This window comes from Vreelandella nigrificans (genome assembly GCF_002374315.1).
Taxonomy (GTDB): domain Bacteria; phylum Pseudomonadota; class Gammaproteobacteria; order Pseudomonadales; family Halomonadaceae; genus Vreelandella; species Vreelandella nigrificans.
Window position 1 is genome coordinate 1 of record NZ_NWUX01000025.1, and the last position, 57,671, is coordinate 57,671.

The window sequence follows — 57,671 nt, forward strand, 5'->3', positions numbered from 1 at the left end:
CAACCAACGAACCAACGCCTCAACACCGACTACATGACCATGGTCATCAACCTGGGTTTGGTAGTATAGCGAGAGTTGTTGGCGATCAATCGCATGCCTTAAGTCAGCTTCCAGCTGGGCACGCTCCATCACCGCAGCCTGCATGGAAGGATCAAAAAAGCGCAGCGCATTCCGTCCGGCTGCTTTGGCTTGATACATGGCTAAATCCGCCTGCTGCAAAATCTCGCTCACACCCATCTTCTGCCCTGCAAACAGCGTAATGCCGATACTTCCAGATACCTGAAGAGGGTGCTCATCAATCACCATCGGCTCTCTGAGTGCCGCTAACAGCTTTTGGGCGATCCCTTCTGCATGCTGTGCCGCCACCACGATATCTTCCCCCAGCTCATGGAGCATGACCACAAACTCGTCCCCACCCAAACGCGCGGCGGTGTCGCTACCCCGCACAATGCCCGCGAGCCTCTTGGCGACCGACACCAATAATGCATCCCCCTTATAGTGCCCCAGACTATCGTTAATGGTCTTAAAATTATCCAAGTCAATAAACATCACCGCGCTGTAATGTCTTTCCCATTGCGCTGCTTTGAGTGTGGTTTCAATACGGTCAATTAATAGGCGACGGTTGGGGAGTCCAGTTAAGGCATCAAAGAACGCTAGCTGATGGATCTCCTGTTCAGCGGCTTTGCGCTGGGTAATATCACTTAAGGTAGCTACGTAATGGGTAATGACCTCGTCATCGTTGCGCACAATGCTAATGGTCAGCCATTGGGGGTAAACCTCACCATTTTTACGTCGATTCCATACTTCCCCCTGCCAGCGATCCTGGTCGCTTAGGGATTGCCACATCTGTTGATAGAACATGGCATCATGGCGACCTGAATTCAGTATGGCTGGCGTATGCCCCACTACGTCTTTTTCGTCGTAACCAGTAATCTCACTGAAGGTGTGGTTAACCTGCACAATGCGGTTATCAGCATCCGCAATAAACATACCCAGATGGGTTTCAAACGCCATCGCGGCAATTTTCAGCTGTGCTGCCTCCAGCTCGGTTGCTTGCTGTGCCTGTTTTCGTGCAGCAACCTCCTGCGTGAGTTGCTGGCGGTGTTCACGTAGGCCTTTTTCTGCGGCATAGAGACGTCGGTAGTGATAAAAGGCTGTCGCTCCCAACGCCGCCAGCAGCACTATCCCCACCAGGATAATCCAAAACCGTCGCCACCAATCGCGCAGATAAAAGGTGGTGTCTTCACCACTGATAACTAACCAAGGGGCATCATTCAATCGACGTGCACTAAATAGGCGCTGAGTGCCATCAACTGGCGAGGCGCGCTCCCAGCTTCCCGCTACTTCACCACTTGCTAGAAAACCTACTAACTCTGGGGTACTAACCTCGCGGCCCAACAGGGAGAAAGTATCCTCAATCTCCAGGACACGCTGCACTATGACCCGAGGCGTGGTATCCAACAGCGCTAAGCTAGCCCCTTCACTCAGGGTTAAGCGGGTCACCAGTTGTACAAGATAGGCTGGATCCAGCCGCGCAACGACAAATGCCACCGGCCCTTCCGCGTTACTGCCTACCCTCAGCGCGTGTAGCAGGCGCAATCCCTCTGCTCTATCTGACCAATAGAGGCGCGATACGGTATCACGGGGGGCTCCTTCCCCGGTTAGCGCGGAAAGAAAACTATGCCCGCCAGCATCAAACCGGGTGCACTGAAGCGCCAGCGTTGATACCAATACACTGCCTTGCGCATCGAGCAGTCCAACCTCATCCCAAAGCGGTAGTTGGTCACGTTGCTGTGCCAGATAGTAAGCCAGCGTGGTTGTATCGATGTGTGATTCATAGGTTAGACGGTAAAGCGCTTCTACGCTCTCCAAGGCATGGAGAGAGCTATCGAGCGCACTACCTAGCCACTCCGCCACCACATCGGCACTAACTGCAGTGCGCGACTGCGCGGACGCTTGCTGGTTGTGGTAGTAAGTGCGCATCTCCAACGCTACCAGCATGATAATGCAGAGCAGTAAGAAGCCACCTAATAGGCCTACCCAGCGCGGGGAGAGGTATCTCCACTTATCGTTCCAATACCTCAAAATATCTCCTTAGTGGCTACTTCAACACGATTACGCCCGCTGCGCTTAGCCCGATACATTGCAACATCCGCCCGGGCGACTAACGTTTTACAGCTGTCCCCTGGACGCCATACGGCCACGCCAATACTAACGGTGATCGGTTGCGCTATCGCCTCAATGTGCAGCGTAGCAACAAGGCCACGCAAGCGCTCCGCCAACACAACGGCAGCCTCCATATCGGAGTGAGTTGCCAGTACCACAAACTCCTCACCGCCCCAACGGCCCAAGTGGTCACAGCCGCGTAGAGAGCCTTCCACTAAGCGCGCTAGGGATACCAGAACATCGTCACCGACGCTGTGCCCATGGGTATCATTGATCTGCTTGAAGTGATCAACATCGAACAGCATCAGCGCACAAGTCGCCCCATAGCGTTTGGCAGCCACTATTTCAGCATCAATAGCTTGCTCAATACGGTAACGGTTCCATACCTGCGTCAGCGGATCGAAATGAGCCAACTGCTCTAAGCGCTTATTTGCCTCGGCTAATGCTTTTCGTTCACGTTTCAGGTGCATATTAAGGCTACTAATTTCGTAAGCCGAGATCGCCAGCGTCAGATCCTCGCCTAAGTCCATGGCCGCTAGTCGTTCGACCCGTTGCCATGCTTCGCTTTTACCCACCACCTCTTCATGCCACGCTGCTGAAGGCAAAGTCATCAAGGGCGCTTGAGGGGCCATCTTGGGCTGCATGGCCCAGTAAAAGGTTTCGACCTGCTCAGGGCGAAAAAACAGTAGCCACCCCCGCTGGCTAGTACTCATTAACAGTGGGACAGCAAGTGCACCGCACTGCCCAGGCATGGCCAGAGATGAGGTCAGCGGCTCATTTTCAACATCCCGGGTACACCATGGCCCGCTATGCACATGGGCTTTTTTTAAGCGCACGACAAATTGGCTAATTGCCTCGGGGGTTGGCGTATTACCAGCTTGAAAGATGCTTCCATTAGCCCATAGCGTCACACCATGGGCCCGAAACAGAGTCATCCAAGTATCCGCCTGCTCAAGTAGCAGCTGATGAGGGCTTTGCGGTTCCAACTGGGAGTTAGCCGAAAGCACCAGGCTATCCTGTACACGCTGCAGATAGCGCGCCTCTTGTCGCGCCCGTAGCAGCAATAACCGTTGAGTAGCCATCTGAACTAACGTGCGCACGGCATCACGCACCGGTGGCGCCACAGGGTGTGGCAGCGCCGAATGACAAAATAGCAGTCCCCAAAGCGCCGTATCACCATGAATAGCAACACTAAATGCACCACGCACACCAAGCCGCCGAAGATAATATTGACGCTCTGGGGCCGGCGCTCTCAGGAAACTATCATTAAGCTCAACGGGGTAGCCGCTGGGGACTAAATGCTCACTGGGAGCAGCGACATCTTGGATCAAACGCACCGGGTGACGCTCGTAGGCACAGCGCAAGGTCACGGGAAAATCATTGGCAGGAAAACGCTGTCCAAGCAGTGGCGGTAAGCGTCCAGTACATGCTTCTGCAACAATCAGTCCGTTCCAGTCGCTGTCAAAGTGACAGATTGAAACACGATCGTGGGCGGTTAACTCTTGAACCGCTCTCACTAAGCAGTCGAGCAGCTCTTCTTGATTGCTCGATTCGGCAAGCCGAATCAGCCGCTCGTTTACAGTACCCAGTAAACGCCGCTTGCCTAGCGAGTTGAGTGGCTCAATTTCAACCACGACATGCATGCCTGTTCGGTAGGCATAGAGCTGAAGGCGAGTGGAGTTAGCGGGACGAGTAAAGGTAAGTGGCCCTGCTAGCCGCTGCTGGCCTTGTAGTTCCCGGCGCATTCGCTGGCTTAAGCGCCTACCCAGTACGCCTGATACCGTCTGGTCATGCCCTTCGCTAACACTGATGCCGATAAGTGCAGCAAGGTTGCTACTTACAGCCTGTATACGACGGCTATCAGCATCCAGTACCAGCAAGGCTCCAAATGACTGCAGTAAAGGGTGATGCTTCGACACAATAATAGCCTCGAAAAAACTATTCACCCCTCGACCTGTTGCTTCAGCAACAGCTCAACGCGTCGATTGGCCGCTCGGCCTTTCGTAGTCGCGTTACTTTCCATGGGTTGGGTATCGGCATATCCGACCGCCCGCATGCGTGAAACATCAATTCCCTGGTGTTCAAGGTGGCGCACAACCGCAATAGCCCGGCTCGCTGAGAGTTCCCAGTTCGATGGGAACCGGGAGGTAGAAATGGGAACATTATCCGTATGCCCCTCTACAGAAACCTGACCATCAAAAGCCTCAAACGCCGTAATCAGATTCTCCAGCACGTCTTTCCCTTGGGGCGTTAACACTGCATCCCCACTAGGAAATAAAAGACTATCATCAATGCGTAGCGTGATGCCCTCCTGCCCCTGGGAGACACTAACCCCGGGGATATTTAGCCCCGCCATCTGCGGCTGAAGCCCCTGATGGCGAGGATAAATACCGGTGGCCAGGCTTGCCAAGGGAAGCGAGGCTATGGCACTGGCCGGGCGCATTTTATCACGGTCAGAGGCCTCACCCTCTCCCGGCGGCGTTAACGCGAGCAACAGTACAAAGAGCGTAATCAACAGCGTCAAAACGTCTAAGTAGCTCGTTAACCAGCTTTCGTCCCCCTCGCCAGCTGCAGGCGGCATCTCCAACGCGTGCCGAGATTTACTATCCAGCATGCTGCTACCCTTTTGCCGCAGGAGCAGGCGTTGGCCGTGGTTTTACGCTGGCGTCGCGTATTTCATCGTGATAGTTGGCAACAAAAGAGTTCAGTGTCTCTTCGATAAATGACGGCAGGCGACGCTTAGTGATTAGAGAAATACCCTCCAGCACCATATTCATGGTGATCAAGCGTTCTTCTGTACGACGCTCTAACTTCACCGCAATCGGCTTAAACACAAGGTTGGCAAGCAAGATGCCGTAAAACGTGGTGAGTAGTGCAACAGCCATACGTGGACCTATTACATCCAGGTCACCTGCATCCATCACCTCAAGCATATTAACGAGACCAACCAATGTACCAATCATGCCAAATGCAGGGGCGTAGGTTGCCATAGTGCGGAAAATTTGTGCCTCGGCATGCTCTCGCGCCTTTAACCGAGCAATGCGCCAGCGCAGCATGTCGAAAATTTCATCCTCTTTGGTATTGGCAATAACCAGCTGAATACCAGTACGTAAAAAAGGATTACGAGTGTGTTCAAGCTCTTTTTCCACCGCTCGAACATCCCCTTTAAACCATAGCCGGGACATCGACACGAGCTCATTAATATCATCGCGTACATAGGTATTTTCGCGCCTAAACACTAAGCCTACCAAGCGCACTACCCGCAGCACTTCTTTCAACGGGTAGCTGATAAACGTAGCTGCCAAAGTGCCGGTGATGACAATCGCTAAGCCAGGGAGGTTGATAAAGCTTTCCGGGGACTCTGCGGTAAAAAACAGTACGCTTGCCAGCAACAGTATGCTGGCAAATATACCAATCAGCGTAGATGGGTTCATCAACGGCTCCTCGCCGGGTTTAAATGTTCTGGTGAAACATTAATCAGCATCATGCAAACGGGCGCGTAAGCGACTCACTGCTTGGCTGTGCAACTGCGATACGCGGGACTCGGTAACTCCCAGTACGACACCTACTTCTTTTAAGTTCATTTCTTCTTGGTAATACAGCGCCATTAAAAGTTTTTCACGCTCCGGCAGTGCCTCTATCGCATCAATTAGCGTCTGGCGCTGCTGCGAATCCAGCAATTGGTCGAACGGCACATTGCTTGCTCCACCATTGGTGGATTCACCACTATCAGTCCCCAATTCTTCAAATGGCAGTAGTTGACCACTGTTGGTATCGTTGAGTAACTGCTGATACTCGCTGAGCGGCACTCCAAGCTCACGGGCAATTTCGTTCTCTTCCGGCGCACGGCCCAACTGCTGCTCCAAGCGACGCACGGCACCATCCATCGCCCTTGCTGAGCGGCGAACACTGCGCGGCAACCAGTCGCGCGTGCGTAACTCATCCATCATGGCACCGCGTATGCGCTGGCTTGCAAAGGTGGCAAATGTCGCTCCTTGAGCAGCATCGAAGCGACTAAGGGCTTCTAATAGCCCCACCATGCCCGCCTGAATAAGATCGTCAAGCTCAATACTCGCCGGCAACCTTACTTGCAGCGTCAAGGCCTGACGTCTCACCAGTGGCATATACTGAGTTAGCAGCTCGCTCTGTTTGATCCTACCTTGTGCTGTATACATTCTCGTGCCTCGCAGCTTACGCTCTTCACTGGTAGTTCACGATCACTTGCAACCCCTGCACCCGCACCGGCCGCTGGCCAGGCGTTAATGCAAAACGAAAAAACAGCGGTACGTCAGCGTGTTTACCGGCCAGTGCGGTGGTCGTGCCTCGCATACTGTTGAGCTCTACACACTGCTCAGGGTGGCATAACCAAGCGTTGATTGAAGCAGTCGCCGGCGACTCAAAACGCCATTGAATACGGTTAATAACAGCGTTTTCAACATGCGCTGTCGCGGGTGGCTCAATAGGACGACTGCTACTCATCCGGTCGCTCATGGCGACCAATACACTAGGCACTTGAGTACTCCAACTGCCAGGCGCCGCCTGCACACCACTCCCCCCCATAGCAGCTATACACACCGCAACTATCACCCAGCTGCGCCGACATCGTACCTTTAGTCGCTGCATTAGTGCTCCAATGAGAGTAGGTCGATAGCGTTCAATTAACGCTACATCCGCTAACGACAAAGCTGGGCTGACGTAGCCTTTGGTTAACTCCTGGAGAAAACAGCATGCTAATGCTCTCATTATTTACGCTGTTGCTAGCTTAACGAGCCAGCAACAACAGCTCTGTATCTAAATAAGCTGCAGCCGCTTCGCGCAAGTTATCGAGTAACCCTTGGCGGGGCAAGTGCGGCTCATGCAGCGCCAGCAAGCGCTTTGGGCCATTATTATCATGTACTTGCCGCAATACCCGGTACATATACATAAAAGCATCTGCATCACTACTGACCCACAATGCCCAGCGCGGATAGCGCGAGGCCAGCAACGGTAGGTTTGCTGTTGCAGAATCAACAAGGTGTATATCCCAATCGTCCGGCTCGCCAGCCCACTGGCGCCCTAAAGCAGACCATTGGCTTAAGCGTCCTTTTACGTTACCAACCTGATGCTGATGGGCTGGTAAACCCACCACCACCAGTGATTGGATAACCTTTTTGGGGGCCACCCTGGCTGGTGCTACAGCTACGTCCACGGCATCGGAAGAGTTCCTAGCCACTAAAGTGGAGTCGCCTGCAGCTGTAGCGACGTCGTCAGTCACAAGCTCCGTGGGCGATACGCTTTGTGATGCTGATTCGCGTTGCTGGCGCTGTAAATCTGCCCATTTACGCAGCCCCGCCGCTTGATCCTGGCCGCTCATACAAACAATCCTTCACGGCTAACACTACCTAACTGGCGGATGGCATCGCGGGCCATCAGAGCATGCACCAACCCATCAAGCAGGGCGGTATCACGCCGTTTGCGCTGGGAACCCAGCAGCAACATCAGATCAGTACGTAGTGCTAGCGCCTCATCATCGCTAGCGTTGTCCAGATGCCCCGCCACGGCGGCAGCGCCGCTAGCCATGAGCAAGCGTATTTCGGTACTAACATCGCCACTGTCGGCCTGCTTGAGTTGCTGCCATGCGCGCTTAGACAGTGCTACCAAGCCTTCACTTTGCAGTTGGGTAACCAGCAAGGTAACCGCTTCAGCACCTAACCTAGCGGGTGTTAACCAATAACGGCGGGCAACGCGTTTAGCACTTTCTGGGTCACGAATCTCACCATACCACGCCAATAGCGCGTTACCTGAGGCATCATTAACCTCTGCGTAGGCGCTCCAAAGCTGCATGGGTTGACCGCGAAAACGCACACTCATGCAATGCGTTAACGTACTATCAATAAACAGCTGGCGCTGGGCATAACGCTCGCCCTGGGAGTATACCCTCTGACTACCAGGCACTACACTGACCCAGGTCATGTGTTGGGCTTCTAGCCATGTCAACGCGTCGGGATCTGGCAAAACGGGTAGCAGGTGAACCGCAACCCCCAGTACGTCACTTTGTGTAGACACACGCGGCTGCCAACCGGCCGGTTGGCGATGCTGGAGGTAGGGCAATGCTGACCAAGCTCCGTTAGCATCCAGTCCAATATCCGGCATTGACCAGTCACAGCCACGCTCATTGCGACGAGGAGACCACGCCATTCCCAAGATGCTTCCTGCCTTAATGGGCTCAACCAGTAAGCGCTCAAGACGACCATCCTGGACCACGCTTGGCAGAGCAGCGATATCCCATACAGCTTCTAGGCTGGCGAAGCCGACTACGCGTTGGCGCAGTCGGCTCAGCACCGATGAGAGGCGACGCCCTTGGCCCAGCACATCCCGTGACCAGCGGGGCAGACTTACCGGCGCCGCAGTGGGTTCAGTAGCCATGGTAGACTGGCTGCCAAGCGCCTGATCTATAAGAGTCCCTGGATTAGCCATCGCCATATCTTCAGGCACCTGTTGCCCATGGGCACAAAATAGCACGCGCATGCCATGACGCATCACGATATCCAGCACTGGTGCCAGACGCCCAGCTTCATCCTGCTTGGTAATAATGCAGTCATCTAGTTCAGCGCCCGCTGCACGGGCTGCTTGCCGGTAACGCAGCACTACTTCTTCAAGTGTTTCGGGCTGACTGGCAGCATTTAATAGCAGCACTAAGCGCACCGTCGACTGACCGCCCTGAAGGTGAGCTATTTGTTCAATGACACGCTGGTCACGCTGGCTCATGCCAACGGTATCGATCATCACCCACTGCTTGCCCTGCAAACGTCCTAGTAGGTCATCAATTGGCTGCTCAGCATCCAGGGCATACATAGGGATATCAAGCAGCCGGGCATAGATACGTAACTGTTCATGGGCACCGATACGAAAGCTGTCGGTGGTCACTAGCGCCACCGGCCGTGTGCCGTGGCGCATAACAAAACGCGCAGCAAGTTTTGCTGTAGTGGTCGTTTTGCCAACACCCGTTGGGCCAACAAGCGCGACAATACCCGTTTGATCAAAAAAGTCCGCTTCTTGCTTTAACACCGGCAGGCGGGCCATAAGCTGCTCGCGCAGCCATAAAAGTGGCTGATCGCTGTCGGCGCTTATGGAGATAAGTGAGTCAGGCAGCCCTGACAACACCTCACTACTTAGCTCATTACTAAAACCGACCCGTGCTAGCAAGTGGCGCAGTTGAGTGAGCGTATCGGCCGCCACGACAGGCTCAGCCGTCAGGGCTGGCTGGCGACGAGTCAACAGTTCACGCATATCCTGCATCTCACGCAGCAACCGCTCACTCATGGCTTGCAGCGGGTCGGATGCAGGTAGTGAGAACGTAGAATTAGGCTCAGAAGGCGGCGCTGGCGCAGGAGATGGATCAAAATGATCGACCGCTTCATCCGCCATCGCCAGAATCTCAACACCGCCCTCGGTACGCCGGTTAGCAAGGATCAAGGCATCATCGCCCAGCACCTCGCGCACTTGGCGCATCACATCACGGCTATTTGCTCCGACAAAACGTCTAACACTCATGCTTTACCTTTTGCCTCTGCTTAAATGGCTGACACTGCTTAATCGGCACTCATACCTATTGACGCCGATTACCGCCCACCAACCACCGTTGTCACTCGCAGTGTTCGGTCATCAGGCACTTCTGCCTGGGACATCACCACCATATGTCGCATACGGCGACGCAGGAAGCGCGACAGCACGGCTCGTAGCGAATGCTGCACCACTAACACAGGAGGCTCCCCGCTGGCTTCGTGACGCTCTAGGGCTTGCTGGGCCTGATTCATCAGGGTATCTGCCAAGCCAGGCTCCATCGCACCATTGCCATTCATCGCCTGCATAAGCACTTGCTCTAGCTGAGCATCCAGCCCCATCACATTTAATGTGTCCTGGCCTGCAAACCACTGCTGAGTAATTGCACGACCCAATGCAATGCGCACCAGTGCGGTGAGCTCGTTGGGGTCTTTTTGCTGCCCTGCGTACTCTGCCAGCGTATCCAGTACCGTGCGCAAGTCACGAATAGAGACATCCTCATCCAACAAGTTCTGCAGGATACGTTGCAGCACTGTTAAGGAAATAGCCTTAGGTACCACCTCTTCTACCAGCGACTTTTGCTCGTCGCCGAGCTTATCAAGTAGTTTTTGAACCTCTTGACGGCCAAGCATCTCAGGCGAGTGGCGGTGTAGCAGGTGGTTCAGGTGTGTGGCGATCACCGTGCTCGCATCCACCACTGTGTAGCCATATACCTGGGCGTGCTCACGCTGATTGGCATCAATCCACACGGCAGGCAAGCCAAATGCAGGGTCTTGGGTAGGGGTGCCTTGCAGCTCGCCGGATACCTGCCCTGGATCAATAGCCAGCCACTTGCCAGGTTGCGCTTCGGCGCGCCCAATCTCTGCGCCCTTCATTGAGAGCACATAAGTATTAGGTGTCAGCTCAAGATTGTCGCGAATATGCACAACCGGGGGCAGAAAGCCCACCTCTTGGGCAAACTTTTTACGCACGCTTTTAATACGTCCCAATAGTTCGCCCTTCTGGCGCGAGTCCACTAATGGGATTAAGCGGTGGCCAACTTCCAGGCCTAAGGTGTCTACTAGCTGGACATCCTCCCAGCTGGCTTCGGGAGTTTCCTGCACCGGCGGCGGTGCCGCTGAGATTTCTTCGCTGACCAGCGCCCGATCTTTTTGGCGAATCAACAACCAAGCTAACCCTGACAGCAGTGCCGTAAAAATCAGGAAAACCAAATTTGGCATACCAGGCACCATGCCTAGTAACCCCATGACGATGGCAGCAAGAATCATGACCTGGGGATTAACAAACAGTTGGCTGATCATTTGTTGACCAACGTCCTGATCGGTATTTACCCGCGACACCGTTACACCCGCCGCTGTTGAAATTACCAGCGCAGGTATCTGAGCCACTAGCCCATCGCCAATGGTTAGCAACGTATAGGTACGTGCAGCATCGCCAAAGTCCATGCCATGCTGCATCATGCCAATCAATAGACCGCCAATAATATTAACCACCATGATAACCAAACCAGCCATGGCATCACCGCGCACAAACTTGCTGGCACCATCCATTGAGCCGTAAAAATCGGCCTCTTGTGCTACTTCAGCACGGCGCTTTTTAGCATCCTCTTCACCGATTAATCCGGCATTCAAATCCGCATCAATGGCCATCTGCTTACCAGGCATGGCGTCAAGCATAAAGCGTGCGCCTACTTCGGCAATACGCCCGGCCCCCTTGGTAATAACCATGAAGTTAATAATGACCAAAATAAGGAAGACCACGAGGCCAACGGCAAAATTACCGCCCACGAGGAAGGTGCCAAAAGCTTCAATGACCTTACCTGCTGCATCGCCTCCTTGATGCCCTTCCATAAGCACCACTCGCGTAGAGGCAACATTGAGCGACAAGCGCAACAGCGTCGTGAACAGCAGGACAGCAGGGAATGCCGCAAAGTCCAACGGCTTTTGCGCAAACATACTGACCAAGAGCACCATAATGGCCAGTGCAATGTTGAAGGTGAAGAGCAGATCCAGGGCAAAGGGTGGTAAGGGCAGAATCATCATGCCCAGGATCATCAGGATGAGCAGCGGGCCAGCCAGTAGCTTCATGCGCACATCGCCCATCCAGTCGCGCTGGTTGATCAGTTGGCCTAAGCCTTTCATGATTGCGCCTCACTGCCAACGGTGTTACGACCGGGACTATCCATTTCCGGAGGAACCGGCAAATTATCAGGGGTGGGGGGCACCTCGCCTCCTTGTTGTGCAACATGCTTCAGGCGATACGCCCAGGCCATCACCTCCGCCACTGCGGTGTACAGCTCCGCTGGCACTTCGGCTTCTAAATCTACGTGATGATACAAAGCGCGGGCCAATGGTGCGGCTTCCAGTCTCGGCACACCTGCTTCTGAGCCGATTTCACGGATACGCATAGCCACCGCATCAGCTCCTTTAGCGACCAGACGTGGCGCTCCCATACTGCCTTCCTGGTACATTAGTGCAACCGCATAATGGGTTGGGTTGGTAATAATCACATCAGCATCAGGTACTTTGCTCATCATACGGCCCCGCGCCATCGCCTGCTGCTGCTGGCGAATACGGCCTTTGACATGGGGGTCGCCTTCCGACTCTTTATGCTCTCGCTTAACTTCTTCCTTACTCATACGAAGCTTTTTGGCATTGCTCCATAGCTGGAAAGGCACATCGATGAGGATGACCACGATCAGCGATAACACAATTAACCCAGCGGCTAAGGCGGCCATATTCAGCGCGCTGACCAACGCTTGCTGAATTGGCTGATCCATCAGCCCCAAAAACCGCCCGATATTAGCGTACAAAAATGTTGCTGCGACGCTGCCTACCAACACCGATTTGGCAATCGCTTTCGCCAGCTCGATAAGTGCTTGGGTCGAGAATATGCGCTTTACCCCTTTGATAGGGTTAAGCTTTGAGAGCTTGGGTCGCATCGATTTTGCCGATACTAACCACCCTCCCAGTAGTGCTGGCGCTACTAGCGCCACAATGGCTAGCAATAAAAACAGCGGTATCATCGCAAACAGCGTGCGCTGGCCAAGGTCCAATGCATTAACCAGCATCGGAGTGCTTTCCATCACCTGGCGGCGTTCAAACAAAAACGCCTGCTCCATCACCATTCCCAACTGGTCGTAGAGCATTTGGCCCATGCTCCACAGCCCTATCACGCCCCCCAGTAGCAGCATAAAGGTTGTCAGCTCTCGTGACCGGGGAACCTGGCCCTCTTCACGCGCTTTGTCTTTGCGCCTGGGCGTGGCCTCTTCGGTTTTTTCCTGGTCGCTGTCGTTATCTGCCATGCTGCTATCCGGCCAAGTGTGAACGGCTCACCATAAAGTCAGCCGCCCTAGAGGGCGGCTGAGCAAAAAGCCTATAGTGCCAGACTTGGCTTGTTACAATGTCTTAATAACAACGCATTAAAAGCCTAATTCATCCAATAAGTCATCGACCTGATCCTGCCCCGTGACGATATCCGGTGCATTTTCCTTTACTTGAGGACCATTCAGCAGCTCTTCGTTACGCCGCGTATTTTCGTTCTTCCATTGATCTTCAGCCTTGCGCTGCATCGTTTCCCGCGCCTGTGCCCCCGGCACATTATCAATTAGCACCTGCACGAGCTGATGTTCGATCTCACGGATCACATCCATCATTTTTTTAATAACTTGGCCGGTCAGGTCCTGAAAGTCCTGCGCCATCATAATATCCAGCAGCTCTTTATTGGTAGCAGCGGTAATGGTGGGCACATCACTTAGATAGGTGCGGGTCTCTTTAACTAGCGCCTTGGCATCATCGAGTTCCTTGGGCGCCTCGAACCACTCTTCCCAACGCTTATCCAGCGCTTCAGCACGCTCAGACAGTTGATCCTGCAACGGCTGCGCACGGTCGATGGCGTTTAGCGCACGATCGGCGGCCTGCTCCGTCATCGTTGCGACGTAATGTAGACGGTCCCGAGCATCAGGAATCGCTTCTGCTGCCTTTTCAATCTCTTTATCTAGACCCAACTCTCGCATGTTGTCACGCAACATCCGGGTAAGTTTACCGATGCGATGGATAAGGTCTTCAGCGGCTTCTTCAGACAGTTGGGCAGCATTTGCCTGCTCATTCTGACTCATTGCGTTGTCTCCTCGCTAACCGAGCGCAGTGGCTCAGCCGCTTTATTTACCCATCTTGTCGAAGATTTTATTCAGCTTTTCTTCAAGGGTAGCGGCAGTGAACGGCTTAACAACATAGCCGTTAGCGCCCGCTTGTGCGGCCGCAATAATGTTCTCTTTTTTAGCCTCTGCGGTCACCATCAATACTGGCAACCCTTTCAGCGCGTCGTCCTGGCGAATCTCTTTGAGCATCTCCAGGCCATCCATATTGGGCATATTCCAATCGGAAACGACAAACTCAAAGTTACCCGCTCGCAGCTTATTCAACGCATCCTGACCATCTTCCGCTTCATCAACATTGGTAAAGCCCAGCTCTTTTAACAAACTGCGGACAATCCGACGCATCGTGGGGAAATCGTCTACCACTAGGAAACTCATACTCTTATCGGCCATTGGTCATCCTCTCATCACATACATGGTTTAGGGTGACTGGAAAATCAGTCAAGGTTATCAATTGTTAAAACGCTTCCCACTCATCGTGGTGGCTTTGTTGGGTAGTGCTACGCGGGGCAATTGCACGTGAAGCAGGCACTACCGGAGCGAACGGCATGGCGGCGGTTGCCACGGCGGATGCAGAACGTGGCAATGCATGCTGTGACGTTTGGATACCTAGCAGTTCAAAGACGGCGACAGCTTCTTCTAAACGACTCGCCTGCTCTTCCAGCGAGGCAGCAGCGGCTGAGGCTTGCTGCACAAGCGCAGCGTTTTGCTGGGTCACCTGATCCATCTGGCCAACCGCTTGGCTAACCTGCTCGATACCATCACTCTGCTCTTGGGACGCAGCGGAGATCTCATCCATAATATCGGTGACTCGGCGCACCGCGGTCACCACATCCGTCATGGTGGTACCAGCTTGCTCTACCAGGGTAGAGCCTTGCTTAATCTGCGTGACCGAAGCCTCAATAAGCGTTTTAATCTCTTTGGCAGCATCGGCACTACGGCTGGCAAGGTTGCGCACCTCACCCGCTACAACGGCAAAGCCTCGCCCCTGCTCCCCGGCACGTGCCGCTTCCACAGAAGCATTCAGCGCAAGAATGTTGGTTTGAAAGGCGATCGAATCAATCACGCTGGTAATATCGGCTACTTTCTGCGAACTGGTAGAAATGCCATGCATCGTTTGCACGACCTGCTCAACTACCTGCCCGCCTTTCTCAGCGGTACTTGATGCATCTGCGGCAAGGGTGCTGGCCTGTCGAGCATTATCTGCGTTCTGCTTCACCGTGGCTGTCATCTCCTCCATGCTGGCAGCGGTCTCTTCAATGGATGCCGCTTGCTGCTCAGTGCGCGATGATAGGTCCGCATTGCCTCCAGCAATTTCTCGAGTACCATGATGAATTTCAGTGCTGCCCTCACGTACTTTTGAAACAATCGCGGTCAGGTTCTGCTGCATCGTCGCCATCGCTGCAAATAGCCGACCTATTTCATTGCTGCCAGACGCAGGTAATGGTTCAGTTAGATCTGCATCAGCAATTTTATCCAAACGACGCACCGCATCGTTAAGCGGCACTATCAGCGTGCGCCGTAACCCAGCGTAGATCACCACAGTGATGAGTAATGCAAACAGAGCTGCGAGGACGTTGATTAACGTAAAGAAATCGCCTTGCGCGTCAGCTTCACTGCGGATTTCACCCACCAGTTGAAAGGCATAGTCAACAAAGGCAGTTGAGCTTTCGGCCAAGTTGGCTAGCGACTCAACCAGCTCCTCCCGCAGCCGGTTAAACGCGGTAATATCCATGGTTTCGAAACTAACAAGCTGCTGTTTCACCAACACTAGTACGTCTTGAAAGTCTTCGATCAAAACATTGCCAAGCGCTTTCCCCTGGGGCGTACTTCGAGGCGCAGCCACGAAGCTTGCAAAGCGCTGCTCCGCACGCTCAATGCGATCAGCGGCAATGGCTATTTGTTCGTTGGTTTGGCGTGTTTGCCCCACCATCAAAAAGTTTGATGCCGTTTCCATCGCCAACATCGCTTGGTTAAGTAGCGAGTCCGCGCGATTAATTTCATTTAGCTGCTCGCTGCTGATACGGTCCAGCGTGGCCAGGTTGTGCTGAGCATTGCGGTCCGCCACAAAGCTAATACCCGCCAGTACCAAGATTAACGCGACAAAACTAATAAGCGCGGCGATGACAGCCGCATGGATACTTAAGCTGCGAAACAAGCGAGCCATGTCTATTCCCTTTATTATCGTTGCGAGTTGTTATACCCGTTGAGCACGACCAGAAGCAGCAACCAGCGCCATCAGTCGGGTTGGGATGTCGTCCAATGCGACGACCTCAACAGCTCCCCCAACAGCGATAGCTTCTCTGGGCATGCCAAAGACCACACAGCTCTCTTCATTTTGTGCGATGGTAGGCGCTCCGGCTTGGCGCATTTCCAGTAGCCCTGCAGCGCCATCTTTGCCCATGCCCGTTAAAATCACGCCAATCGAATTTTTACCCGCATGCTTGGAAGCAGAGTGAAACAGTACATCTACAGATGGGCGGTGGCGGTTAACGGGCGGGCCATCATTTAAGCGCGCGACGTAGTTGGCACCGCTACGAACTAATTCAAGGTGATGATCTCCCGGCGCGATATAGGCATGCCCCGGTAGCACCCGCTCACCATCGGTGGCCTCTTTAACAGTAATTCGACATAGCCTATCCAACCGCTCAGCAAACGAACGGGTGAAGCCCCCTGGCATGTGCTGAGTAATCAAAATCGCTGGCGCGTTGGCAGGTAACGGCTCTAATACCGCGCGAATCGCTTCGGTACCACCGGTGGACGCACCAATGATGATGAGCTTCTCGCTGGTGACTAAAGGCGCTTTTAATTGAGAGGGAGGTGGCGCATTTTTATGGCGAGCTTGGCGGGGCCGCGAACGCGCTGCAGCACGTAGCTTTTCAGCGATTTCATCGGCGTACTCCATCATCCCATTACGAATGCCTAGGCTGGGCTTGGCCACGAAGTCTAAAGCGCCCAGCTCGAGTGCACGTAGGGTTATTTCTGAGCCGCTTTGAGTTAATGATGACACCATCAATACTGGCATCGGCCGCAGACGCATTAGACGCTCAAGAAAATCCAGCCCGTCCATGCGCGGCATTTCCACATCCAGCGTTAACACATCGGGATTATGCTGCTTAATTAAATCTCTGGCCGCAATAGGGTCAGGGGCAACGGCAACCACTTCCATATCTGGCTGTGAGTTGATGATTTCGGTCAACAGGTCACGAATCAGCGCCGAGTCATCGACACATAACACTTTGATCTTGGCTGCGCTCAAAGCACGCCTCCTCTTACGGTAGCTACCAAGTGTGTTGTTGTGCTTCCGCTCGGAATAGGCCAGCCAGCGGAGCCAAACACACGTAAAAAGGTTTATTGTTTGGCGAGGGTATAGACCGTCTGCCCGCGCAACTTAAACGCATCGCTGATATAGGAGAAGTTCTCAGAGTGTCCCGCAAATAGCAGACCATCAGGCTTCATGAGGGGCGCAAACCGTTTGAGAATTTTTGCCTGAGTATCTTTATCGAAATAAATCATTATATTGCGGCAAAAAATGGCATCAAATGATCCCTTAATCGGCCACTGAGGGGCCAACAAGTTAAGCGGCAAAAACTCCACCAGTGCAGATACTTCAGGGCGTATGCGTGCCAAGCCAATGTGATTACCGGTGCCTTTCTGGAAGAATCGCTTTACCCGAGTATCATCCAGTTTGCGCACTTGTTCCTGGGGATAAATTCCCAGGCGCGCTTTGCTCAATGCGTCGGTATCAATATCCGTGGCAATGATTTTGGCTTGTGCGGCTTTAGGCCCCAACGTTTCCAGCAATGTCATGGCTAGCGAATAGGGCTCCTCTCCAGTAGATGCAGCAGAGCACCAAATAGTCACCGGCTCCTGCTTATGCTTGATATGCTCAGCCAACAGCGGAAAGTGGTGGGCCTCACGAAAAAACGCCGTTAGGTTCGTCGTGAGCGCGTTAGTAAATGCCTCCCACTCTTTAGCATCAGGTTGCCGCTCTAAACGCGAAAGGTAATCAGTAAAACGTGTTATACCGTGGTGGCGCAGCCGCTTTGCCAAACGGCTGTAGACCATTTCACGCTTATGCTCAGCCAGCACGATCCCCGCACGTTGGTAGATCAACTCTCTGATACGTGAAAAATCGGCATCCGTCAGCAGTAAATCACGTTCGATTTGACCGTTAGACGTCCACTGACCGGCATCAATTCCTCGCTCGCGTACGCTCAAAACTCTCCCCACTCCTCTACAGAAGCCGTTTGCCGAGTCACTGGCGGCAGCGGCGATGTACTACCAGTTTTCGTACTATCAGCCTTCGTACTACCGGTCTTCGCGGCGAGTTTAGGTGCAATAGGCGCTCCAATGGCGGCAGCTAAGGGTTGCGACTGTCCTTGGTTAAGCCGAAACGCCTCAACCGATAATGCCAGTAAGCCTGCCTGGTGCTCTAACGCGGCGGCTGCACGCGCAGTTTCCTGTACGCGCACCGCATTTTGCTGTGTTGCTTGGTCCATCTCTGCAACAGCCTGATTAACTTCTGCAATTCCACTGCTTTGCTCTTCCGAGGCAGAGGAAATCTCGTACATAATCTGTGTCACACTGCGCGCCGCTTCAGCAACGTCACTGATGGCTGCTTCCGCTTTTTCGACTAACCCGGCACCAGCGCTAATTTCTTGGTTGGAACCATCAATCAATGCCCGGATCTCCTGGGCAGCGCCAGCACTGCGGCCGGCAAGATTGCGCACTTCTTCCGCCACTACCGCAAACCCTCGGCCATGCTCCCCCGCCCTTGCCGCCTCCACCGAAGCGTTAAGCGCCAAGATATTGGTTTGAAACGCAATGGAGTCAATAACATTAATAATGGCGGTCATTTCCCGCGAGCTTTGGGTAATACGCTGCATGTTATCGACCAACTGTGTCATCAGCGCGCCCGTTTGGGTTACGCGTGTAGCATTGTTATCGGCCAATCTGCGGGCTTCTTGAGCGTTATCGCTATTTTGACGCACGGTAGTGGTCATTTCTTCCATGCTGGCAGCTGTTTGCTGCAACGAAGCCGCCTGTTGTTCGGTACGAGATGACAGCTCTTCGTTACCACTGGCGATGCCTTGCGCCGCCGGTGACACCACCTCAATCCCACTTTTTACTTCACCAATAATGCTGCTCAAACTTTTACGCATGGTGTTTAGTGAGTCTATGAGCGAGCCAATTTCATCGCGACGCCGCGCCGGCACGGGGGCAGCCAAGTTGCCGCCTGCTATTTGCAGCGTAAAACGTGAGGCACTTTTTAACGGCCTAACAATCGAACGTAGCGTAAGCACGCCTATCAGTATGAGCATCATTAACCCAACGCCCAACACGCCCGCTTGGGCGGTTAACATCACTGCCTGCCCCTGTTCTGCCTCTACCGCCATGGCTTCTGCAGTAGCTTGTTTTTGCGCTATCAGCTGGTTGACCATGCCCGATAACTCTCGCCCATCGGTATTCATCACACGGATCACCGCATCCAAGCCGGTAAAGGCCTGATATGTTTCTTCCGCCTGCAGCACGCTCGCTGCTTGGCGCATGCCATTGGTTAAAAATGCCTGGAGCTGTTGGTCAAACGTATTCGCAAGCTCACTTACGTTAACATCCCGCTGGTAATACTCCTGCCAGACAGCAGCAACCTCTGCAGCGCGCTCAGCCACAGCTTCACCAGTCTCAAAACGCTGACTGATAAGCTCCATTCTTTCCGGCTCAATCATCGACTGCCGCGTATGGGCAATGGTCTGATCGATGTGCTGCAGGCGTATAACGTCACGCAAGCCATCGTTATTGAGCCGTTCTAAGCGCTCTCCGGCTGCGTTTAACCCATAAAGCCCAAGCCCACCACTCAGTAACAGCAGAGTGCCCGCCACGACGATCATACCCACCAACTTAGCGCGTATAGTGTCTAGTCGAGCCTTCTTAAGGCGCTGGATCAGCCCTTTCTGGCGAATACGGCCTTTATCTAAGTAGATGCGCTTATGGCGCCCTTCTCGGATATCCGTGTATACCCGCTCAGCTTGAGCAATTGCCTCGCGAGAGGCCTGTACCCTGACCGATGCATATCCAACCACCTGATCGTTTTCCACAACCGGTGTCACGCTAGCGTCCACCCAGTAGTGATCACCGTTTTTACAGCGGTTTTTTACCAGTCCTCGCCACGTTTCACCGGTCTGAACGGTTTGCCATAAATTTGCAAACGCTGCCGGCGGCATATCAGGGTGACGGATCATGTTGTGCGGTGCGCCAATCAGTTCGTCATGACGGAAACCGCTAATCTGGATAAAGGCTGGATTGGCATACGTAATTCGACCTTTAAGATCGGTACGCGAGACAAGAAAATCATCCCCTTTTAACTCAACTTCACGCTGGGAGACTGGCTGGTTGTTACGCATTCGAGGTGCCTTGTTGTTAGGAGTGGGGCATTTTTATTAGACAAAATGGGCGACAAAACCTAGTGGGCGATGAAACCTAGTGGGTGATGAAACTAGTTAGAAAGCTTCCCACTCGTCTACCACTGCTTTAGAGGCGCCCCCTCTAGATGGGGTCAATGCAGTACTTGGCAGAATAGCGCTAGTGGCTATCGGCACCCCGCTCGCACCTGCCACTCGGAAGCGCTCGACCGCTTCACGCAGGCGCGCGGCCTCCCCCTCCAGCTCATTGGCATTGCGTGCAGCCTGCTGTACTAGCTGAGCATTTTGCTGAACCACCTGATCCATTTGGGCAACCGCTTGATTAACCTGACCGATTCCATTGCTCTGCTCTTCTGAGGCGGCAGCGATTTCATCCATAATATCGCTGACACGCTGTACAGCGGCCACGAGGTCTTGCATGGTTTGCCCGGCATGGTTGACACGCTGCGTGCCAGCGTCGACTTTGCCTAGTGAGGTATCGATGAGCGTGCGAATTTCTTTTGCCGCATTAGCACTGCGGCTGGCCAGGCTGCGAACTTCCTGGGCAACGACAGCAAACCCTTTGCCATGCTCTCCGGCACGAGCGGCCTCAACGGAAGCATTTAGTGCTAGGATATTGGTTTGGAAAGCAAGGTTATCGATGACCGTAATGATGTCGGCCACTTGGTGGGAGCTGGCACTTATCTCCTGCATAGTTTCAACAATGTTGCCCACCTCTTCACCGCTTCGCCGAGCGGTTAAGGTTGCGTCACCCGCCAGTTGGCTTGCTTGGCGCGCATTATCTGCATTATGGCCTACGGTGGAGGCTAACTGCTCCATACTGGAAGCGGTCTCTTCCAGAGAAGAGGCTTGCTGCTCGGTACGTGAAGAGAGGTCATTGTTGCCACTGGCAATCTGATGGGCACGCTCAAAAATAGATGCTCCACTCTGGCGGACAACACCCACGGTCTCTGATAGCGAGCCCTGCATGTGGGCCATAGCACTATACAGCCTGCCAATCTCATTATTGCCCGGCGCGATAATATGCTGGCTCAAATCACCTTGCGCCATACGTTCAAAGTAACCGACCAATCTGTCCAAAGGGCGTAGTACATTGGCAGTGACTCCCCAAATCACCACCGCAACAGTAAGAGCGGTTATACCAACCACACCTATTAAAACCCAGCGGACATAAGCGGCGAACTCCGTAAAGGCCGCCTGCTGCAACTGCAAGTCATTCGTCGCTTGAACAATGGCAGCACCATGGTGGAGCGCGTATAGACCCACACCACACGCCAGGACAACCAGGAGTGAGAATGTAGCCAGCACCAGCCCCCAACTTAAACGAACGGTCATATTGCCCATCATTTGACGCACTAGCTGTGTCACACGCATTACTCCAAGCACAACCCTGTTAACCAATGCGTTCCATCGCCCGAAAAGAGGAGGCTGTTTAGCTCAAACCAGGCACCCTCCTTGTGCCTGGCTGTCAGTCATTTAACTGTTGCTAGTGCTATCCACTAACGCCATTTCTTCGCTGGTCAGCAGCTTGTCAATATCCACTAGCACCAACATACGGTCATCAAGGCTGCCAAGTCCGCTCAAAAAGTCAGAGGAAAGCGTCACACCAAACTCTGGCGCTGGCTTTATTTGCTCTGGAGTCAACGTCATGACATCGGATACACCGTCAACTACGATACCAACCACACGATCAGCAACATTGACGACGATCACGACGGTTTGACCACCGTACTCCACATTTTCCAAGTGAAATTTAATACGCAGGTCAACAATCGGTACAATCACACCGCGCAGATTGGTCACGCCTTTAATGAAGTCTGGGGCATTAGCAATACGTGTTACATTTTCATAGCCACGTATTTCCTGCACTTTCAAGATATCGATGGCGTACTCTTCTTCCCCTAGCGAGAACACTAGAAATTCACGATTTTCTGCTTCTGCAGCGGCTAGCACCGCCTTGTTAGCTGCTTGGCTCATGACGGCTCAGCCTCCTTATAGTGAGCGAGATGTGGATTCTTAACTATCTTGCCTGCTTCTTTTTTGGCACGGCTTAAGCGATGCAACCCCGTGATATCCAAAATCAATGCAACGCTTCCATCCCCTAGGATAGTGGCGGCGGAAACGCCCGGTACTTTGCGGTAGTTATCTTCGAGGTTTTTAACAACAACCTGCTGTTGGCCTATCAACTCATCGACCAGCATGGCATAACGACGCCCTTCACCTTGTACGATGACGGCAATGCTTTTGGTTGGGTCGGTAATCGCATTTTTGACGTCTAGCACTTCATGAATAGCAATAACCGGCAAGTACTCATCGCGCACTTTGATGACCACATCATCTCCCGCCATAGCGTACATATCGCCTTTAGCGGGCTGGAGGGACTCCAGCACGGTGGAAAGCGGCAAGATAAACGTCTCGCCACCTACTTTGATTGACATTCCATCAAGAATCGCGAGGGTGAGCGGCAGGACAATACGCGTATTGGTACCTTCGCCCTTGGTAGACTGTATTTCGACTCGTCCCCCCATCCCTTGAATATTGCGCTTCACCACATCCATGCCAACACCGCGCCCTGATACATCAGTGACCTCTTTTGCGGTCGAGAACCCAGGGGCAAAAATCAGCTGGAAAACGTCTTCATCGCTCATTGCGTCAGAGACATTGAGACCATTTTCACGGGCTTTTTCCAAAAGACGCTCGCGGTCGATGCCTCCACCGTCATCGCGTACTTCAATGAGTATATTGCCACCCTGGTGGCGTGCTGAAAGCACTAACTTGCCTACACGAGGCTTGCCTAGCGCTTCTCGCTCGTCGGGCATTTCGATGCCGTGATCCAAGCTGTTACGCACGAGGTGTGTTAGTGGATCAGTAATCCGCTCAACCAAACTTTTATCCAGCTCGGTCGACTTACCTTCGGTAATTAGCTCTATCTCTTTACCTAACTTGCCCGCAGTATCACGTACCACGCGGGGAAAGCGGCTGAAGACAAACTCCATTGGAATCATACGGATCGACATCACCGCTTCCTGGAGGTCCCGCGCGTTGCGCTGCAGCAGACTCATACCGTTTTGTAGCGAGCTATTACTCACCGACTGGTCATCAAGATCGCTAACCGTTTGATCCAACATCGACTGGGTGATAATCAGCTCACCGACCAAGTTGATAATTTGGTCAACTTTGTCAACCGAAACACGAATTGAGGAGGACTCACTCGCTGCTTTTTTGGGAGTTGCTTTAGTGGGCTTCTCTTGACCTTTTGCAGGGCCACGATTATCACTTTGCGGGATTGCAGCAGAGGTGCCATCCGTCACACCAACGGCTGCTTCTGCCGCGGGCATTGGCACTGCCGCTTGAGTAACAACAGGCACGTCCGGAGCAACTTTTTCTGTCTCTGTCGCACCAGTTGGCTCTGCCGTATCGGCCGCGACTGTGCTTATAGCAATTTGCTCTGGTTCAATCACAAAGCACATCACTGCTTCTATATCGTCGGCACTGACATTTCCTTTGAGGATGACTTCGTAACGCTTCTCGTCCCCTGAGTGCGACTGAATATCACCCAGCTGCTCAAGCTCTTCGACCAGTAACGTTCGATCTTTATCGTTTACATTGAGTAAGGCGACTAATAGATGCGTGCCATCTTTCGCAGGTGCCTCACTTTTACTGGGCTCTGCTTGGGGCTGCAGCACTGCTGGCACGGCAGGGGCGTCGAGAGTTTGTCCGATCTCTTCTAACGCTATTTGCTGTAGAACATGGCAGATTCGCGCGTACGCTTCCTGGTTGGGTTCTTCCTCGTTGCGGTAGGCATCGAGTTGCTCACGCATGATGTCTTTAGCCTCTAAAAAGGTATCAACCAGGTCAGACCGTAGGGTTAGTTCACCTTTACGCGCATGATCCAGCAGATTTTCGAAAATATGCGTGGTTTTTTGCAGCACGCTAAAACCGAACGTGCCTGCACCGCCTTTTATAGAGTGGGCCGCACGGAAAATAGCGTTTAGCTGCTCGCTATCCGGATCATCGACATCCAGTTCCAATAAGTGCTGCTCCATATCCGCCAGCAGCTCTTCCGCTTCTTCAAAAAAGGTGTCAAAAAAATCCGTTATATCCATGCACCGCTCCACGTGAACGTCATATTTTTGTGACCAGCCTCGCTCATTCGGCTACGTCGGCCTGTGGCATGTCTGGTAGTAAAGCCTCTTCGGGCACTGCGGCTTCAGGTAATGGTACGTCGGCACCTAGAACACCTGGATCCCGAATTGTCTCGGCTATCTCGGGTAGCAGCACTAAAAGTTCAATGCGTCGATTCATAGGGTCTGTGGGAGCAGTGTCAGGCAGCAGCACACGATCAGCAAAGCCCGATACACGCAATAGTTGACCTGGATCAAGCCCGCCCACTACCAGCTCACGACGCGAGGCATTCGCGCGATCACTGGATAGCTCCCAGTTGCTATAACCTCGATAGCCACCCGCATAGGGCACGCTGTCAGTATGGCCGCTGATGCTTAAGTCGTTGGGCAACTCATTGAGTAGCGGCGCAATAGTACGCAGCAGATTACGCATATAGGGTGCCACCTGGTCGCTACCCAGTTGGAACATAGGCCGCTGTTCAGTATCAAGTAACTGAATGCGCAGCCCTTCACGGGTAAGGTCAAAGCGCATTTGATTACGTAGCTGGCGCAGCTCGGGGTCTAGTTCAATGGCCCTTTCTATACGCGCTTGTAAATCAGAAAAAAACCGCCGCTCTTGCAAGCTGGGACGCGACTGTGGGGATATATCTATCCTAGCGCGCTCACCATCACGATGGGCTGGGTCAGGACCACCACCGGGAATCGCTCGCGTACTGCCGCCTCGATCCCCCGTCACCGCGGTTATCAGCGGCGTACTAAAGTACTCAGCAACACTGCGACGAGTTTCATCACTGGAGACACTTAGAATCCACATCACCAGGAAGAGCGCCATTAGCGCCGTCATAAAATCTGCCAAGGCGATCTTCCATGCCCCCCCATGGTGGGCATGGACCACTTTTTTACGCCGAATGACTATCGGGCGCTTGTCACCGCCCTTACTCATGCATTACCGGCCTTTTTTGAGTCACGGACATACTCTTCTAGCTCTGAGAAGCTTGGCCGCTCAGCGGTGTGCAGCGCTTTACGACCAAACTCAACCGCTAACTGCGGTGCATAACCGTGCAGGCTCGCCAGCAGTGTGACGCGGATACACTGCAGCATTTTTTCCGCTTCCTTGGCTTGCCGATCAGCATAGCTAGCGATTGGGCTGATAAAGCCGTAGCCCATCAAAATACCCAGGAAGGTACCCACTAGCGCCATTGCAATCATTTGGCCCATTTGGTCGGGGCTGGCATCTGCATAGGTCAGAGCTTTAATCACCCCCATTACCGCGGCCACGATACCAAATGCGGGCATGGCGTCGCCTACTTTGGCAATAGCGTCAATGGGGATATGGGCTTCTTGCTCAAACACTTCGATTTCGTGCAGCATTAGCTCGTCGATTTCCATCGGCTCCATGCCACCGCTCACCATCAGACGTAAATAGTCAGTCAAGAAGTCCATGATATGGGGATCGGCGAGCACTGTAGGGTGCTCTTGAAACAGTGGGCTTTCCTGGGGGTTGTCAATATCACGCTCAATACCCAACATCCCTTCCCGGCGAATTTTCGAGAGCAATTTAAACTGGAGCGCCATTAACTCCATGTATAGGGCTTTATTATATTTTTTGGTCCGTTTAAGCCTAGGCAGTATTTTGAACGTGGCTTTAATTGCTTTACCGTTATTGGCGGCAATGAAGGCACCTACGCCTGCACCGCCAATAATTAGCAGCTCCAGGGGTTGATACAGGGGGCCTAAACTACCGCCTGCCAGCACATAGCCGCCAAACACACACAATATTACGACGACATAACCTAGGAGAATCAGCACAAGCAGTGTCCTTGCGATAGCAGTTTTTGTATCAACGGAACATCATCCATTGCCTCATCATTATGAAGACACTGGAAGGCTCCATTCCAAGTGAAGCTTAGCCATATCATACTAAGGCGCAGGCAATGTTTAATGGAAAAGAACCACCGCCTTTTGACGCTATCTATGCGTTAAAAGCTGGTTTTATTAGTGTTGCGACTATCTACGAGTGGGGCGTGGCTATATTTCTGTGTTAGCCGCTTCACGCTGAGCTTTGCGAGTTTTCCCTGCCCGCGAAGGCGGCTGGCAAATACCGCATACATAGTCATGAAGTGGGCTATGTGCATGAGCAACAAAGCGCCCCTTACAGCGGGTACAGGTATTTAGCTGCAGTAAATCGCTTTCAAAAAAACGCACCAACGTCCATGCTCTAGTCAAACCCAGCACCGGTTCCACGCCTTCAAGCGTTATCTGCTCTTCGTAAAGGCGGTAAGCTTTTACGAACGCATCGATACGCTCGCAGTTAGTATTCTGCTGCAAGCTTGCGTAAATATTATAAAAAAGTGACGAGTGTACATTGGGCAACCAGGTGACGAACCAGTCTGTCGAGAAAGGTAGCATCCCCTTTGGAGGCGACATGCCACGTACCTCTTTGTACAACTTAATGAGGCGAGTACGGCTTAGATCCGTTTCCGTCTCCAGCACCTGTAAACGTGCACCTAATTCAATCAGTTCGATTGCCAGCTGCACTTGGTGCATTTCATCAACCAAGCTTTTCTGGCTCACTCTTCTCCTCCTTTAGATAAAGACCCAAATGGTTCACAGGCTGATAATAAGGATGCATGTAACCCCGAAAGCCCTTGATCCCTTGGGTTCTCCATAATTTGGCGCAAGCGTTGACCACTGGCTTGGCTAAACCGGCATATCAACTGGTTAGTGCGCGCCAGCCTCGTCAATTGCCATGCGTTAAGTGAAACGAGTAAATCCGCCAATTCGTTATCGATTTTCAAGCGAAACATAGCCGCCTCACGATCTTCATTCAGCAGACGCTGGGCAAGGAGTAAATATGCTAAGTTTATTTCTTCAATTTCATCAAGAAAGTTTGTTTGACTCATAGTGTTCCATCGAACAACACAGGCGCGACTTTATAAACGTTATAACGACGCCGTGGGTGACTTTTTCCATAAGCTTCATGGTTGCACACAACATCTGCATTGGCTACTTGAGCCGTTAACGATGAACGAGCCCTTCTTCCGAAAGCTCAAACACCCACACCAACAGCTCTGCGACTACCTGATATAAACTCGCTGGAATCTCAGCATCTATATCTAACTGCATAAGCAGCGCCACTAACTCAGGGGCATCGTGTACGTAAATCCCCTGGCGCTGCGCTTCTGCCATAATCCGTTCAGCTAACTCACCATACCCTTTCGCCACGACCCGAGGCGCCTGCTCGCCACCTTGATAGGCCAGTGCAACGGCCTGGCGACGACGCTCACCCGACGTCGTCATGGTGGCTCTCAAAACTTATATACCTGGCGTTGACCTGGACTTTATGAAAATCCAAGGCCCCTAAACGTCTCTCTAGCGCACCGAGCCCCTGCTCAAGCTGCCGATGTGTCGCTAAGTCATCAGTCGTCAGGTCTATACTCAACGTCGCCTGATAAAGCCATAACGAAACGCGGAAAGCTCCCACATTGGGCACTTCAAGTTGCATTTCAGAACGCCAAGCTTCTTCAGGGTCAGCATCATCTTGAGCGGCTTCCTGCCCAGCATCTCGTGTAGGCAGATTAATCACTAGCGCCATAAAGATTCCGGCCCAAACATCACCTTCCCAACGAATCGTTGGCATTACCAACATTTCGAGCTGCTGACGTACCAGGCTTTGCAGGTTCTCATGAACAATTTCTTTTCCCCTTCGCGGGGCTGCTATTTCAGCCAACTCCTGCAAGTTACCGGAGTCCGCTCTGGCTTGGCCTGTCTCTGGCCTTCCTGCCTGCAACGTAGCGTTCAGGCTTGGCGTATTCACCATCAGCACATCAGGCCGCCCTAACACTGGCCTTTCACTTGCGGCTGGTACCAGCGGCGTATTGGGCAAAATAGACAAATTACCTGCCGTCGCTGGCGCAGACGAGCTTGGCGCTAAAGGCGTTGCAGCCATCACTGCTAGATTCGCACTAGCAGGCCATACAGGCCGCGGGCCGGGCTGCATCTGCGGCTCACGCAACAGCTGCTGACGAGAAACTTCCCCTTGGAACCAACGCTTTAGATGAGATTCGTAGAATAAACCACTATCTCGCACACTGGCTTCGAAACGCGTCGCCAACACTGTAGCTGTTGGTGCATCCTGGGCATTCATCAGCGGTGCCTCAGGGCGCATAACGCTAGGTGGCGCAGGGAAGCGCAGCAAAACATCAGCGATCGTGCGTGCAGCAGGGCTAAAGTGCGTCTGCGTTGAACCAGGCGATGTATTTGAGCCTCCCTGGGAGGGCGGGCGCTGCTCACCAGAGGTATTCGAAGTCGGTAAGCGTTTAAGCTCACCTAACGGCGACGACATTGGTCGCCCATCTAAGCTAGCATCCCCCTGCAGCGCTCGCGGCCCTTCACCTGGAGGAACAGGCTGCACAGGCGCATTCAGAGAGCGCTGTAAAGAGGCCTCTCCCTGACGCCCCAGCACTTGGTGCAAAAGGGTATCAATAAGCGGCGTGATGCCGCTCACGGCGCCTCCTGATCTAGCGAGCCTTCAGTATCAGACTGCCCCTGCTGCGGCGCGTAGGCACGGTGCAAATCACGCTGACGCTGCGATACCCCAATTAGCTTGCCTAGCTCGTCACGCCTAGCAACTAAACGACGCCGAATCTCCACATCATGCTCGAGGATACCCTCCAGCAGCTCGGCCTTACGCGCTTTGGAAGCGGCGTCTAATATGACTTGCTTATCAAGTGCGCGCAGTTCTTCTACTAGCGTCACATAGTGAGAGCGCTGCTCAATCAGCTCTGGCCACTGTTCTGCGTTAGCTAGCTCATGCATGTGTGTCGCACGGTCTAGCAGTTCAGCGTATGCTTCTAGCAACGCTTGCTGAGTAGTGCCACGAACAGTTTCAGAACCCAACATAATTGCCTCATGCACTCTGCTGCTGGCCGATTTCACGCCATGCTGATGCGATATCTTCTAGTAGCCGTTCCGCTTGATTAAGGCTCTCTTCATCATTGCGCAGGTTAGCAACCAGTAGCAAACGAGCAATGTAGTCATACAGTGATGCCAGCCGCTCAGCAATTTCACCGCCTTTCTCTTGGTCCAACGCTGCTGCCAGTCCGTTATTAATAATATCTAACGCTTTAGAGATTGATTTTCCCTTCTCAGCGATATTACCTGCCTGCATATGAATACGCGCAGCCCGCATCGATGCCTGGGCACCATCAAACAGCATCACAATAAGTTGGTGTGGATCAGCTGACATAACGCCGCTTTCCACGCCGACACGGGCATACGCCTTGGCACCTCGTCCATAGGCGGCGCCACCTCGGGAGTATGTCATAAGCGGGCACTCCTTTTATTGGGTCATACAACAGCTGAGCCAGTAGGGCTAACACACGCTGTTTACAATTCAAAATGAGCTTTCAAGCTCAGCTATAAAGTTATATCGGCACCCCATTCGCAGACTTTAACCCTCAAACGCTCTTTCGCTTAGAAAAATGTCATTCTTATAGCATGAAGGAAAAATGGAGTCGCCGTTAGGCTTTATCAGGTAGACACCGCGACTTCCCGAACAGGCCGCCCAAGTTTTTCAAGGGCATCACCACTCACAGAAGCTCCCAACGTATCGCGCAGAGGTGGCTCAACATCTCGGGCAAGCACCACTTCAGCAGGCGCACCATCTCCATGAAGGCGCATAATCCAGGCTAACTGGTCACTTGAAAAGTGAGCAAGCGAGCCAACTGGCAGTGTTTTGAAGTGCTCGATATAGCGCTTGATCCAACGCGGATCAAATTGATGCGGGTGGTGCAGCAGATGGCGATAAATTTGCTGGGCAGTTCTGGCGGGGCGGTCGACGCGATCACGTCGCATTGCCTCGACAACATCAACAACCGCGCTGGCTTTAGCCAGCTCGTTAATATCTTCGCCGGTCAACCCTCCTGGGTAACCGCTACCATCCAACCGCTCATTAACTCCCCCAATAACGGCCTGGGCAATAGAGGTAGAGAGCCATTGGCAGTTTTGTAGCCGATCCATTAACAGAGCAACGTGCTCGCTCATTGCCTGACGATGGGTAGCTTCGAAGTTAGGCGCCTTAAACACTATCTGCGGGACAAGCGCCTTGCCCAGATCATGGATCAAACCACTGGCCACAATCGCCTTTCGGACATCACGAGGCATATTTCCCCCCACAAGGTCGAGCAGATGCACTGCTACGGCAATTCCATGGCGTACTAACAGCGGCTCTGGCGACAAGCAGCGCGAAGCAAAGAGCAGCGCCTCACGATCCTCTTCGTGTAGCATTAATAGGCGATCAGCATTGCGCGATAGCTGTCGAGAATCAATATCGCTCCCCTGCTGTAGCAGCAACAATTGCGCGTCTAAGTATGCCGCCACTTTCACAAGGCGCCGCGCCATCGGGGTTGCATACCGCTGAATATCGCGACGTCCGACACGCTCGGTACTCCCTGCGCGCTTACCCAGCTGTTCAAAAAGCGGTGATGGCTGGCGTTCCTCTTGGGCTTCTTTTTTATAACGCGCCGCCTCTCGCTCTATCTCACACACGAAGTACCAAATTTGCCGCTCCTGCTCCGAGGAACAGTCCACAAAGCGAAATCCAGCCCGTAAAAGATGGTTCTCAGGATCTATTGTCTGGTGACGAGCCACCCCCTGCACTTCAAAGTAGGTACCATTAGGAAAAGTGTAGGTAAACTTGATTGGGCTATCCGCCTCCGCCAGCACGCCTCGCGCGATTAAGGGCAGCTCTACCTGACAGCCATCCTGGGAGAGATCGCGCAGCTCACCCAGAACACTCTCACCAGCGGCACTAATCACGGCTACGGGCACCACCATTCCCATACGCAGCTGCGCGCGAAACGATTCACGCCGCTGCAACACTTCTATAGTGACAGGGTAATCGCTACAGCATAAGAAGCGCCCGCCGGAGTGGCGCGTTTCCGTTAGCGAAAGCAGTGGCGTACGCACCACTTTGCCCTGGGACTGACCACGTAAAAAGAATTTTTCCCCTTGCTGTAGACGACTCAGCAAATAGTCAACGGATGATAAATCCATGACCAGGGCATTCCCTGCATGCTGCTCCATCAAAACAATCGGCTCTGGGCGTACTTCTGCAGAGGCCAAACAAAGCGAAACACCACCGCTTTCAATCATGGTATTTAGATAAGCGCTTATCGCCGAGGAGCTGGTAACGCTTTCATACCCATCTTGCTGAACTGCCATGCTCGTTTCGCCTTCCCAACCACATTGTTGTTTGACATCGCCAATAAGCGAAAGAGCATACCAGAAGCCCTTAGCCAGCCACACGCACTCATCAGTCTAACCATACCTTAATTTATATGAATATAAATCAAGCTACTAAAGCAGCAGCCCTTCCGGGGGCCGAACAAACAAAAAGATAAAGTTTAGCGCGCACCTGCCGATGTTTAACAAAGGGGTTTACCAATCAAGCGATAAAGAACCTCATTGCCTTTGTTACCTACAACGTTACCTAGCCATCAGGCTTACCTCGGGAGGAGCGTCATTTATGGGCCCATTACCAATAGACAGTACAACTGCAATGCTGCCAACGTCGTCATCGTCACCCCTTACACCACGCCAGGAGATTGAGAACAAGCTCCGCTCACTAGCAGCACAAGTAAGTGAAACGCCTTCCGGCAAGACCATCACTCAAGGTGCACTCATTGAGCCACTGCAACGTATCAATGAGGTGATGCGCCCGCGCGGCCTTGAGTTTGACATTAGCGAAGAGTCTTCACGCATTATTACGCGAGTAGTGGATAGAGACACAGGGGATGTTATTCGCCAAATACCGGCTGAAGAAGTACTGCTGCTCGCCGAACAGCTAGAGGAAATGCAGGGCCGCCTTATCTCTGTGGAAGTGTAAAGCCACAGCAGCTAGGACTAGCGTGCGAACGCCTAGAAAATACTATTAACCATTAATTACTTTAGCGACTCATTGCTTTAGCGATTCATTGATTTTAGTTAGCGTTCGCCACTTTCTATGCTCTCCACCCGACTTGCCCCCATGCTGTTTGTGACCTACCCCACCCTAGAAAACCATGCCTTCTATGGTTTGTAATTGCCTGGTTTTTAACTGCCTAGTTTTTAACTACCTAGCTTTTCACTATCTAGCTTTTAACTACCGAGTTGTTAACTAATCAGTGCTTAGCGACCACCTAAACCTGCATATTCATAACATCTCGGTATGCAGAAACTAACCGATTACGTACTTGCAACCCCATCTGAAATGCAACGCTGGCTTTTTGCATATCAACCATCACATCGTTTAGCTCGACATTCGGCTCTCCCGCCTGAAACGCCATAGCTTTAGCGTTGGCGCTCTGCTGGAGACGGTTGATACGCTGAATAGAAGCCTGCAACTCACTACCAAAGCCACCCTGACCGACCACGGTAGATACATGCTCGCCTTTCATCGGCGCAGCCGCCTGGGTTGCCAAGCTTTGCATCTGCTGCAGTGCGGACTGAATAGGAGGTGAACTCATATGCATACCCCATTCACATGAAAGAAAAATAATACCAATAGCCTACCACTAGCCAGGCAAGCCTCATACGTACAAATAGAGACGAAAAGCCAAGCTTTTCGTCCATTTATGGTCGACGCACCCCAGGATAATGGCGTCCATCATAATTCCGCTTCCTAATTTTTAGCGGATAACCGCGATTGACGGATATAGCCTATGCCTTCTTTGGTGATGCGTCTGGGCCGTTATCGGTTTTGCCTACCCTCTTGGAGGGATGCATGAGCGAAACTGGTGCTACGGCAGGCCGTCAGAACAGTACGACCCCAAATGCCCCCCGCAGCGGTGCTGCAGCAAGCGAGCTAAACAACACGGCAACGTTTGAGCGCATCCTGAAACAGCTGCGTGGCAACCCGTTAGTCGTGCTATTGATCGCGGCGGCTGCTTCTGTTGCTGTTATTGCAGCGCTATTCATGTGGGCCAGCAGCCCCGAATACCGTGTTCTTTACAGCAACCTGAACGAAGCAGACGGTGGGCGCATCATCGCCGAACTAGATAGCCGAGGCGTTCCCTATCAGTTTAGCGAGGGGGGCCAAGCGCTTTTAGTGCCGGGGAGTCACGTACATACGCTTAGGCTTCAGCTTGCGGAGCAGGGGCTGCCTCGCGGCGGCAACCTGGGCCTTGAGCTAATGGAGAACCAAGCTTTTGGTATTAGCCAGTTTGCTGAGCAGGTCAATTTCCAGCGCGGCTTGGAAGGTGAGTTGGCGCGCTCTATTGAATCACTCGGCCCTGTGGAAAGGGTGCGCGTTCACCTTTCCATGGCGAAGCCTTCTGTCTTTATACGCGATAGGGAACCTGCCAAAGCATCTATCGTGCTAACACTACTACCTGGCCGAGTGCTGGGTGAAGGCCAAGTCAGCGCTATTGTGCACATGGTGTCCAGCAGCGTACCGGAACTGGCAACCGAGAATGTAACCGTCGTTGACCAAAATGGTCGTTTATTGACCGCCAACACCTCTCAAGGTAATGATCTTGATGGCACTCAGCTTGCCTACATTAACGAGGTAGAACGCTCCTACCAGCGCCGCATAGAGAATATTCTTTCACCGATACTGGGCAGTGATAACGTACGCGCTCAGGTTGCCGCTCAGATCGACTTCTCACGCCGCGAGGAGACTACCGAGCGCTATGCCCCTAACCAGGCTCCCAATGAGTCTGCCGTTCGTAGCCGCCAATTAAGTCTTGCTTATGATGGTGAAGACCCATTAGCGACTGGCATTCCAGGTGCATTAAGCAACACCCCTCCCGGTGCCGCTCCGGCCCCCATCAATCAACCGGCCGATGGTGAGGATGACTTACCGGCGAATGCGCTACGCAACCTACGTCAAGATGACGTGGTTAACTATGAAGTTGACCGTAGTATTGAGCATATTCAACACCGCCTGGGGCAAGTTCAGCGCCTCTCAGCAGCGGTTGTTGTGAATTTCCGTCGCACTATCAATGACAATGGCGAAATAGAGCAAGTCGCTCTCAGCAATGAGGAAGTCGCACAGCTTGAGCGCTTAGTTCAACAGGCGATGGGGTTCTCACAGGCACGCGGTGACCAAATAGAAGTAGTCAATACCCCCTTTGCCAGCACCGAAGAAGCTACGGATGAGACCGCATGGTGGCAGCAGCCCGAGATACTCTCGATGGCCTCGACGCTGGGACGCTACTTACTCGTAGCAATCGCCGCGCTACTACTTTACCTACTGATACTACGTCCGCTGATCAAGCGTTATACACAAATACCGGTCACGGCGGCCGCTGTACCGGGCAGTACTTTTAGCGCCAGCGTAGGCGATGAAAAGGATGAGCCAGAGGAAGCAGGAACTTCAGAGGAAGACGGAACCTACAGCAATAAACCTAAGCGTCGCCGTAAGACGTCTCTGTATGAGCATAATCTCAATGACCTGCGTGAGATGGCCCAGGAAGACCCGCGCATGGTTGCAATGATTATCCGCAGTTGGATGAAGACTAATGAGTAGCCTTATTGCCGAGATGAGCGGAGCGCGTAAAAGTGCCATTCTGCTGCTTGCACTGGACGAAGACAGCGCTGCGGAGGTATTTAAGTTTCTGAGCGCCAGCGAAGTACAAGAAATCAGCCTGGAAATGGCACGCTTACAGCAAGTTTCTCATGAGGACATGAAGGCTGTCTTAGAAGCATTCCACCTTGAGAACGAAGAGTTTGTCGCACTCAACCTCAACTCGAGCGAACATATTCGTTCGGTGCTTACTAAGGCGCTCGGCAGCGAGCGCGCTACCAGCCTCATTGAAGATATCCTCGACACCACAGGTGGTGGTTCCGGCATTGATGCTCTGAACCTTATGGAAGCCTCAATGGTGTCAGAGCTTATCCGCGATGAGCACCCGCAGATTATTGCTACTATTTTGGTGCACTTAGACCGTCACCAAGCCGCTGATATTCTTGAACTGTTTGAAGAGAAATTGCGCAACGACGTGGTGCTGCGTATTGCAACCTTCAGCGGTGTTCAGCCAGCAGCACTACAGGAACTGACCGAAGTTCTCACCAGCATGTTGGATGGCCAAAACCTCAAGCGCAGCAAAATGGGCGGCGTAAGAACTGCGGCTGAAATTCTTAACCTGATGAACTCTTCCCAGGAAGAAGTGGCTATCGAAACCGTTCGCTCTCACAGCGAAGACCTTGCCCAGAAAATTATCGACGAAATGTTCCTCTTCGAGAACCTGCTCGACCTGGACAACCGTGCGATTCAAATGGTGCTACAGGAGGTGGAAACCAACTCTTTGGTGGTGGCACTCAAAGGCGCTCAGGATGCACTTGTGGACAAGTTCCTGCGCAATATGTCTCAGCGGGCAGCGGACTTAGTACGCGAAGATATGGAGGCCCGCGGACCCATTCGAGTTTCCCAGGTGGAAACCGAGCAAAAAGCCATTCTTCAGGTGGTTCGCCGCTTAGCGGATTCTGGCGAGATAGTTTTGGCGGGCGGAGACGATGAGTATGTCTAGTGCTCATACCCCTGAATTTGACCGTCATGGTACGTGGCGGCGCTGGCAGATGGATGAGTTGTCGGAACGTAGCGACGACTTCCAAGAGAGCAAGCTATCCGCGCCCTCGGCACAACAACGCAAAGTGGAAGCTGCTCGGCGCGCCGCAGAGCAAGCTCGCCAACGCGAACAGCAAGAGCGCAAAGCGCTCTATGAGCGTATTCGCCAAAAAGCGGAAGAAGAAGGTTATCAGGCGGGTTTGGCGCGCGGTCACCAAGAAGGTCTCCAGCAAGGCCTTCAGGAAGGGCACGACCAGGCAGCAGAAGCGCTTAAGCAACAGGTTCGCCAAACCGTGGCGCCGCTTGAAGCACTCGCAAAGCAGTTTGCGGATGCTCTTGAGCGCATCGACGAAACAATTGCACACGATCTTACCGAGTTAGCCCTCGCTACAGGCAAACAGCTAGCTGGCAATGCCATCCAGGAAAACCCTGAGCAAGTGCTTGAAATTGTGCGAGAGCTTTTACATACCGAGCCCCCACTCGTTGGTCAGCAACGATTATGGCTGAACCCTGAAGACCATGCTCTGGTTAAAGAGCACTTGGGCAGCGAACTTAGTGCTGCCAACTGGCACCTTCAACCTGATGATCAGTTAGCCCGTGGAGGCTGTCGCGTCACGAGCGCACAAGGTGAGCTAGACGCCACCTTTGAAAGCCGCTGGCAGGCCGTACACTCTCAGTTGCGCAAGCGCCATCACGGCAGCGACACACCGCCCTCTTCGTAGGTAACGCTATGAGCAACGCCACTTGCCCACATCAGCACCGCTGGCATAAAGCACTGCACCGCACCACGCAGCGTGTCAGCCACTTACCTCGCTACCGAACCAGTGGCAGAGTGATTCGTGCGACGGGTATGGTCATTGAGGTGGTGGGCTTACGGGTAGCGGTAGGCAGCGCATGCCGGATTGAATTACCTGGTGCAGATGGCAGGCTTAACGATAGCGACAAGCATGCCGAAGCGGAAGTGGTCGGCTTTTCAGGGGACAAGCTGTTTCTCATGCCTCTTGAAGAGATATCAGGTTTAATGCCTGGCGCCAGGGTAACCCCCCTTAGCGATGGCAGTGGCCACAGTGCCCGACGCTTCCCTATTGGCGATGACCTGCTGGGGCGCGTGTTAGACGGCAACGGCAATCCACTGGATAACCGTGAAAGCATTGATGACGCACCCCGTGCGACGCTTCAAGCCACGTTGCTAAACCCGCTTTCGCGCGCGCCCATCGATGCACAAATTGATGTGGGAATTCGCGCCATCAATGCCCTGCTAAGCGTTGGTCGAGGCCAACGAATGGGCTTATTTGCAGGCTCTGGGGTCGGTAAATCTGTTCTTCTTGGCATGATGGCGCGTTATACCCAGGCGGATGTGATCGTAGTCGGTTTAATTGGCGAACGGGGGCGAGAAGTACAGGATTTTATAGATAATATTTTAGGCCCCGAGGGTAGACGGCGTGCCGTCGTTGTTGCGGCGCCAGCCGATACATCACCGCTGCAGCGGCTTCAGGGAGCTGCCTATGCAACGCGATTGGCTGAAGGGTTTCGCGACACTGGCCGTAATGTGCTGCTCATCATGGACTCATTAACGCGTTATGCCATGGCACAACGCGAAATTGCCCTTGCTATCGGCGAACCTCCCGCCACCAAGGGCTATCCACCCTCAGTGTTTGCCAAACTGCCCAGCTTAGTTGAACGAGCAGGCAACGCTGAGCGTGGGGGCGGCTCCATTACTGCTTTTTATACCGTACTGACCGAAGGTGACGACCAGCAGGACCCTATTGCTGATGCTGCACGGGCGATTTTGGACGGCCATATTGTGCTATCACGTGGGCTTGCAGAAGCTGGTCACTATCCCGCTATTGATATTGAAGCATCGATCAGCCGTGCCATGACCTCCATCGCGACACCAGAGCAGTTGCAAGCTGCACGCACGTTCAAACAGCTTTTTTCGCGTTACCAGCGTAACCGCGACCTGATTAGCGTAGGCGCTTATAGCCCAGGTCACGATCCCAAGTTGGATGAAGCAGTGAACCGGTTTCCTGCCTTGGAACGTTTTCTTCAGCAAAATATTAATGAGTGCGCAACGCTTGAAGAGTCGCGCCAAGCACTGCATGCCACAGTGGGGGGCTAATCATGGGTCATTCACAGCTTGATATATTAACGGGTCTAGCCCGGGATGCTAGAGACCAAGCGGGAAAACTGCTGGCGGAAGAGCGTCAAACACAACAACAAACTGAAGCTCAGCTTGAGTCTCTCAACCGTTATCGCGCAGAGTATGCCGAGCGCCTACAGCTGGCTATGCGCGACGGAATCGACCCGGCCACTATGTATAATTATCAACAATTTCTAGCCTCGCTTGACACTGCATTAAGCCGCGCTAGGCAAGCATTAACGGCACAGCAGAAGCGCGTTCAGCAAAGCCAGCAACATTGGCAGCAAGAGCAGCGCAAACTCTCATCCTACGACACACTGGCTTCGCGTAGGCTATTAGAGGAACACCGTCGCCAGGAGCGCCACGAGCAAAAAGCTAGCGACGATTTTGTTACTGGCCGTATGGCTCGCCAACTTACTGACAAGCCGCACTAGCGCCGCGCCAGGGGACTGTATTTATGAATATTCAGCTGCTGCTTTCAGCGAATCAAGGCCAAGGCGTTGCTTCACCTCTCCAATTGCCAGCCGCTGGCTCGCCTTCTCTCGCGGCACCAATGTTCCTCCAAGTATTTACGCAGGCAACAAACCATCAGTCGCTCGCTAAGACCGATACCCAGGTCAATGCTAAAGCCGACAGTATGCCAACGGCGTCACTTAACACCTCCGCTGAGCAACTATCTTCACTCGACGTTGAGGTAGTCGAGGAAGTGCCCCAAAACGTTAATGCGCAATGGCAGTCAGCCCCTCCCATGCCCAACATGGAAGATAATCATGCAGAGCATGGAACACCGGCTACACCACTACCTAGCGCCGCTGGCACCTTTACGTCTGTTCAAGTCCCCTCTTCTGAGCAAGTAAGTTCTCCACTTGCCAGCAGCTACGCTAAACAAGCGCCAAGCATCACCATTGAAGAAGTAGCATCACGCTTAACCCTGATTGCCTCCTATTCTGCTGCGCCTGCTACTCAGAGCCACACAGCTCCTAGCGCGCAATCCAGCAACAGCGCAACATTAGATCAGCATGCTAGTGCTAGCAAAGCCACAGCCAATAGCCCGCCACCTGTAGAGACTGATGTTTTCTCCGCCTCTCTTGCGCGCACATTGCCAAGGCCACTCTCTGCGCCTGATAGAAGCATGACTGCGATAGCTGCACCAGCAGCCCAGGCTCCAAATCCTGATGCGCAACTTGCAGCACAGAGACCATCTGGCGCTTTAAGTACCACCGTATCAGCAATGGGCTCTTTGCCAGTAACGCCTGCGTCACCCGCTGTTGATTCCGAGTCGGTGCCACAGGAAAGTGCCAGCAGGGCCCAGCCTATCGCTAGCTCCAACGTAACAGAAAGAACGGTAGGTACACCTTTACCAACGAACACAGCTCATACGCAGCCCTTAGTGTTGCCAACAGCTAGCACGCTCTCTTTAGAGAAGCCCTCCGCCACTGCTAGCACGTTAGCACCTACAGGGCAGTTGCAGCCGACTGCCCCTGTTCAACCGGGTGCTCAGCCTAGCACCCAACCAACCGACCAAGTACGCTTATCGGTAGAGCCCGCGGCAACGTTTAGCCCTCAGTCGATGGCGGACCAACCAGTAGCAAACGTGGCGGCTAACTTGCCAGCACCTGCGCCGACCACACCAGCATCACCGTTGGAAGCAGTGGCAGTTCAGACTCAGCCAGCTCAGCTGGCGGCAACCGCTCAGCCTGGCACCCAGCCGACTACTCAAGTACGCTTACCGGTAGAGCCTGCACCAGCGGCTAGCGCCCAAGCGATAGCAGACCTACCGGTAGCAGACGGCGCTGCTAATCTGCCCACACCTGTGCCATCTGCACCAGTACCTCCGTTGCAAACATTAGCAGCAGGGGCAGTTCAGCCTCAGCCAACTCAGCCGATGGCACCCGCTCAACCGAGCGCCCGACCTGACACCCAACCAACGACTCAAGTACGCTTACCAGTAGAGCCTGCACCAGCGACTAGCGCCCAAGCGATAGCAGACCTACCGGTAGCAGACGGCGCTGCTAATCTGCCCACACCTGTGCCATCTGCACCAGTACCTCCGTTGCAAACATTAGCAGCAGTGGCAGTTCAGCCTCAGCCAACTCAGCCGCTGGCACCCGCTCAACCGAGCACCCAACCAGACACCCAACCAACGACTCAAGTACACTTACCGGTAGAGCCCGCACCAGCGGCTAGCGCCCAAGCGATAGCAGACCTACCGGTAGCAGACGGCGCTGCTAATCTGCCCACACCTGTGCCATCCGCACCAGCACCAGCACCAGCACATTCGTTGGAAACATTAGCAGCAGTGGCAGTTCAGCCTCAGCCAACTCAGCCGACAGCGCCCGCTCAACTGGACGCCCAGCCTGACGCTCCACCAACCACTCAAGTACGCTTACCGGTAGAGCCTGCACCAGTGACTGGCACCCAAACGATGGCAGACCTACCGGGAGCTGAAGACGCAGCTAGTCTGTCTGCAACTGCGCCATCCGCACCAGCACCAGCACCAGTACCAGTACCAGTACCTTCGTTGGAAACATTAGAAGTAGTGGCAGTTCAGCCTCAACCGCTGGCACCCGCTCAACCGAGCGCCCAACCTGACACCCAGCCAACGACTCAAGTACGCTTACCGCTAGAGCCTGCGCCAGCGCTTAGCTCCCAAACGATAGCGGACCTCTCAGTAACTGACGGCGCAGCTAATCTGCCTGCACCTACACCATCCGCACCAGCGCCGTCGTTGGAAACATTAGAAGCAGTGGCAGTTCAGCCTCAGCCAACTCAGCCGACAGCGCCCGCTCCACTGGACGCCCAGCCTGACACCCAGCCAACCATTCACGTACGCTTACCGGTAGAGCCTGCGCCAGCGCTTAGCTCCCAAACGATAGCGGGCCTCTCAGTAGCTGACGGCGCAGCCAATCTGCCTGCACCTGCGTCCACCACACCAGCATCACCGCTGGAAACAGTGGCAGTTCAGCCTCAGCCAGCTCAGCCGACAGCGCCCGCTCAACCGAGCGCCCAACCTGACACCCAGCCAACCATTCACGTACGCTTACCGGTAGAGCCTGCACCAACACTTAGTATTAACGCCCAGGTAATGAATGAACTATTGGCCAAAGAAAAGGCTGCTAACACTAATTACATTGCCAGCAAAAGCGGTGAGCTAGCCTTTCCTTCATCACCCACACTGCAAAGACAGGTGATGCCGACGACACAGGTTTCCTCAAGTACTGGTTCGTTCTCAGCAACCACGCTACCTTTGCCAACAATCTTCCCGCATACACAGACCCTAGTGCTGCCAACAGCCAGCTCTCTTCCCTTAGAAGCGCTAGCTACTCCCGCTAACGAGTTAGCACCTACGGCGCCGCTAGAAACAGCTGCAACCCAACCACTTGCAACGGCTCAACCAACAGCTCAACCAACAGCTCAACCACGTTTAACGGTAGAAACGGCGTTAGTGCCAGCGAGTAACACAGACGCGATAGCAAGCCCATTGGCTGAGGAAACAGAGGCTATGCAGCAGAATAAGCACGCTGCCAGCCAAAACAGTGGGGTAGTTTCACCTGTGTCGCTTAGCCCTCAGCAACCAGCGATGCCTAACAGCCCAGCGACAATCTCGTTGAGCACGCCAGTTACTAGTCCCACTTGGCCCTCTCAACTAGGACAACAGCTAGTGCAATTTACCCAGCGTGGCGGAGAGCACCAGGTTAAGATGCAGCTCCATCCTGCCGAGCTAGGGCCGTTATCTATTTCACTTAAAGTTAGTGAGCAAGGGACTCAGGCGCATTTCTTAACCGCCAGCGCCCAGGCTCGCCAGGTTATTGAGCTGGCAATTCCACAGTTACGTGAAGCCCTTGCTGAGCAAGGAATATCGCTTGGTGAAACATCCGTAGGCGAGCAAGGCACTTCTGGCGAGCAGCTTTTTGCTCAACAGGACTCTGGCACGCCCAGGAGCCCAGGCAGTAACGATGATAAAGAGGGTGACGCTACTGCTAAACTGAATATGGGTGATAGTGGCAGCCTAGTACTGGACGGGCGTATCGATTTATATGCTTAAATCACGCCCTAGCAACAAGAATGGCAACGCGAACACTCACTATTAGATAGCTAAACCAAAAGATAGACTCCTCAAAGGAGTCTGTTCATTTCATCATCATTACCTGCGTTAGGCATAATGCTTGGCTAGCGTCATGCGTCAAGATCATGGGAACTATAAATGGCAGAAACAAGCGGTGGATCAAAAAAGCTGCTCTGGATAATGATTACTCTGGTAGTACTGTCCTCTGCCGGTGCAGCGGCAGCTATTTATATGGTGCTAGACCAGCGTGGAAGTACAGAGGGAGGTGAGGTTGAGCGGACAGTTGAGCGCACACCGCCAGTCTTTACACGCATTGAACCATTTACGGTCAACCTTGCGGATGATCGCTATGGCTCACGACTGCTCTACACAGGCATTACGTTACTCGTAGGTGATGCACAGAGTAAGGCTATTATTGAAGAGCATATGCCCCAGGTACGTAGTCGACTACTGATATTATTGTCAGGAAAACAGGCCAGCGAACTGACCTCATCTGAAGGTAAAGAAGAGCTTGCCCGGTCGATTATCAACCAACTTAGTGTTCCCTTAACAGAAAATCAGCCTCCTCTCGATTTGCGGGAAGTGCTGTTTACTGAATTCATTGTGCAATAGCCTCGGGTACTGGAGCCGTTCATGTCACAGGACGATCTACTGTCCCAGGAAGAAATTGATGCATTGCTTAAGGGCGTCAGCGGGGATGATGAGCCTTCTGGCACGTTATCCCATTCCGAGGAGGAAACGCGTATTCGCCCGTATGACCCTGCAACGCAGCACCGGGTCATACGCGAACGCTTACACGCACTCGACTTTATTAACGAGCGCTTCGCACGCTATTTTCGTAACAGCTTATTCAATCTGATTCGTCGCAGCGCCGATATAACGGTTGAATCTGTACGCTATCAAAGCTTTAGTGAGTTTTCTCGCAACGTACCCGTGCCCACCAACCTAAATATTGTGTCTATGAAGCCCCTTCGTGGCTCAGCACTTGTGGTGTTCCCCCCCAACCTTGTTTTTATGGTGGTGGATAACCTATTTGGTGGAGATGGCCGCTTTGTTACGAAAACGGATGGCCGAGAATTCACTAATACGGAACAACGTATTATTCAGCGCCTCCTTAACCTTGCTCTTGAGGCCTATCAGGAAGCGTGGAAAGTCGTCTATCCATTAGAAGCGCACTTTTTACGCTCTGAAGTGCAGTCGAAGTTTGCCAATATCACCAACTCCCCTAATGAGATCGTGGTTAATACCAAGTTCAACATTGAAGTTGGTAATCTCTCAAGCAACTTCCAGATCTGCATGCCTTACGCGATGATTGAGCCACTGCGTGATTTACTGGCCAACCCAATTAACGACAGCAATCATGACCATGACGGCACATGGTCTCGACGAATGGCCAGCGAATTACGCCAATCAGAAGTCGAACTAGTCGCGGAATTTGCCCAAATACCCAGCCGTATTGCCCATGTAATGGGCCTGAAAAAAGGCGATGTACTGCCCATGGACATTCCACATACGATTACCGCTTGTGTGGATGGTGTTCCCGTCATGGAGTGTGAGTACGGTAGTCAGCGCCAACAACGCGCTTTACGCGTCCTGCGCATGATCGACCATGCAGCATTGAATAACGTGTCGTCCAAGGACGTTATTAACGTTTCAACGCGACAGAAAGCCAAGGAATCCAAAGCATGACTGATCCTAACAAACCCGATCAAAAAGTCTCTGATGATGATTGGGCGGATGCCATGTCTGAGCAAGATGAGCCTAACGTAAGCACGGACAATACCAGCGATGACGATCCCTGGGCGGCCGCCATGGCCGAACAAGAGGCTGCCGAGCAGACAGATTCTGAAGCTGATCTCGAGCCGGAAGCACCTGCAGCAAAGCCAGCAAGTGATGAGATATTTCGTCCGTTAAGTCCGGAAAGCGGCACTGCGCAGTCCCGTGATCTCGAAATGATCATGGATATTCCGGTCAAGCTTACCGTAGAGCTAGGCCGCACTAAGCTCACGATCAAGCAGTTGCTTGAGCTTGCACAAGGATCGGTTATTGAACTGGAAGGTTTGGCTGGCGAACCGATGGACATACTGATCAATGGCTACTTAATCGCCCAAGGTGAAGTAGTCGTTGTTGAAGATAAGTATGGTATTCGTATTACAGAGATTATCACCCCCTCTGAGCGTATCCATAAACTAAACCGATGAGTGTCGCGACCTCTTCCCCACAGAGTACCTCTATTGATGCCCTAGGTAGCAGCAGCGATGCCTTAATAGGGATGGCGGTACTAGGTAAAACAGCAGCGGCGCTAGCGCTGGTCATAGCGATTATTTTACTATGCACGGCTGCTTTAAAGCGCTGGCAGTCTGCGCGCCATCATCACGGCGCTCACTTACGTATTGTGGGTAATACGGCAGTGGGCAGCCGCGAGCGGATTGTGGTGGTCGAAATCGAAGACACCTGGCTAGTCCTTGGTGTTAGCGGGGGCCGAATCACCAAATTACACGAACGGGCAGCACCTAATGAGCGCTCAGCAACCCCGCCTGCGCCAGAACCTCCTATACGTTTTTCACAGCGTTTAGCGCAAGCGCTGACCAGCCAACATAAAAAACGTAACAGTGAAACGCCCCAGCCCTCTGACTCAAATAAAACACCATGAGATATGCGATGCACCTCTGCTGGCCTTACCAGCAACGCTGGTGGCTTTTTAGCGCCTTTATTGTCTGCGGCTTACTATTAGCACTTCCTGCCCATGCACAGCAGCTACCAGGATTAGTATCACAACCGCTGGAAGATGGTGGGCAGCAGTGGTCTGTCTCTCTTCAGACACTGCTATTTTTGAGCTCTCTGGCATTTCTGCCAGCCATGCTACTGATGATGACTAGCTTTACACGCATCATTATTGTACTTAGCTTGCTTAGAACCGCCATGGGCACCCAGGCAACCCCCCCTAACCAGGTGCTACTGGGCATCGCACTTTTTCTAACGTTTTTTATTATGTCCCCCGTCATTGCCCAGGTATATGACACAGCTTGGGTACCACTTACGGAAGACGTCATTAATTTTGAAGAGTTTTTGCTGCTTGCTCAGGAACCCTTTCGAGAGTTTATGCTCGCCCAAACACGCGAGCCTGACCTGGCGCTCTTTGTCCGTTTAGCCGATGTTGGCCCCATGCAAGGGCCTGAAGACCTTCCTATTCGGGTCTTACTGCCTGCATTTGTTACGAGTGAGCTGAAAACAGCCTTTCAGATTGGCTTTACTATCTTCATTCCTTTTCTGATTATTGACCTAGTAGTTGCCAGTACATTAATGGCACTGGGAATGATGATGGTTCCCCCCATTACTATTTCACTGCCCTTCAAGCTTATGCTGTTCATCCTAGTAGACGGCTGGCAACTCATTATTGGTTCGTTAGCTGAAAGCTTTTACATGATTTAATTGTCGCAACGGGCGACCAGGAGCAAACCATGACTCCGGAAATGGTAATGAGCATTGCTTACCAGGGCATGCGCGTGACGCTTTTCCTAGCAGGCCCAATGCTGTTGGCAGCCCTGTTTACTGGTCTGCTTATCAGCTTATTTCAGGCAGCCACGCAAATAAATGAAATGACACTGACATTTATCCCCAAAGTGTTGGCTGTTTTTGCTGTGCTAGTGCTAGCTGGGCCATGGCTACTTGGATTAATTACGGATTTTACCCATCGCTTATTCACCAATATTCCTAACATGGTGATGTAGTCAATGGTAGAGGTCACATTTGCCCAGCTACAAGCCTGGTTAGTAGCCTTTCTTTGGCCTTTTGCTCGGATAACCGCCTTTATGGCAGTTTCACCCCTTTGGGGCCATAGCAGCATTCCTAATCAGGCTAAGGTTGGGCTAGCGGCACTCGTTGCAGTTGTGATCGCTCCCGTGTTACCAGCCATGCCAAATGTCCCCATAATGTCCTGGGCAGGTGTGGGTATTATGGTGGAGCAGATACTTATCGGCTTAGCAATTGGCTTGGTTATGCATATCATTTTTGCCGTTGTGCAGGCAGCAGGGGAATTCATTGGTCTTCAGATGGGCTTAGCGTTCGCAAGCTTCTTTGATCTATCCAGTGGCACTAACATCATGGTGCTATCGCGCATACTGTATATGATTACGCTATTAATGTTCCTCGCCCTAAATGGCCATTTGATGGTGCTTGAAACATTAGTAATGAGCTTTCAAACCCTCCCTGTGGGTATTGGTACGCTAAACCCCAACGCCTTCGAACTTTTGGCGCGCTATGCAGGCACTATTTTCGCGTCAGGAATGCTGCTTGCCCTGCCGCTTTCCGGTTCGTTATTAATTATTAGCCTATCACTGGGGATTCTTAACCGTTCAGCCCCACAGCTCACGGTCTTTAATATCGGCTTCCCCACCTCACTAACCGTCGGTTTAATCTTATTAATGGTATTAATGACCGATATTGGTCGTTTCTTACAGCGATTATTCAGCCAGGGGCTGGCCTTTATGCAGAGCTTGATCGAAACCATGGCGCCTTTAAGCTAACCCCCCCTGTCCTTAATAAACCGTCCTTAATAAACTTTTCTTAATAAAGTACAAGGGAGGGGGTTAGCTAATGGTTCGTCATACTGCGGTTAAGCTGGAGACTTACATATAGTCAAATAGTGACATACCTTTGAGATCTATAAACGTCTTTTGCGCGGCCTGGAGACCTACCTGGCGCAAGCTATACTCAGAAATAGCAGCGACATAATCAAGATCTACTAAATCTGATAACGTTTGCTCATAGTTGATCATACGGTTGCTGCCCACTGCATCGATGACATTCAGCTCTTCAAGCCGTGCGCCAGCGGAGGCGCGAACCATTAATACGTTATCCAGCCCATTATCAAGGTCACGCATAGCGGTATTTAGTGTATTGCGCAGGTTGGCTTTATCAGCAGCCGTGACAGCAGGAGTCTCCAAGGCTTGAATGGCTTGCTCCATCGTTTTAAACAAATCGGCAGGCCGCTCATCGCTGCCTGCCCGCGTCACTAAGAACTCATCGCCTGCAACGGGTTCCCCACTGAGAGTAATAGACACCCCTCCGAAAGTGACTTGCTGCCCATCACCCGAATAGGGTTGATCTGTAAGCGCGGGATCAAAATCCACATAGTTTGTGCCATCAAAGCGCTGAACGCTGTAGGTAGGCTCGCCCTCTGCCTCACCAAAGACAACCTTAAAGCTTGCGCCATAGTCCGCGTGATTCATATCGCTGGCTCGGGGGCCACTGAAGGTAACACTGCCTTGGTTACCCTGCGCTTCAGCAATGTAGCCAGCTCCTTGTGATACGCTCTGGAAAATTGTCGCACCATTTTCCGTTACCGGCATCAGTCGCGAAGAGTCAACACGCTGTTGGCGAGCACTCATGTCGCCGACGTACTCCACACTGCCGTCAGCAGATTTTACAAAAGGCGGCGTATTATCCTTATAGCCCGCAAAGAGATATCGGCCATTACCATCCGTTGCATTGGCTTGGCCAATCATGGTTTCGTAGATGCCCTTTAGCTCGCTGGCAAACGATTCCCGATCCGTATCACTGAAAGTATCGCTTGAAGCTCTTACCAGTAAACTTTTAGCACTCATGACAGCATCGCTGATGCTATTCACGACGCTCTCAGTCTGAGCAAGCGAATTCCGCGCAGCAACTCGTGCATCTGCAAACTGCTTTGTCATTGCCTTTGACTGATCAACACCGATGGCACGAGCAGCTGCCTGAGGGTCGTCAGATGGGTTGACTACCCGTTTAGCACTGGCAATTTGCTGGCTCACTTTTAGAAAACCGCTTTGCTGACGATTAATAGAAGCCGTGCTTTGTTCAAACATGGTGATCGTACTAACACGCATCGCCTAGCTCCTTATTAATTCCGCAGGTTCAAAATAGTGTCCATAATGTTTCCCGCAGTGTCGATAACCCGCGCATTTGCTTGGTAGAGCTGCAGATAACGCATCAAGTTTGCCGCCTCTTCATCAAGGTTAACCCCCGACTCGGATTGCTGGACAGCTCTTAATTGGTCCGTAAGACCTTGGCGGGCATCCAGATTAACCTGGGTAATGTTGGTGCGATTACCGACATCACTCACCATTACAGCATAGGCACCACTGACAGATGCAGTGCCGCCAACAATATTACTGCTTTGCAGACCCTGCAAAGCTAGTGCATTACGATTGTCTCCAACGCCCGTTGAAAGCCAATCAGCAGGATCATCATCAGGATTCGCAGGCTGCCCAGCTGCAATTTTTTCTAAGTTAGTAAAGCTCACGTCCATGCCATTTGCTGCACGGCGAACAGGCTGAACTTCAAAACGATCTCCGTCGGCAGGCGTATTGCTAAAAGTAAGCGACACACCGCCAAAAGTTAGCGTATTGCTATCAGTATCCCAACCTTCACTAATATCTATCTCTACACCGCTGTCATTTCGCGTGACAACAGGATTGCCACCATCGAAAGTGACGGTATAGTCCGCCGCTCGTAGTTGGTCAATGGTGTCTGGATCGAATTCAGCAGACTCGATAACAGCACCACTATTGCCTTGATATGCATATACTTGGGGGGCACGAACATTGAAGAAATCCCCCCCAGCATCACCATTGAGATCTACCCCTTTGCGATGCTGTTCATTAAAAGCAACCGCGAGAGACACTGCTAACTGCCCAATTTGATTCTGGGTTTTATCAAGGGTTTCTGAGCGAAATTGCATGAGCCCACCGAGAGCACCACCCTTAATATTGGACTCATCAAGTTCCGCTAGGTTACCTGCTCCATCGCGATAACCTACGACAATGCGCTGGGGGTCATTCTCTGCTCGTACTGCTTCCAACTTAAAAGAGTTGGTGCCAGTAACTAGCGGCTGCCCATTAGGCAGGCTGATGTTGTAGGTTTTACCGTCTTGCACATTTAGCCGTATACCCATGCGCTCATTAAGCTCTGAAACCAAGTAATCTCGCTGATTCAGCAAGCTATTTGGTGCTTCCCCTGTACGCGCACGCGCCAGAGCTATTTCACGATTTAACCCGGCAATTTGCTCAACCGTATTATTAACTTGGGTTATTTCATCTTTAATCTGATTATTGACGTTGCTCTGCATATCTTGCAGATAGCCGTCAAATGATTGGAACTGGGCACTTAACGTGTTGGCTGTGCCTAACACACCCTGACGAGCAGCAGGATCTGAAGGTGAACCAGACAAGTCTTCTAATGAAGAGAAAAATGACTGCATCAAGGGCGATAAGCCAGCTTCACGGTCAGCAAGCAGGTTATCAATTTGCGAAACCTGACTGTAATAAGTACTTAGTGCGCTTGACTGTGTCTTGGCATCATTAAGCTGGTTCGCAACGTAAGTATTGAATTGACGCTCGATATCATTAACACGGACACCCCCACCTACACGCCCCTCGCCAAGCTGTATTAGCTCGCGGTTGTAGCCTGGCGTATGGGTGTTGCTAATATTATTACTAGTCGTATTGAGGGCATTTTGAGCCGCATTGAGGCCGCTTAAGCCGATTGAAAACATGCTCATAATTCACTTCCTTAGGCCGATAACATTTTATCGGCAGCGAGCAGGAGAACTTGAGTAGCTAATTGCATCAACGCGCATCAGCCAAGAGGTTATGGCTAGGGCTCAAAGGCCCCATGGTTTGCATGACAGCAACAAGCTTATCGGCGTAGAGAGGGTCCGTAGCGTAGCCACCTCGCTGTAGCTCCCGTGCAGCTTGCTCCGCATTAGCAGCTTGAACCACTCCAGCGTAACGCGGGTTGTTACCGATCAGATTTGCATAATCAGTAAAGGCGTGCTCAAAAGAGTCATAGACACGGAAGGTATCTACCACTTGAGTTCGGCGGCCATTGATATACTCATGCGTAACAATATCAGTGGTTTTGCCCTGCCAGCGGCTACCAGCTTTGATGCCAAATAAATTATGACTGTTACCGCCTTGGTGGGTAGCAATCTCATGGCGCCCCCAGCCAGTCTCAAGCGCTGCTTGCGCCAAGATCAGTTCGGCAGGTACGCCACTCGCGCGGCTAGCAGCCTGGGCAGGCTCCGCCAGCTTTGCCATGAACCTTTGAACATGGTCAGGAGCATTGGAAAAGCTAGGCAACCCAGTGGCTTGTGAAGCACTTGTTTCAGCTTTTGCTTCAACATTTTTTGTAGCACTGGTCTCAACAGAAGAGTGCTGTCTAACGGCTTCTAGCTCGGATAGGAAGCGGCCACTAGCCTGAGGGCTAGCGTTCGGCTGTAAGGGGCTATCCAGCACACGGGGCGTACCACGCGGAATACCAGCGATTAGCGCTTGTAACTCCTGGTCTGCACTATTCGCTTTACCGCCGCCAATAGCTCCTTGTCGCTGTAGTTGTTCCACCAAAGCATCAGCCAGACCGATACCACGAGAAGCCATTACCTGAGACCACTGCTGATCCAGCATCGACTGGTAAAAGTCAGTATCGCGACTATTGAGCAACCCCGACGCCGGTGTAGCATCGCGCATACTTTTGACCATCATCTGGATAAACAACGCTTCAAACTGCTGCGCAGCACCGTGAACACCAGCTTCGGGGTCCACCCGGGCATTGTGCTGTAAACGCTGGAAACCATTCATGTCGAGGGCAAACTGGCCGGTCATATCACCCATGCTCATTAGATGACCTCCAGTTCAGCACGTAGCGAACCTGCCGCTTTGAGCGCTTCTAAAATAGTCATTAGATCCTGAGGAGTCGCGCCTAGCGCATTAAGCGCATTAACTACCTCATTAAGCTGGGCACCTTCTACTATTTGTAGGAAGGCCTCTTGTTGCTCAATATCTATGTCTGTGTTGGGTACAACAACCGTTTCACCCTGACCAAAAGGAGCTGGCTGGCTAACACCAAACTGGGTGTTGATCATAATGGAAAGGTTGCCATGCGCCACCGCCGCTTGACGGAGTGTAACAGCGCTATTCATCACCACAGATCCCGTCCGGGCGTTGAGCACAACGCGTGCAGGTGCATCCATGGGAGTCACCTGCACGTTTTCCACCCGGGCCATAAAATTCACCTGCTCATTGGAATCCATCGGGCCATCAAGAGCAATCACTCGACCATTGCGCGCGTAGGCGACCGAGCGACCAAACTCGCTATTAATTGCGGTGACCATACGCTGCACGGTGCCAAAATCAGCATCATTAAGCTGTAGCTCCAGTACGCCGCCATTACCGCCTAAATTGAGTGGCACTTCTCGCTCCACAAGCGCGCCATTCGGGATACGCCCCGAGGCTTGCTGATTGATCTGCACGCTACTGCCTCCTGCTTGGGCACCAGCCCCGCCCACCAGCATATTGCCCTGGGCTATCGCATAGGTATCACCGTCGGCACCTTTCAAAGGAGTCATTAGCAGCGTGCCACCGCGTAGGCTGCGAGCATTAGCAATAGACGAAACAACGACATCCAAGCGCTGGCCGGGACGGGAGAATGGAGGCAAATCAGCAGTTACCATGACAGCAGCCACGTTACGCAACTGTAGATTCGTGCCGGGCGGTACCGTGACCCCCAACTGGGAAAGCATGTTGGTTAAGCTTTGGCTAGTGAACGGGGCTTGGGTGGTTTGGTCACCAGTGCTATCTAGGCCTACCACTAGCCCGTAGCCTACCAACTGATTATCACGCACCCCCGCAAAGCTCGCCAGCTCGCGCACCCGCTCTGCCGCTGCCGCTGTAGTAACAACTAGACATAACGCTAACAGAGTTACCACACGCGAAGCCCGTCGCCTAAACATCCATCCACCGCTTAGCTGCATAACCATTTTAAGCCTGCCTTGAACGCGCCTAAAATGGCGACACATTTAAGAAAAAGCGCTGCAACCACCCCATATGCTGCGCCTCGTTTATATAACCATCCCCTACATACTCAATACGCGCATCAGCTACCTGGGTGGAAGGCACTGTGTTCTGTGCGGTGATAGTGCGTGGGTTAACTACCCCGGAAAAACGAATAAACTCTGTTCCTTGGTTAATCGCAATTTGCTTCTCACCGCGCACACGCAAATTGCCATTATTCATAACTTCAAGCACAGAGACCGTGATAGTGCCAGTAAACGAATTAGTAGCCTGGGACCCGCCACCACCGGAGAAACTGCTGTCAGCGGATATATCAAAGCCATAATCAGCCAGTGCATCTAGCACATCTGGCAACTGGGCTAAGTCAAGGCTTGAACTGCCGCTACGATTCGCGTTGGACCGCGAGTTTTTACTTGCGCTGACCTCTTCATCAAGCACGATAGTCATGATGTCGCCAATAGAGCGAGGACGTCGGTCTTCAAACAGCGGCTGATAACCTCGGCGCGCTTGATAAATCGAGCCGTTAGGTACCGGTGGGGGGCGGTCCACAATGTTAATTTGTTCTTGTTCACCCACCACAGAGGCACGCGGGATCTGAGCACACCCTGCAGCGAGCACAATAAAGAACGTCAAACAAACTAGCGTCAAACGGCGAGCAATAGCGTGCAATTCCAACATGATGCGACCTGTTTATAAGCTCTATTAATCAACGGTGTTAGAGCTGACTTAAACGCGCCAACATCTCATCACTTGTCGAGACTGCACGGCTGTTAATTTCGTAAGCACGCTGGGTCTGGATCATGTTGACCATTTCTTCAACAACATTCACGTTGGAGGTTTCAACATACCCTTGGAATAGCCTTCCCGCTCCGTTATTGCCAGGAACATCCTGATTAGGAGCGCCGGACGCACCGGTTTCCAGGTATAAGTTGCCACCAATACTTTCGAGGCCCGCGGGATTAATAAATGAGGCTACATTGATCTGGCCTATGTCAGCATCCTGAGCAATGCCCGGTTGCCTAACACTCACCGTACCATCTTCACCAATCGTGACTGCCAACGCATTAGCCGGAATAAAAATAGCGGGCTCTAACGGATAACCATTGGCCGTTACCATCTGGCCATTTTCGTTAAGCTGAAAACTACCATCACGGGTATAACCAAGCGTTCCATCAGGCAACAGTACTTGGAAGAAGCCCTCGCCATTAATGGCCAAATCACGTGAATTGCCGGTTTCTTCCAGGCCACCTTGGGTGTGCAAACGCTCAGTAGCCACGGCGCGCACGCCGGTGCCAATTTGCATCCCGGAGGGGAGCCTGTCCTGGATATTATTCTGTGCACCCGGTTGGCGCATATTTTGATACAGCAAGTCTTCAAACACTGGGCGTGAGCGCTTGAAGCCGTTGGTGCTAACGTTAGCCAAATTATTCGAAATAACATCGAGCTTGGTTTGCTGAGACTCCAACCCGGTTTTGGCTGTCCATAACGCTTTGATCATCTGCGTGTTCCCTTAACTGAGAAGCTGATATCAGCCTTGAATAGATAGAATGCTATTAGCCCTCTGGGCATTTTCATCTGCAGTACTGAGGATCTTCATTTGCATATCGTAACGGCGGGCAACATCGATCATCGATACCATGGCATCCACAGCACTCACATTACTGCCCTCCAGCGCCCCGCTTACAACCCGCGCTTCCTCATCAGCTGGTAAGCCTCCGGGCTGTCCATCCTCATTGGCTGGGGCACGAAACAGACCATCATCGCCGCGTATTAACCCTTGCTCATCAGGCGTCACCAGTTTGATACGGCCTACGTCTACCATGGCATCAGGGCCTTCACCTTGTGGAATAGCACTGATAGTGCCATCGGCGCCCAAGAAAACCTGCGCACCTTGAGGCAGGGCTATAGGGCCACCCTCGCCCATCACCGGCCGCCCAACACTTAACAGCACGCCATCATTATCGAGCTGTAAGTCACCTCGACGCGTGTAAGCCTCAGTGCCATCATCAGCCAAGATGGCCATCCATGCGTTGTCTTGCATCGCGATGTCGAGAGTGCGGCCGGTGCGTTCAATGGGGCCCTGGGAGAAGTCAGTGCCTGGCGTAGTAGCTACCGCTGACACCCGCGTGGCGAGTGCTCCATCCCCCTGCACCGGCACTGCACGCGCCGCTTGCAGTTGGGCGCGAAAGCCTGCGGTGGATACATTCGACAGGTTCTGGCTAATCACTGCCTGCTGATCCATCGTGTGCTTAGCGCCGCTCATGGCGGTATAGAGCATTCGATCCACAACTTACTCCTTAAAGCGTTACGCCACTATTAGGATTAGAGTTAATAATTAAAGATTAATAATGGTTTGCAGCAGTTCATCTTGAGTGCTGATGGTGTTGGAGTTTGCTTGGTAAGCACGTTGCGAAATAATCATATCCACAAGCTCTTTGGCCAATTCCACATTAGAGGCTTCGATAGCACCTGACTCAATGAGACCAAAACGACCAGCACCAGGCACACCTAAGTTCGCCAGCCCTGAAGCGTTCGTTGCTGCCCAAAGGTTGTTGCCTAACGGCTCAAGGCCTTCGGTATTTCTGAAGTTAGCCAATGCAATCTGACCCGCAGGGCGCGACTGTTCATTGGTAAAGTTACGCATAACCACACCGTCAGCAGTGACGGTAATCCCTGCCAAAGAGCCAGAGGTGTAGCCGTTCTGGTTTATCTCATTTTCCAGCGAGATATTTGCAAACTGAGAGCTACCAGCAAAGTTGAAATCAAAGCTAAAAGGGTTATTTGCGCCTTGAACACCCGGAATAGTGACATTGGCGCTGCTACTGCTTTTCACATCTCCATTCTCAGTGATAAAGTCAGCAATCCAGCCTGGATTAGTTGTTATTCCACCAACATCCCCATTAGCAGCTAAAGCATTAGCATTTCTGACATAACGGCCGTTTGTTGTATCTAATTCAAAGCGGAAGTCAGGGCTAACTGCAGTAATACCTAACACTGTATTATCTGGTAAAAGATCGAATGCACTATTCGCTGGAGCAGCAGGTGCGCCTGAACTCACAACATCAGCCTTGGTCAAAAGCTGTCCGTTTTGATTGAAATTTAACAGGAAGGATTGGGGGGTTCCTGACTCGGGGTTAAGAGAGCTGCCTCCATCGGCAGCGCTACCATCTATTAACTGGCCGTCAACGGCGACAGTTGCCAGCCACGTATTATCTGCCAACTTTTCGAAATAAGTGGAAACTTGGCGCGCATTACCCAAAGAGTCGTAGGTCGTATAGTTATTACTATAGTGATAATCCAGCCTTACCTCTACTTGCTCGTTAGTATCATCAACCAAGTTGAAGCTAACCTGGTTCAGGCCCTCACCTGGGCGAACACGTGAATCAAAATTGTAGGTACCATTCACTTCTGATGTTTGGCGAGCAGGTATATCATCCGCGGGTACTTGCAGCGCTTGGGGCGCACCACCTACCACCACATCAGTAAATGGAAAAGGCATTGCCTCGCCACGGCTAACAGCGGCTTGATCAACGTTCTGGTCAAGGCCATAACCCGTTAAACGGGCGCCTTGAGCATTTACGATAAAGCCATCAGAGGTCATGCTAAATTCGCCGCTTCTGGAGAAAGCAGCTTCGCCCGATGGCCGCTCTACGCGGTAAAAGCCATCACCTGAAATGGCTAAGTCCAGGTTTCTTCCGGTGCTTTCTACGCTTCCTTGAGTAAAATCCTGGCGTGTGTCAGAAACACGCACACCGATCCCCTGAGATCCCGCAAACACATCGGCAAAGCGAACGCTGGAACTTTTATAGCCAACGGTCTGAGAGTTAGCGATATTATTACCAGCGACATTCAGTTTTTCTGACTGTGCGTTAATACCAGAAAGAGCAGTAGTAAATGACATGATTAATCCTCAGATATCCCGATTATAGAATTTGTTTAACTTGATCTAGAGTTACTTGGCCATGGATAGCGCCCAGATCCAGCCGAACACTGCCATTGCCATCATTAGGCGTCACTCGGTTGACTACCGCGTACTGTAAGGCCGTGGCAGCTTCAATTTGGTCACCTTCAGTATCGCTGGCCTCTAGCTGCACCGTATAACGGCCACTGGCAGCCGTCTCACCCTGGTCATTTTTGCCGTCCCACTCGAAAGACTGAACACCGGCCTTGACCGAGCCTAGGTCATAACGCCTGATGACTTGACCACCCTCGCCAACAATCGTCGCCTTAACGCTTTTCGCTGGCTCGGATAACTCTATCCCGAAAGGTGTTGTATAAGCGTTTCCGTCGCTATCTTGCTCAAGCAAAATATGCCTACCGGGTACCATGACCCCCTTGCCAATTAAACCGCTCGCCTGCAGCGCCTGATTAGCATCCATTTGGCTGGTAATACCTTCGAGAGTACTATTTAACTCTTCAATACCACTGACCGTATTAATTTGTGCTAGCTGCGAAGTCATCTCCGCATTTTCCATCGGGTTTAGCGGGTCTTGATTCTGCAATTGGGTGATCAATAAGGTCAGAAAGCTTTCACGCAACTCATCAGATTGACGCGCAGAGAGTCCCTTGTTGCCTCCGCTATTGATGCTACTCAACACGCTGTTATCGATATTCATAGTTAACCTTCACCCAGTGAGAGTGTCTGTATCATCATCTGCTTAGTCGTGTTGAAGACTTCAACGTTGGCTTGGTAAGAGCGTGATGCAGAGATCATGTTAACCATTTCATGCACTGGCTCGACATTAGGTTTGGCGACGTAGCCATCTTCATCGGCAGCAGGGTGATGCGGCATATATTCCAAACGCAGTGGTGACTCGTCTTCAACCACTTCCGTAACACGAACGCCACCTACGCCGTAGCGATTATTTTGTGCCTGGGTTTGAAACATAACTTGCTTGGCCCGATAGGTCTCTCCATCTGGCCCTGCAATACTGTCGGCGTTCGCCATATTGCTAGCAGTTACGTTCATCCGTTGGGACTGAGCACTCATTGCCGAAGCGGCAATATCAAATGCGGAAAACATGGACATCTTTTGCTATCTCCTCACGAATCTGGCCTAGATTACTCAGGCTGCATCGCATTTTTCAGCCCTTGTATACGACTATTTAGAATCGTGAGGCCCGCTTGATAACGAACAGCATTATCCGCAAACTGCGTGCGCTCACGATCCATATCGACCGTATTTCCGTCTAGGCTAGGCTGATCAGGAATCCGGTAAAGTAAATCAGCATTACTGGCACCACGCCAAGCTGGCCCTTGGCCTGCGAGATGGCGCTCTGACGTACGTGACAATGCAACGCCGCCGCTTTGCTGCGGAGCTGAACCGTTACCGACTGCTTTTTTAAGCTCGCTAGCAAAATCGATGTCCCGCGCTTTATAGTTGGGTGTATCAGCATTCGCAATGTTAGCGGCCAGCACGTCGTGGCGCGATTGCCGCAAGCTCAGCGCCTGCTGGTGAAAATTGAAGACGGAACCAAGTTGGTCGATCATGCCGTCCCTCGCTCGCTGAGAGGCAAAAAATAAATCGGAAATTATTGATGGTGAATAATAGGCTTCGCTACGTCAGCCTAAAGCATTGAACAGCTGCTGTTTACACCAGCATTTCACATGATGCCTAAAGCACTTTTACACTACACTTCAGGATCGATGTCTATCATCAGCCTTTTCGATTGAGCGA

At 52.4% G+C, this 57,671-nt stretch carries 54 protein-coding genes; 14 read left to right on the forward strand and 40 right to left on the reverse strand.

What is annotated here, in order from left to right; all coding sequences use genetic code 11:
* The 28 genes from CPA45_RS19265 to CPA45_RS19400 form a co-directional block, all read right to left on the reverse strand.
* Window positions 1-2,085 (reverse strand): bifunctional diguanylate cyclase/phosphodiesterase (locus tag CPA45_RS19265; protein ID WP_096654381.1); only part of this gene is annotated, 2,085 nt, incomplete at its 3' end.
* Complete coding sequence (locus tag CPA45_RS19270; protein WP_096654475.1) at window positions 2,082-4,085, reverse strand: sensor domain-containing diguanylate cyclase; 2,004 nt, start codon at window positions 4,083-4,085, stop codon at window positions 2,082-2,084. The genes CPA45_RS19270 and CPA45_RS19265, both read right to left, overlap by 4 nt.
* A 23-nt stretch (window positions 4,086-4,108) precedes the next feature.
* Window positions 4,109-4,780 carry an OmpA/MotB family protein gene (locus tag CPA45_RS19275; protein ID WP_096654383.1) on the reverse strand — a complete coding sequence of 224 codons (672 nt, stop codon included), beginning with the start codon at window positions 4,778-4,780 and terminating at the stop codon, window positions 4,109-4,111.
* Between the two features lie 4 nt (window positions 4,781-4,784).
* Window positions 4,785-5,600, reverse strand: a complete 816-nt coding sequence (locus CPA45_RS19280) for a motility protein A (RefSeq protein WP_078089798.1) — start codon at window positions 5,598-5,600, stop codon at window positions 4,785-4,787.
* A 39-nt stretch (window positions 5,601-5,639) separates the two neighbouring features.
* The gene (locus CPA45_RS19285; protein WP_096654385.1) at window positions 5,640-6,341 is read right to left on the reverse strand and encodes an RNA polymerase sigma factor FliA; all 702 of its coding nucleotides are present in this window, start codon (window positions 6,339-6,341) and stop codon (window positions 5,640-5,642) included.
* A gap of 25 nt (window positions 6,342-6,366) precedes the next feature.
* Window positions 6,367-6,789 (reverse strand): flagellar protein FlhE, encoded by a 423-nt coding sequence (locus CPA45_RS19290; RefSeq protein ID WP_096654387.1) that lies wholly within the window; start codon window positions 6,787-6,789, stop codon window positions 6,367-6,369.
* A 139-nt stretch (window positions 6,790-6,928) separates the two neighbouring features.
* Window positions 6,929-7,519, reverse strand: a complete 591-nt coding sequence (locus CPA45_RS19295; RefSeq protein WP_096654389.1) for a hypothetical protein — start codon at window positions 7,517-7,519, stop codon at window positions 6,929-6,931.
* Window positions 7,516-9,699 carry a flagellar biosynthesis GTPase FlhF gene (flhF, locus tag CPA45_RS19300; RefSeq protein ID WP_096654391.1) on the reverse strand — a complete coding sequence of 728 codons (2,184 nt, stop codon included), beginning with the start codon at window positions 9,697-9,699 and terminating at the stop codon, window positions 7,516-7,518. Before flhF ends, CPA45_RS19295 begins: the two co-directional genes overlap by 4 nt.
* A gap of 68 nt (window positions 9,700-9,767) precedes the next feature.
* Window positions 9,768-11,849, reverse strand: coding sequence for a flagellar biosynthesis protein FlhA (gene flhA / locus CPA45_RS19305; RefSeq protein ID WP_096654393.1), 2,082 nt, complete (start codon window positions 11,847-11,849; stop codon window positions 9,768-9,770).
* Window positions 11,846-13,012, reverse strand: a complete 1,167-nt coding sequence (flhB, locus tag CPA45_RS19310; RefSeq protein ID WP_096654395.1) for a flagellar biosynthesis protein FlhB — start codon at window positions 13,010-13,012, stop codon at window positions 11,846-11,848. The genes flhA and flhB overlap by 4 nt, the downstream gene beginning before the upstream one ends.
* A gap of 117 nt (window positions 13,013-13,129) precedes the next feature.
* Window positions 13,130-13,825 (reverse strand): protein phosphatase CheZ, encoded by a 696-nt coding sequence (gene cheZ, locus CPA45_RS19315; RefSeq protein ID WP_096654397.1) that lies wholly within the window; start codon window positions 13,823-13,825, stop codon window positions 13,130-13,132.
* Between the two features lie 42 nt (window positions 13,826-13,867).
* Window positions 13,868-14,257 (reverse strand): chemotaxis response regulator CheY, encoded by a 390-nt coding sequence (cheY, locus tag CPA45_RS19320; protein WP_096654399.1) that lies wholly within the window; start codon window positions 14,255-14,257, stop codon window positions 13,868-13,870.
* 64 nt (window positions 14,258-14,321) lie between these two features.
* Window positions 14,322-16,031: a methyl-accepting chemotaxis protein gene (locus tag CPA45_RS19325; protein WP_096654401.1), complete on the reverse strand. Its 1,710-nt coding sequence runs from the start codon at window positions 16,029-16,031 to the stop codon at window positions 14,322-14,324.
* Window positions 16,032-16,061: 30 nt separating this feature from the next.
* The gene (locus CPA45_RS19330) at window positions 16,062-17,123 is read right to left on the reverse strand and encodes a protein-glutamate methylesterase/protein-glutamine glutaminase (protein WP_078089788.1); all 1,062 of its coding nucleotides are present in this window, start codon (window positions 17,121-17,123) and stop codon (window positions 16,062-16,064) included.
* Between the two features lie 92 nt (window positions 17,124-17,215).
* Window positions 17,216-18,085, reverse strand: a complete 870-nt coding sequence (locus CPA45_RS19335; protein ID WP_244287660.1) for a CheR family methyltransferase — start codon at window positions 18,083-18,085, stop codon at window positions 17,216-17,218.
* A complete protein-coding gene (locus CPA45_RS19340) occupies window positions 18,082-20,268 on the reverse strand; it encodes a methyl-accepting chemotaxis protein (protein WP_096654403.1) in 2,187 nt (728 codons plus the stop codon). The genes CPA45_RS19335 and CPA45_RS19340 overlap by 4 nt, the downstream gene beginning before the upstream one ends.
* A gap of 96 nt (window positions 20,269-20,364) precedes the next feature.
* Window positions 20,365-21,660: a methyl-accepting chemotaxis protein gene (locus CPA45_RS19345; RefSeq protein ID WP_096654405.1), complete on the reverse strand. Its 1,296-nt coding sequence runs from the start codon at window positions 21,658-21,660 to the stop codon at window positions 20,365-20,367.
* Window positions 21,661-21,762: 102 nt separating this feature from the next.
* Complete coding sequence (cheW, locus tag CPA45_RS19350) at window positions 21,763-22,263, reverse strand: chemotaxis protein CheW (RefSeq protein ID WP_096654407.1); 501 nt, start codon at window positions 22,261-22,263, stop codon at window positions 21,763-21,765.
* Window positions 22,260-24,392, reverse strand: coding sequence for a chemotaxis protein CheA (gene cheA / locus CPA45_RS19355; protein WP_096654409.1), 2,133 nt, complete (start codon window positions 24,390-24,392; stop codon window positions 22,260-22,262). Before cheA ends, cheW begins: the two co-directional genes overlap by 4 nt.
* Before the next feature lie 43 nt (window positions 24,393-24,435).
* Entirely contained in the window at window positions 24,436-25,353 is a 918-nt protein-coding gene (gene motB, locus CPA45_RS19360) for a flagellar motor protein MotB (RefSeq protein ID WP_078089784.1), read from the reverse strand.
* Window positions 25,350-26,219, reverse strand: a complete 870-nt coding sequence (motA, locus tag CPA45_RS19365; RefSeq protein ID WP_096654411.1) for a flagellar motor stator protein MotA — start codon at window positions 26,217-26,219, stop codon at window positions 25,350-25,352. Before motA ends, motB begins: the two co-directional genes overlap by 4 nt.
* 219 nt (window positions 26,220-26,438) lie before the next feature.
* Entirely contained in the window at window positions 26,439-26,984 is a 546-nt protein-coding gene (gene flhC, locus CPA45_RS19370; RefSeq protein ID WP_096654413.1) for a flagellar transcriptional regulator FlhC, read from the reverse strand.
* Entirely contained in the window at window positions 26,981-27,313 is a 333-nt protein-coding gene (flhD, locus tag CPA45_RS19375; protein ID WP_096654415.1) for a flagellar transcriptional regulator FlhD, read from the reverse strand. The genes flhC and flhD overlap by 4 nt, the downstream gene beginning before the upstream one ends.
* Before the next feature lie 115 nt (window positions 27,314-27,428).
* On the reverse strand, window positions 27,429-27,710 hold the full coding sequence (locus tag CPA45_RS19380) for an EscU/YscU/HrcU family type III secretion system export apparatus switch protein (protein ID WP_096654417.1): 282 nt from the start codon (window positions 27,708-27,710) through the stop codon (window positions 27,429-27,431).
* The gene (locus tag CPA45_RS19385) at window positions 27,694-28,917 is read right to left on the reverse strand and encodes a flagellar hook-length control protein FliK (RefSeq protein ID WP_096654419.1); all 1,224 of its coding nucleotides are present in this window, start codon (window positions 28,915-28,917) and stop codon (window positions 27,694-27,696) included. Before CPA45_RS19385 ends, CPA45_RS19380 begins: the two co-directional genes overlap by 17 nt.
* Entirely contained in the window at window positions 28,914-29,312 is a 399-nt protein-coding gene (gene fliT / locus CPA45_RS19390) for a flagellar protein FliT (RefSeq protein WP_096654421.1), read from the reverse strand. Before fliT ends, CPA45_RS19385 begins: the two co-directional genes overlap by 4 nt.
* Before the next feature lie 7 nt (window positions 29,313-29,319).
* Window positions 29,320-29,736 (reverse strand): flagellar export chaperone FliS, encoded by a 417-nt coding sequence (gene fliS / locus CPA45_RS19395; RefSeq protein ID WP_096654423.1) that lies wholly within the window; start codon window positions 29,734-29,736, stop codon window positions 29,320-29,322.
* Window positions 29,737-29,942: 206 nt separating this feature from the next.
* Window positions 29,943-31,634, reverse strand: a complete 1,692-nt coding sequence (locus tag CPA45_RS19400; protein ID WP_096654425.1) for an HD domain-containing phosphohydrolase — start codon at window positions 31,632-31,634, stop codon at window positions 29,943-29,945.
* Between the two features lie 304 nt (window positions 31,635-31,938).
* Between CPA45_RS19400 and CPA45_RS19405 the strand changes: the two genes are divergently transcribed.
* A complete protein-coding gene (locus CPA45_RS19405) occupies window positions 31,939-32,298 on the forward strand; it encodes a flagellar protein FlaG (RefSeq protein ID WP_096654427.1) in 360 nt (119 codons plus the stop codon).
* Between the two features lie 292 nt (window positions 32,299-32,590).
* On the opposite strand, the gene fliE is transcribed toward CPA45_RS19405, so the two are convergent.
* A complete protein-coding gene (gene fliE, locus CPA45_RS19410) occupies window positions 32,591-32,917 on the reverse strand; it encodes a flagellar hook-basal body complex protein FliE (RefSeq protein ID WP_078089775.1) in 327 nt (108 codons plus the stop codon).
* Between the two features lie 257 nt (window positions 32,918-33,174).
* On the opposite strand from fliE, the gene fliF reads away from it, so the two are divergent.
* From fliF to fliR, 13 genes are all read left to right on the forward strand, one after another.
* Complete coding sequence (fliF, locus tag CPA45_RS19415; RefSeq protein WP_096654429.1) at window positions 33,175-34,920, forward strand: flagellar basal-body MS-ring/collar protein FliF; 1,746 nt, start codon at window positions 33,175-33,177, stop codon at window positions 34,918-34,920.
* On the forward strand, window positions 34,913-35,920 hold the full coding sequence (fliG, locus tag CPA45_RS19420; RefSeq protein WP_096654431.1) for a flagellar motor switch protein FliG: 1,008 nt from the start codon (window positions 34,913-34,915) through the stop codon (window positions 35,918-35,920). The genes fliF and fliG overlap by 8 nt, the downstream gene beginning before the upstream one ends.
* Window positions 35,913-36,680 (forward strand): flagellar assembly protein FliH, encoded by a 768-nt coding sequence (gene fliH, locus CPA45_RS19425; protein ID WP_096654433.1) that lies wholly within the window; start codon window positions 35,913-35,915, stop codon window positions 36,678-36,680. Before fliG ends, fliH begins: the two co-directional genes overlap by 8 nt.
* Before the next feature lie 8 nt (window positions 36,681-36,688).
* On the forward strand, window positions 36,689-38,077 hold the full coding sequence (gene fliI, locus CPA45_RS19430) for a flagellar protein export ATPase FliI (RefSeq protein WP_096654435.1): 1,389 nt from the start codon (window positions 36,689-36,691) through the stop codon (window positions 38,075-38,077).
* Between the two features lie 2 nt (window positions 38,078-38,079).
* Window positions 38,080-38,532, forward strand: coding sequence for a flagellar export protein FliJ (gene fliJ, locus CPA45_RS19435; protein ID WP_096654437.1), 453 nt, complete (start codon window positions 38,080-38,082; stop codon window positions 38,530-38,532).
* A 23-nt stretch (window positions 38,533-38,555) separates the two neighbouring features.
* Window positions 38,556-42,143, forward strand: coding sequence for a flagellar hook-length control protein FliK (locus CPA45_RS19440; RefSeq protein WP_096654439.1), 3,588 nt, complete (start codon window positions 38,556-38,558; stop codon window positions 42,141-42,143).
* A gap of 159 nt (window positions 42,144-42,302) precedes the next feature.
* The gene (gene fliL, locus CPA45_RS19445; protein WP_096654441.1) at window positions 42,303-42,776 is read left to right on the forward strand and encodes a flagellar basal body-associated protein FliL; all 474 of its coding nucleotides are present in this window, start codon (window positions 42,303-42,305) and stop codon (window positions 42,774-42,776) included.
* A 21-nt stretch (window positions 42,777-42,797) separates the two neighbouring features.
* A complete protein-coding gene (gene fliM, locus CPA45_RS19450; protein ID WP_096654443.1) occupies window positions 42,798-43,853 on the forward strand; it encodes a flagellar motor switch protein FliM in 1,056 nt (351 codons plus the stop codon).
* Window positions 43,850-44,365, forward strand: coding sequence for a flagellar motor switch protein FliN (fliN, locus tag CPA45_RS19455; RefSeq protein ID WP_096654445.1), 516 nt, complete (start codon window positions 43,850-43,852; stop codon window positions 44,363-44,365). The genes fliM and fliN overlap by 4 nt, the downstream gene beginning before the upstream one ends.
* On the forward strand, window positions 44,362-44,817 hold the full coding sequence (fliO, locus tag CPA45_RS19460) for a flagellar biosynthetic protein FliO (protein WP_096654447.1): 456 nt from the start codon (window positions 44,362-44,364) through the stop codon (window positions 44,815-44,817). The genes fliN and fliO overlap by 4 nt, the downstream gene beginning before the upstream one ends.
* 8 nt (window positions 44,818-44,825) lie before the next feature.
* Window positions 44,826-45,596 carry a flagellar type III secretion system pore protein FliP gene (gene fliP, locus CPA45_RS19465; protein WP_096654449.1) on the forward strand — a complete coding sequence of 257 codons (771 nt, stop codon included), beginning with the start codon at window positions 44,826-44,828 and terminating at the stop codon, window positions 45,594-45,596.
* Window positions 45,597-45,625: 29 nt separating this feature from the next.
* Window positions 45,626-45,895, forward strand: coding sequence for a flagellar biosynthesis protein FliQ (gene fliQ, locus CPA45_RS19470; protein ID WP_078089763.1), 270 nt, complete (start codon window positions 45,626-45,628; stop codon window positions 45,893-45,895).
* Window positions 45,896-45,898: 3 nt separating this feature from the next.
* Window positions 45,899-46,690, forward strand: coding sequence for a flagellar biosynthetic protein FliR (fliR, locus tag CPA45_RS19475; protein WP_096654451.1), 792 nt, complete (start codon window positions 45,899-45,901; stop codon window positions 46,688-46,690).
* Between the two features lie 102 nt (window positions 46,691-46,792).
* Here fliR and flgL read toward each other — a convergent pair whose 3' ends face one another.
* The 11 genes from flgL to flgB form a co-directional block, all read right to left on the reverse strand.
* Complete coding sequence (gene flgL, locus CPA45_RS19480) at window positions 46,793-48,031, reverse strand: flagellar hook-associated protein FlgL (protein WP_096654453.1); 1,239 nt, start codon at window positions 48,029-48,031, stop codon at window positions 46,793-46,795.
* Between the two features lie 14 nt (window positions 48,032-48,045).
* Window positions 48,046-49,704, reverse strand: coding sequence for a flagellar hook-associated protein FlgK (flgK, locus tag CPA45_RS19485; protein ID WP_096654455.1), 1,659 nt, complete (start codon window positions 49,702-49,704; stop codon window positions 48,046-48,048).
* A gap of 67 nt (window positions 49,705-49,771) precedes the next feature.
* Entirely contained in the window at window positions 49,772-50,821 is a 1,050-nt protein-coding gene (gene flgJ / locus CPA45_RS19490; RefSeq protein ID WP_096654457.1) for a flagellar assembly peptidoglycan hydrolase FlgJ, read from the reverse strand.
* On the reverse strand, window positions 50,821-51,960 hold the full coding sequence (locus tag CPA45_RS19495; RefSeq protein WP_422822047.1) for a flagellar basal body P-ring protein FlgI: 1,140 nt from the start codon (window positions 51,958-51,960) through the stop codon (window positions 50,821-50,823). The genes flgJ and CPA45_RS19495 overlap by 1 nt, the downstream gene beginning before the upstream one ends.
* A gap of 22 nt (window positions 51,961-51,982) precedes the next feature.
* The gene (locus CPA45_RS19500) at window positions 51,983-52,672 is read right to left on the reverse strand and encodes a flagellar basal body L-ring protein FlgH (protein ID WP_096654459.1); all 690 of its coding nucleotides are present in this window, start codon (window positions 52,670-52,672) and stop codon (window positions 51,983-51,985) included.
* 37 nt (window positions 52,673-52,709) lie between these two features.
* The gene (flgG, locus tag CPA45_RS19505; RefSeq protein WP_078089757.1) at window positions 52,710-53,492 is read right to left on the reverse strand and encodes a flagellar basal-body rod protein FlgG; all 783 of its coding nucleotides are present in this window, start codon (window positions 53,490-53,492) and stop codon (window positions 52,710-52,712) included.
* Between the two features lie 30 nt (window positions 53,493-53,522).
* Window positions 53,523-54,281, reverse strand: a complete 759-nt coding sequence (locus tag CPA45_RS19510) for a flagellar basal body rod protein FlgF (RefSeq protein ID WP_096654461.1) — start codon at window positions 54,279-54,281, stop codon at window positions 53,523-53,525.
* Between the two features lie 48 nt (window positions 54,282-54,329).
* Window positions 54,330-55,895: a flagellar hook protein FlgE gene (locus tag CPA45_RS19515; RefSeq protein ID WP_096654463.1), complete on the reverse strand. Its 1,566-nt coding sequence runs from the start codon at window positions 55,893-55,895 to the stop codon at window positions 54,330-54,332.
* A gap of 22 nt (window positions 55,896-55,917) precedes the next feature.
* Window positions 55,918-56,610, reverse strand: a complete 693-nt coding sequence (locus tag CPA45_RS19520) for a flagellar hook assembly protein FlgD (protein WP_096654465.1) — start codon at window positions 56,608-56,610, stop codon at window positions 55,918-55,920.
* A 2-nt stretch (window positions 56,611-56,612) separates the two neighbouring features.
* Entirely contained in the window at window positions 56,613-57,023 is a 411-nt protein-coding gene (gene flgC / locus CPA45_RS19525) for a flagellar basal body rod protein FlgC (RefSeq protein WP_096654467.1), read from the reverse strand.
* Window positions 57,024-57,055: 32 nt separating this feature from the next.
* The gene (gene flgB / locus CPA45_RS19530) at window positions 57,056-57,484 is read right to left on the reverse strand and encodes a flagellar basal body rod protein FlgB (RefSeq protein ID WP_078089752.1); all 429 of its coding nucleotides are present in this window, start codon (window positions 57,482-57,484) and stop codon (window positions 57,056-57,058) included.
* Between the last annotated feature and the right edge of the window lie 187 nt (window positions 57,485-57,671).

Coding starts and splice junctions, on each gene's coding strand:
- fliG (WP_096654431.1), top strand. CDS start 34,913: ATGAGTAGCCTTATTGCCGAGATGAGCGGAGCGCGTAAAAGTGCCATT.
- CPA45_RS19325 (WP_096654401.1), bottom strand. CDS start 16,031: ATGGCTCGCTTGTTTCGCAGCTTAAGTATCCATGCGGCTGTCATCGCC.
- fliE (WP_078089775.1), bottom strand. CDS start 32,917: ATGAGTTCACCTCCTATTCAGTCCGCACTGCAGCAGATGCAAAGCTTG.
- CPA45_RS19405 (WP_096654427.1), top strand. CDS start 31,939: ATGGGCCCATTACCAATAGACAGTACAACTGCAATGCTGCCAACGTCG.
- fliL (WP_096654441.1), top strand. CDS start 42,303: ATGGCAGAAACAAGCGGTGGATCAAAAAAGCTGCTCTGGATAATGATT.
- cheW (WP_096654407.1), bottom strand. CDS start 22,263: ATGAGCCAAGCAGCTAACAAGGCGGTGCTAGCCGCTGCAGAAGCAGAA.
- fliI (WP_096654435.1), top strand. CDS start 36,689: ATGAGCAACGCCACTTGCCCACATCAGCACCGCTGGCATAAAGCACTG.
- fliJ (WP_096654437.1), top strand. CDS start 38,080: ATGGGTCATTCACAGCTTGATATATTAACGGGTCTAGCCCGGGATGCT.
- CPA45_RS19440 (WP_096654439.1), top strand. CDS start 38,556: ATGAATATTCAGCTGCTGCTTTCAGCGAATCAAGGCCAAGGCGTTGCT.
- CPA45_RS19515 (WP_096654463.1), bottom strand. CDS start 55,895: ATGTCATTTACTACTGCTCTTTCTGGTATTAACGCACAGTCAGAAAAA.
- CPA45_RS19290 (WP_096654387.1), bottom strand. CDS start 6,789: ATGCAGCGACTAAAGGTACGATGTCGGCGCAGCTGGGTGATAGTTGCG.
- fliS (WP_096654423.1), bottom strand. CDS start 29,736: ATGACATACTCCCGAGGTGGCGCCGCCTATGGACGAGGTGCCAAGGCG.
- fliT (WP_096654421.1), bottom strand. CDS start 29,312: ATGTTGGGTTCTGAAACTGTTCGTGGCACTACTCAGCAAGCGTTGCTA.
- CPA45_RS19340 (WP_096654403.1), bottom strand. CDS start 20,268: ATGCGTAACAACCAGCCAGTCTCCCAGCGTGAAGTTGAGTTAAAAGGG.
- CPA45_RS19295 (WP_096654389.1), bottom strand. CDS start 7,519: ATGAGCGGCCAGGATCAAGCGGCGGGGCTGCGTAAATGGGCAGATTTA.
- flgL (WP_096654453.1), bottom strand. CDS start 48,031: ATGCGTGTTAGTACGATCACCATGTTTGAACAAAGCACGGCTTCTATT.
- cheA (WP_096654409.1), bottom strand. CDS start 24,392: ATGGATATAACGGATTTTTTTGACACCTTTTTTGAAGAAGCGGAAGAG.
- flgC (WP_096654467.1), bottom strand. CDS start 57,023: ATGTCCATGTTTTCCGCATTTGATATTGCCGCTTCGGCAATGAGTGCT.
- CPA45_RS19280 (WP_078089798.1), bottom strand. CDS start 5,600: ATGAACCCATCTACGCTGATTGGTATATTTGCCAGCATACTGTTGCTG.
- fliQ (WP_078089763.1), top strand. CDS start 45,626: ATGACTCCGGAAATGGTAATGAGCATTGCTTACCAGGGCATGCGCGTG.
- fliM (WP_096654443.1), top strand. CDS start 42,798: ATGTCACAGGACGATCTACTGTCCCAGGAAGAAATTGATGCATTGCTT.
- fliH (WP_096654433.1), top strand. CDS start 35,913: ATGTCTAGTGCTCATACCCCTGAATTTGACCGTCATGGTACGTGGCGG.
- fliP (WP_096654449.1), top strand. CDS start 44,826: ATGCACCTCTGCTGGCCTTACCAGCAACGCTGGTGGCTTTTTAGCGCC.
- fliF (WP_096654429.1), top strand. CDS start 33,175: ATGAGCGAAACTGGTGCTACGGCAGGCCGTCAGAACAGTACGACCCCA.
- flgG (WP_078089757.1), bottom strand. CDS start 53,492: ATGATCAAAGCGTTATGGACAGCCAAAACCGGGTTGGAGTCTCAGCAA.
- fliO (WP_096654447.1), top strand. CDS start 44,362: ATGAGTGTCGCGACCTCTTCCCCACAGAGTACCTCTATTGATGCCCTA.
- CPA45_RS19520 (WP_096654465.1), bottom strand. CDS start 56,610: ATGAATATCGATAACAGCGTGTTGAGTAGCATCAATAGCGGAGGCAAC.
- flhD (WP_096654415.1), bottom strand. CDS start 27,313: ATGAGTCAAACAAACTTTCTTGATGAAATTGAAGAAATAAACTTAGCA.
- flhF (WP_096654391.1), bottom strand. CDS start 9,699: ATGAGTGTTAGACGTTTTGTCGGAGCAAATAGCCGTGATGTGATGCGC.
- CPA45_RS19400 (WP_096654425.1), bottom strand. CDS start 31,634: ATGGCAGTTCAGCAAGATGGGTATGAAAGCGTTACCAGCTCCTCGGCG.
- fliN (WP_096654445.1), top strand. CDS start 43,850: ATGACTGATCCTAACAAACCCGATCAAAAAGTCTCTGATGATGATTGG.
- CPA45_RS19495 (WP_422822047.1), bottom strand. CDS start 51,960: ATGGTTATGCAGCTAAGCGGTGGATGGATGTTTAGGCGACGGGCTTCG.
- CPA45_RS19285 (WP_096654385.1), bottom strand. CDS start 6,341: ATGTATACAGCACAAGGTAGGATCAAACAGAGCGAGCTGCTAACTCAG.
- cheY (WP_096654399.1), bottom strand. CDS start 14,257: ATGGCCGATAAGAGTATGAGTTTCCTAGTGGTAGACGATTTCCCCACG.
- flgB (WP_078089752.1), bottom strand. CDS start 57,484: ATGATCGACCAACTTGGTTCCGTCTTCAATTTTCACCAGCAGGCGCTG.
- CPA45_RS19380 (WP_096654417.1), bottom strand. CDS start 27,710: ATGACGACGTCGGGTGAGCGTCGTCGCCAGGCCGTTGCACTGGCCTAT.
- CPA45_RS19345 (WP_096654405.1), bottom strand. CDS start 21,660: ATGCGTGTGACACAGCTAGTGCGTCAAATGATGGGCAATATGACCGTT.
- motB (WP_078089784.1), bottom strand. CDS start 25,353: ATGAGTAAGGGCGGTGACAAGCGCCCGATAGTCATTCGGCGTAAAAAA.
- flgK (WP_096654455.1), bottom strand. CDS start 49,704: ATGAGCATGTTTTCAATCGGCTTAAGCGGCCTCAATGCGGCTCAAAAT.
- flhB (WP_096654395.1), bottom strand. CDS start 13,012: ATGGCAGATAACGACAGCGACCAGGAAAAAACCGAAGAGGCCACGCCC.
- CPA45_RS19275 (WP_096654383.1), bottom strand. CDS start 4,780: ATGCTGGATAGTAAATCTCGGCACGCGTTGGAGATGCCGCCTGCAGCT.
- flgJ (WP_096654457.1), bottom strand. CDS start 50,821: ATGAGCATGGGTGATATGACCGGCCAGTTTGCCCTCGACATGAATGGT.
- fliR (WP_096654451.1), top strand. CDS start 45,899: ATGGTAGAGGTCACATTTGCCCAGCTACAAGCCTGGTTAGTAGCCTTT.
- flhA (WP_096654393.1), bottom strand. CDS start 11,849: ATGAAAGGCTTAGGCCAACTGATCAACCAGCGCGACTGGATGGGCGAT.
- CPA45_RS19500 (WP_096654459.1), bottom strand. CDS start 52,672: ATGTTGGAATTGCACGCTATTGCTCGCCGTTTGACGCTAGTTTGTTTG.
- cheZ (WP_096654397.1), bottom strand. CDS start 13,825: ATGAGTCAGAATGAGCAGGCAAATGCTGCCCAACTGTCTGAAGAAGCC.